This window comes from Brachybacterium sp. UMB0905 (assembly GCF_002871795.1).
GTDB lineage: Bacteria > Actinomycetota > Actinomycetes > Actinomycetales > Dermabacteraceae > Brachybacterium.
In genome coordinates this window covers 1-57,486 of sequence record NZ_PNHL01000015.1, presented here as the reverse complement: position 1 = coordinate 57,486, position 57,486 = coordinate 1, and the positions used below count along the sequence as shown (strand labels likewise).

Annotated in this window: 51 protein-coding genes and 1 tRNA gene (1 of these 52 only partly in view); 19 read left to right on the top strand and 33 right to left on the bottom strand. The window is 69.8% G+C overall.

What is annotated here, in order from left to right:
• From CJ197_RS12905 to CJ197_RS12890, 4 genes are all read right to left on the bottom strand, one after another.
• Positions 1-176, bottom strand: the 5' end (the start) of a protein-coding gene (locus tag CJ197_RS12905) for a class I SAM-dependent DNA methyltransferase (protein ID WP_233190938.1). The gene continues 1,798 nt to the left of window position 1, outside the view; 176 of the gene's 1,974 nt are visible here — the first part of the coding sequence; the start codon lies at positions 174-176; its stop codon lies off the left edge, out of view.
• A gap of 172 nt (positions 177-348) precedes the next feature.
• The gene (locus tag CJ197_RS12900) at positions 349-1,308 is read right to left on the bottom strand and encodes a carbohydrate ABC transporter permease (protein WP_102237151.1); all 960 of its coding nucleotides are present in this window, start codon (positions 1,306-1,308) and stop codon (positions 349-351) included.
• 1 nt (position 1,309) lies between these two features.
• A complete protein-coding gene (locus CJ197_RS12895; protein ID WP_199173935.1) occupies positions 1,310-2,191 on the bottom strand; it encodes a carbohydrate ABC transporter permease in 882 nt (293 codons plus the stop codon).
• Between the two features lie 10 nt (positions 2,192-2,201).
• Positions 2,202-3,584: an extracellular solute-binding protein gene (locus tag CJ197_RS12890; protein WP_102237149.1), complete on the bottom strand. Its 1,383-nt coding sequence runs from the start codon at positions 3,582-3,584 to the stop codon at positions 2,202-2,204.
• 191 nt (positions 3,585-3,775) lie between these two features.
• On the opposite strand from CJ197_RS12890, the gene CJ197_RS12885 reads away from it, so the two are divergent.
• Complete coding sequence (locus tag CJ197_RS12885; RefSeq protein WP_102237148.1) at positions 3,776-4,798, top strand: LacI family DNA-binding transcriptional regulator; 1,023 nt, start codon at positions 3,776-3,778, stop codon at positions 4,796-4,798.
• Between the two features lie 126 nt (positions 4,799-4,924).
• Positions 4,925-6,916, top strand: coding sequence for a glycoside hydrolase family 2 protein (locus CJ197_RS12880; RefSeq protein ID WP_369801548.1), 1,992 nt, complete (start codon positions 4,925-4,927; stop codon positions 6,914-6,916).
• 48 nt (positions 6,917-6,964) lie between these two features.
• On the opposite strand, the gene CJ197_RS12875 is transcribed toward CJ197_RS12880, so the two are convergent.
• Entirely contained in the window at positions 6,965-7,597 is a 633-nt protein-coding gene (locus tag CJ197_RS12875; RefSeq protein WP_102237147.1) for a DedA family protein, read from the bottom strand.
• 237 nt (positions 7,598-7,834) lie between these two features.
• Between CJ197_RS12875 and CJ197_RS12870 the strand changes: the two genes are divergently transcribed.
• Genes CJ197_RS12870 through CJ197_RS12845 form a run of 6 tightly spaced genes read left to right on the top strand, consistent with a single transcriptional unit; the run spans position 7,835 to position 14,203 of the window.
• On the top strand, positions 7,835-8,995 hold the full coding sequence (locus CJ197_RS12870) for an ABC transporter permease (protein ID WP_102237146.1): 1,161 nt from the start codon (positions 7,835-7,837) through the stop codon (positions 8,993-8,995).
• On the top strand, positions 8,992-9,909 hold the full coding sequence (locus CJ197_RS12865; RefSeq protein ID WP_102237145.1) for an ABC transporter permease: 918 nt from the start codon (positions 8,992-8,994) through the stop codon (positions 9,907-9,909). The genes CJ197_RS12870 and CJ197_RS12865 overlap by 4 nt, the downstream gene beginning before the upstream one ends.
• Positions 9,909-10,997 carry an ABC transporter ATP-binding protein gene (locus CJ197_RS12860; RefSeq protein WP_102237144.1) on the top strand — a complete coding sequence of 363 codons (1,089 nt, stop codon included), beginning with the start codon at positions 9,909-9,911 and terminating at the stop codon, positions 10,995-10,997. The genes CJ197_RS12865 and CJ197_RS12860 overlap by 1 nt, the downstream gene beginning before the upstream one ends.
• Positions 10,990-12,090: an ABC transporter ATP-binding protein gene (locus CJ197_RS12855; RefSeq protein ID WP_199173934.1), complete on the top strand. Its 1,101-nt coding sequence runs from the start codon at positions 10,990-10,992 to the stop codon at positions 12,088-12,090. The genes CJ197_RS12860 and CJ197_RS12855 overlap by 8 nt, the downstream gene beginning before the upstream one ends.
• The gene (locus tag CJ197_RS12850; RefSeq protein WP_102237143.1) at positions 12,087-12,392 is read left to right on the top strand and encodes a hypothetical protein; all 306 of its coding nucleotides are present in this window, start codon (positions 12,087-12,089) and stop codon (positions 12,390-12,392) included. Before CJ197_RS12855 ends, CJ197_RS12850 begins: the two co-directional genes overlap by 4 nt.
• On the top strand, positions 12,389-14,203 hold the full coding sequence (locus tag CJ197_RS12845; protein ID WP_102237142.1) for an ABC transporter substrate-binding protein: 1,815 nt from the start codon (positions 12,389-12,391) through the stop codon (positions 14,201-14,203). Before CJ197_RS12850 ends, CJ197_RS12845 begins: the two co-directional genes overlap by 4 nt.
• A gap of 70 nt (positions 14,204-14,273) precedes the next feature.
• Here the strand turns inward: CJ197_RS12845 and CJ197_RS12840 are convergent, their stop codons facing one another.
• On the bottom strand, positions 14,274-14,735 hold the full coding sequence (locus CJ197_RS12840) for a hypothetical protein (protein WP_102237141.1): 462 nt from the start codon (positions 14,733-14,735) through the stop codon (positions 14,274-14,276).
• Positions 14,736-14,899: 164 nt separating this feature from the next.
• Between CJ197_RS12840 and CJ197_RS12835 the strand changes: the two genes are divergently transcribed.
• A complete protein-coding gene (locus CJ197_RS12835) occupies positions 14,900-15,745 on the top strand; it encodes a DUF1206 domain-containing protein (RefSeq protein WP_102237140.1) in 846 nt (281 codons plus the stop codon).
• A 55-nt stretch (positions 15,746-15,800) separates the two neighbouring features.
• Here the strand turns inward: CJ197_RS12835 and CJ197_RS12830 are convergent, their stop codons facing one another.
• From CJ197_RS12830 to CJ197_RS12785, 10 genes are all read right to left on the bottom strand, one after another.
• The gene (locus tag CJ197_RS12830) at positions 15,801-17,117 is read right to left on the bottom strand and encodes a CehA/McbA family metallohydrolase (RefSeq protein WP_146007780.1); all 1,317 of its coding nucleotides are present in this window, start codon (positions 17,115-17,117) and stop codon (positions 15,801-15,803) included.
• Positions 17,114-18,235 carry an ABC transporter ATP-binding protein gene (locus CJ197_RS12825; protein WP_102237138.1) on the bottom strand — a complete coding sequence of 374 codons (1,122 nt, stop codon included), beginning with the start codon at positions 18,233-18,235 and terminating at the stop codon, positions 17,114-17,116. Before CJ197_RS12825 ends, CJ197_RS12830 begins: the two co-directional genes overlap by 4 nt.
• A complete protein-coding gene (locus CJ197_RS12820; RefSeq protein WP_102237137.1) occupies positions 18,232-19,062 on the bottom strand; it encodes a carbohydrate ABC transporter permease in 831 nt (276 codons plus the stop codon). Before CJ197_RS12820 ends, CJ197_RS12825 begins: the two co-directional genes overlap by 4 nt.
• Positions 19,059-19,991 carry a carbohydrate ABC transporter permease gene (locus CJ197_RS12815; RefSeq protein WP_102237136.1) on the bottom strand — a complete coding sequence of 311 codons (933 nt, stop codon included), beginning with the start codon at positions 19,989-19,991 and terminating at the stop codon, positions 19,059-19,061. Before CJ197_RS12815 ends, CJ197_RS12820 begins: the two co-directional genes overlap by 4 nt.
• Before the next feature lies 1 nt (position 19,992).
• Positions 19,993-21,408, bottom strand: a complete 1,416-nt coding sequence (locus tag CJ197_RS12810; RefSeq protein WP_102237135.1) for an extracellular solute-binding protein — start codon at positions 21,406-21,408, stop codon at positions 19,993-19,995.
• A gap of 185 nt (positions 21,409-21,593) precedes the next feature.
• A complete protein-coding gene (locus CJ197_RS12805) occupies positions 21,594-22,781 on the bottom strand; it encodes an ROK family transcriptional regulator (protein WP_102237134.1) in 1,188 nt (395 codons plus the stop codon).
• 176 nt (positions 22,782-22,957) lie between these two features.
• Complete coding sequence (locus CJ197_RS12800; RefSeq protein WP_102237133.1) at positions 22,958-24,586, bottom strand: xylulokinase; 1,629 nt, start codon at positions 24,584-24,586, stop codon at positions 22,958-22,960.
• A 56-nt stretch (positions 24,587-24,642) separates the two neighbouring features.
• Positions 24,643-25,332, bottom strand: a complete 690-nt coding sequence (locus CJ197_RS12795) for a dihydrofolate reductase (RefSeq protein ID WP_102237132.1) — start codon at positions 25,330-25,332, stop codon at positions 24,643-24,645.
• 56 nt (positions 25,333-25,388) lie between these two features.
• Positions 25,389-26,192, bottom strand: a complete 804-nt coding sequence (locus CJ197_RS12790; protein WP_102237131.1) for a thymidylate synthase — start codon at positions 26,190-26,192, stop codon at positions 25,389-25,391.
• A 314-nt stretch (positions 26,193-26,506) separates the two neighbouring features.
• Positions 26,507-28,051 (bottom strand): hypothetical protein, encoded by a 1,545-nt coding sequence (locus CJ197_RS12785; RefSeq protein ID WP_233190936.1) that lies wholly within the window; start codon positions 28,049-28,051, stop codon positions 26,507-26,509.
• Between the two features lie 274 nt (positions 28,052-28,325).
• Between CJ197_RS12785 and CJ197_RS12780 the strand changes: the two genes are divergently transcribed.
• Positions 28,326-28,841 carry a hypothetical protein gene (locus tag CJ197_RS12780; protein WP_102237130.1) on the top strand — a complete coding sequence of 172 codons (516 nt, stop codon included), beginning with the start codon at positions 28,326-28,328 and terminating at the stop codon, positions 28,839-28,841.
• Here the strand turns inward: CJ197_RS12780 and CJ197_RS15640 are convergent.
• From CJ197_RS15640 to CJ197_RS12765, 3 genes are all read right to left on the bottom strand, one after another.
• Entirely contained in the window at positions 28,828-31,209 is a 2,382-nt protein-coding gene (locus CJ197_RS15640; RefSeq protein ID WP_102237129.1) for a glycoside hydrolase N-terminal domain-containing protein, read from the bottom strand. The two genes, CJ197_RS12780 and CJ197_RS15640, sit on opposite strands and share 14 nt — an antisense overlap.
• Positions 31,210-31,274: 65 nt before the next feature.
• Positions 31,275-32,267, bottom strand: coding sequence for a hydroxyacid dehydrogenase (locus CJ197_RS12770; protein ID WP_102237128.1), 993 nt, complete (start codon positions 32,265-32,267; stop codon positions 31,275-31,277).
• Positions 32,264-33,073, bottom strand: coding sequence for a sugar phosphate isomerase/epimerase (locus tag CJ197_RS12765; protein WP_102237127.1), 810 nt, complete (start codon positions 33,071-33,073; stop codon positions 32,264-32,266). Before CJ197_RS12765 ends, CJ197_RS12770 begins: the two co-directional genes overlap by 4 nt.
• A gap of 153 nt (positions 33,074-33,226) precedes the next feature.
• On the opposite strand from CJ197_RS12765, the gene CJ197_RS14950 reads away from it, so the two are divergent.
• Positions 33,227-33,805, top strand: a complete 579-nt coding sequence (locus CJ197_RS14950; RefSeq protein WP_146007779.1) for a hypothetical protein — start codon at positions 33,227-33,229, stop codon at positions 33,803-33,805.
• Between the two features lie 85 nt (positions 33,806-33,890).
• Here CJ197_RS14950 and CJ197_RS12755 read toward each other — a convergent pair whose 3' ends face one another.
• The 7 genes from CJ197_RS12755 to CJ197_RS12720 form a co-directional block, all read right to left on the bottom strand.
• Positions 33,891-35,315, bottom strand: a complete 1,425-nt coding sequence (locus CJ197_RS12755) for an APC family permease (RefSeq protein ID WP_102237125.1) — start codon at positions 35,313-35,315, stop codon at positions 33,891-33,893.
• A 102-nt stretch (positions 35,316-35,417) separates the two neighbouring features.
• Positions 35,418-35,759, bottom strand: a complete 342-nt coding sequence (locus CJ197_RS12750) for a DUF2200 domain-containing protein (RefSeq protein WP_199173937.1) — start codon at positions 35,757-35,759, stop codon at positions 35,418-35,420.
• Between the two features lie 619 nt (positions 35,760-36,378).
• Positions 36,379-37,722, bottom strand: coding sequence for an IS256 family transposase (locus CJ197_RS12740; protein WP_233190940.1), 1,344 nt, complete (start codon positions 37,720-37,722; stop codon positions 36,379-36,381).
• 107 nt (positions 37,723-37,829) lie between these two features.
• Positions 37,830-37,973: a hypothetical protein gene (locus CJ197_RS15410; RefSeq protein ID WP_199173933.1), complete on the bottom strand. Its 144-nt coding sequence runs from the start codon at positions 37,971-37,973 to the stop codon at positions 37,830-37,832.
• Positions 37,974-38,381: 408 nt separating this feature from the next.
• Complete coding sequence (locus CJ197_RS12730) at positions 38,382-39,608, bottom strand: DUF3137 domain-containing protein (protein WP_102237120.1); 1,227 nt, start codon at positions 39,606-39,608, stop codon at positions 38,382-38,384.
• Between the two features lie 103 nt (positions 39,609-39,711).
• Positions 39,712-40,452 (bottom strand): CE1759 family FMN reductase, encoded by a 741-nt coding sequence (locus tag CJ197_RS12725; RefSeq protein WP_102237119.1) that lies wholly within the window; start codon positions 40,450-40,452, stop codon positions 39,712-39,714.
• On the bottom strand, positions 40,449-41,618 hold the full coding sequence (locus tag CJ197_RS12720) for an LLM class flavin-dependent oxidoreductase (protein ID WP_102237118.1): 1,170 nt from the start codon (positions 41,616-41,618) through the stop codon (positions 40,449-40,451). The genes CJ197_RS12725 and CJ197_RS12720 overlap by 4 nt, the downstream gene beginning before the upstream one ends.
• Positions 41,619-42,128: 510 nt before the next feature.
• On the opposite strand from CJ197_RS12720, the gene CJ197_RS12715 reads away from it, so the two are divergent.
• On the top strand, positions 42,129-44,198 hold the full coding sequence (locus CJ197_RS12715) for an alpha/beta fold hydrolase (protein ID WP_102237117.1): 2,070 nt from the start codon (positions 42,129-42,131) through the stop codon (positions 44,196-44,198).
• A gap of 39 nt (positions 44,199-44,237) precedes the next feature.
• Here the strand turns inward: CJ197_RS12715 and CJ197_RS15635 are convergent, their stop codons facing one another.
• The 5 genes from CJ197_RS15635 to CJ197_RS12695 all read right to left on the bottom strand — a co-directional run bounded on the left by CJ197_RS15635 (position 44,238) and on the right by CJ197_RS12695 (position 49,016).
• Positions 44,238-46,079, bottom strand: coding sequence for a hypothetical protein (locus tag CJ197_RS15635; RefSeq protein ID WP_233190948.1), 1,842 nt, complete (start codon positions 46,077-46,079; stop codon positions 44,238-44,240).
• 58 nt (positions 46,080-46,137) lie between these two features.
• The gene (locus tag CJ197_RS15775; RefSeq protein WP_255407885.1) at positions 46,138-46,269 is read right to left on the bottom strand and encodes a hypothetical protein; all 132 of its coding nucleotides are present in this window, start codon (positions 46,267-46,269) and stop codon (positions 46,138-46,140) included.
• 204 nt (positions 46,270-46,473) lie between these two features.
• Positions 46,474-47,487, bottom strand: coding sequence for a hypothetical protein (locus CJ197_RS12705; RefSeq protein ID WP_102237116.1), 1,014 nt, complete (start codon positions 47,485-47,487; stop codon positions 46,474-46,476).
• Positions 47,488-47,687: 200 nt separating this feature from the next.
• Positions 47,688-47,772: transfer RNA gene (locus CJ197_RS12700), tRNA-Ser, on the bottom strand.
• Between the two features lie 215 nt (positions 47,773-47,987).
• Positions 47,988-49,016: a LacI family DNA-binding transcriptional regulator gene (locus CJ197_RS12695; RefSeq protein ID WP_102237115.1), complete on the bottom strand. Its 1,029-nt coding sequence runs from the start codon at positions 49,014-49,016 to the stop codon at positions 47,988-47,990.
• A 184-nt stretch (positions 49,017-49,200) separates the two neighbouring features.
• Here CJ197_RS12695 and CJ197_RS12690 point away from each other — a divergent pair, with 184 nt between their 5' ends.
• From CJ197_RS12690 to CJ197_RS12675, 4 genes are all read left to right on the top strand, one after another.
• Positions 49,201-50,961, top strand: a complete 1,761-nt coding sequence (locus tag CJ197_RS12690) for an HAD family hydrolase (protein WP_102237114.1) — start codon at positions 49,201-49,203, stop codon at positions 50,959-50,961.
• A gap of 91 nt (positions 50,962-51,052) precedes the next feature.
• Positions 51,053-51,991: a cell division protein FtsQ gene (locus CJ197_RS12685; protein ID WP_102237113.1), complete on the top strand. Its 939-nt coding sequence runs from the start codon at positions 51,053-51,055 to the stop codon at positions 51,989-51,991.
• Between the two features lie 58 nt (positions 51,992-52,049).
• On the top strand, positions 52,050-53,810 hold the full coding sequence (locus CJ197_RS12680) for an ABC transporter ATP-binding protein (protein ID WP_102237153.1): 1,761 nt from the start codon (positions 52,050-52,052) through the stop codon (positions 53,808-53,810).
• Positions 53,810-54,628, top strand: a complete 819-nt coding sequence (locus CJ197_RS12675) for an energy-coupling factor transporter transmembrane protein EcfT (RefSeq protein ID WP_102237112.1) — start codon at positions 53,810-53,812, stop codon at positions 54,626-54,628. Before CJ197_RS12680 ends, CJ197_RS12675 begins: the two co-directional genes overlap by 1 nt.
• A 21-nt stretch (positions 54,629-54,649) precedes the next feature.
• Here the strand turns inward: CJ197_RS12675 and CJ197_RS12670 are convergent, their stop codons facing one another.
• Positions 54,650-55,087, bottom strand: a complete 438-nt coding sequence (locus tag CJ197_RS12670) for a type II toxin-antitoxin system VapC family toxin (protein WP_102237111.1) — start codon at positions 55,085-55,087, stop codon at positions 54,650-54,652.
• On the bottom strand, positions 55,084-55,353 hold the full coding sequence (locus tag CJ197_RS12665) for a toxin-antitoxin system antitoxin subunit (RefSeq protein ID WP_102237110.1): 270 nt from the start codon (positions 55,351-55,353) through the stop codon (positions 55,084-55,086). Before CJ197_RS12665 ends, CJ197_RS12670 begins: the two co-directional genes overlap by 4 nt.
• 222 nt (positions 55,354-55,575) lie before the next feature.
• Here CJ197_RS12665 and CJ197_RS12660 point away from each other — a divergent pair, with 222 nt between their 5' ends.
• The 3 genes from CJ197_RS12660 to CJ197_RS12650 all read left to right on the top strand — a co-directional run bounded on the left by CJ197_RS12660 (position 55,576) and on the right by CJ197_RS12650 (position 57,431).
• Positions 55,576-55,947: a helix-turn-helix domain-containing protein gene (locus CJ197_RS12660; RefSeq protein WP_199173932.1), complete on the top strand. Its 372-nt coding sequence runs from the start codon at positions 55,576-55,578 to the stop codon at positions 55,945-55,947.
• A gap of 45 nt (positions 55,948-55,992) precedes the next feature.
• Positions 55,993-56,412, top strand: coding sequence for a VOC family protein (locus tag CJ197_RS12655; RefSeq protein ID WP_102237108.1), 420 nt, complete (start codon positions 55,993-55,995; stop codon positions 56,410-56,412).
• 71 nt (positions 56,413-56,483) lie between these two features.
• Entirely contained in the window at positions 56,484-57,431 is a 948-nt protein-coding gene (locus CJ197_RS12650; protein WP_102237107.1) for an IS481 family transposase, read from the top strand.
• Positions 57,432-57,486: the final 55 nt, after the last annotated feature.

The following is a 57,486-nucleotide window of genomic DNA, read 5'->3' as shown; positions in this document are numbered from 1 at the left end:
TCCCACTGCGCATCCCCGAGCACCTCCAGCACCCGCTGCTTGGAGGGCGCCAGCACCGCATCCAGCCTGGAGAGCACCGTGAACGGCAGGATCACATCTCCGTACTGATGCTGCTTGTACGTGCCGCGGAGGATGTCCGCCGCGGACCAGATGAACTGCGCGTGATTGAAGGACACGGGATGACGCTCGCTTCCTCGGGGCAAGGCGGGAACGCGCGGCCGCTGCGACGCCGCAGCCACCGAACGCATCAGCAGGATACGTCCCACCTGCGACATCGGGCGGGGCCACTAGGGCAGGGCTACACGGACCCACGCAGCCCCGCCCGCGCCCCGGCTTACCAGCGCTGCGTCACTGCCCGCCGAGCCCCGTCGTCGCGAAGCCCTTCACGATGTGCCGCTGGAACAGGATGAACAGGATCAGCAGTGGCAGCGCGCCGATGATCGCGCTAGCCATCCCCTGCGCGTACTGGATGCCGTAGGCGTTCTTCACCGTGCCCAGCCCCACCGGGATCGTCATCAGCTCCGGGGAGTTCGTGACGATGAAGGGCCACAGGAAGTTGTTCCACGAACCGATGAACACGAAGATCGCCACCGCCACGAGGATCGAGCGGGACAGCGGCAGCACGATCTGCCACAGGATCCGCAGGTTCGAGGCGCCGTCAATCCTGGCCGCCTCCTCCAGCTCCACCGGGACCTGGTCGAAGAAGTTCTTCAGCACGATCACCATCAGCGGCGCCACCACCTGCGGCAGTGCCACACCCAGCAGGGTGTCCGAGAGCCGCAGCAGCTTCATCTGCTCGAACAGCGGCACGATGAGGATCTGCGGCGGCACCATGATCGCCGCGACCGTGAGAGCGAACAGCAGGCGTCGGCCCGGGAAGCGATGCCGCGAGAACACGTACGCCGCCGGGGCGGACAGCGCCAGCGTCAGCACCGTCACCAGCACCGACACCACCGTCGAGTTGAGGATCCAGCGGGGAATATCCCCGGCGGCCAACACGCTCACGTAATGCTCGAGGGTGAAGCCCTCCGATGGCCACAGGCTGAGCGGCGTCGCGGTCGCATCGGCCTCCGTCTTCAGCGAGGTGACCACCGCGAAGGCAATCGGCGTCACCCACAGCAGCGCCACGACGGCAAGGGCGATGAACGCGGCCGTGCGCAGCACCGGCCCCTTGCCGAGGGTCAGATCCCGCATCCGCGCCTGGTCTGCCCGATCCGCATGCCGGTCGGCGCGCCGAAGCGTCGGCCGCATCGCAGAGGTGCCCGTCGCGGGGACAGGGGTGGTCGTTGTGGGGGTGGCGGTGGACATCTCAGGCCTCCTTCGAGGTGCGGCGCATCAGGGCGACCTGCACCAGGGAGATCAGCACGATCAGGGCGAAGAACAGGTATGACACCGCCGCGGAGTACCCCAGGCGGTAGCCGCTGAAGCCCACGTCGTAGATGTACTGCAGCACCACGCGGGTGGAGCCCTCCGGACCGCCGGCGGTCAGCAGGAACACCTGGTCGAACACCTTCATCGACGCCAGCAGCTGCAGCAGGATGATCAAGATGGTGGTGGGGCGCAGCATCGGTAGCGTCACCGACCACAGGCGGCGGAACGGTCCCGCGCCGTCGATCTGGGCGGCCTCATAGACATGCTCGGGGATCGCCTGGATACCCGTGAGGTACAGCAGGAAGTTGAAGCCGATGGTCCACCACAGCGTCACCAGCACGATCGCCCACAGCGCGATCGACTTATCGGACAGCCACGGGATCTGTTCGGCGCCGACGCGGGCCAGCAGCCCGTTGATCAGCCCGAAGTCATTGGCGTACAGCATCCCCCAGATCCCCGTGACCACTGAGACCGGCAGCAGGTACGGTGCGAAGAACGATAGGCGCCACAGCCACTGTCCTGGCAGCCCGGTGGCCACCAGGTAGGCGAGCAGCAGCGCGAGCGCCACCAGCGGGACCGAGGAGACCACCGTGAACACGACCGTGGTCCACAGGGCTCTCCACAGTTCCGGATCGCCGAGCGCCTCGATGTAGTTGTCCAGGCCGATGATGTTCAGCCGGGTGGTCGCCAACGACTGATCGGTGATCGACATCCACAGCCCGTAGACGATGGGCCATAGCAGGAACAGCGCGAAGGAGATCGCATAGGGGACCGCGAACCAGAGGGCGCCGCGGGAGGCAGCGGGGGTGTGTCTGCGCATGGGGGCCTCCTCAGGCCGTCGGGTCGGGGCTGGACAGGAATCCATCGAGCACATCCACGAGCGCTTCGGCGCAGCGGGCAGGCTCGATGGTGCCGCGGAACCCCTCGATGAGCTGCTGGCTCATCCGGTTCTGGAAGTCCGTGCCGGCGCCGGTGAACCACACCGGCGGATCGAACACCACGGTCTCCGCAGCGGCGGCGTAATGGTTCTGCGGCAGCAGATCGCGGTACTCCGCGGTGTCCTGCGCGGGCAGATAGGCAGGGATATGACCCGCGGTGCCCCACTGACCGCCCTGCTGCAGCATCGCGGCGAGGAATTCATACACGTACCGCGTGTGTTCAGGAGAGGTCCCGCGCTGCGCGGGCAGCACATAGGTGTGGGCGTCGGCGTAGTTCGCGGGGGTGCCGAACATCGTCGGCATCGGCATCGCATCCAGATTCTCGACGGCCTCGCGGAACCCGCCGAGCTCCCATTCGCCGGAGAGGATCATGCCGGTGCGGCCGCTGCCGAATGAGGCGAGCGCCCCACCGTAATCCAGGTTGTCCGGCATCACGGTGCCGTCCATCCACGAGTTCACGGCGCTGATCACGCTCGCGGCGGCGTCGATGTCCAGGGCGGCTTTCTTGCCCACCTCGATCTGCGCCTCGCCGCCGGTCTGATGGAACAGCCCCCAGAACAGGCGCCACGCCTGCGCGGTGTCCAGCAGGTATCCGAAGGCGATGCCCTGGGCGCCGGTGACCTCGGCGAGCTTCGCCCCCACCTCCTGCATCTGCTCGGGGGATCCGATCTCCACGGTCCCGTCGGAGGCCAGCACCCCGGCCTCCTCCGCGATCGCCTGATCGAAGAACGCGATGAACGGGTGGGTGTCCAGCGGCAGCGCGAACAGCTCACCGTCATAGGTGCAGCTCTCCCACAGCGCCGGGGTGAAGTCCTCCTGGCGGATCCCCACCTCGGCCAGCAGCGCCGGGTTATATGGGGTGAGCAGACCGCCGGGCGCGTACCCGGGCATGCGCGAGACGTGCATGATCGCGGTGTCCGGCGGGGCCTGCGAGCTCGAGGCCATCGCGAGCTTCGTGTAGTACGGGTTGCCCCAGGACAGGGTGGTGGGGCGGACCGTCAGCCCGTCGATGCTCTCCTGCACCTCGGCGATCATCCCGCGCATGTTCTCGCCATCGGCGCCGCTGAACAGATCCCACACGGAGACCTCGCTCGCTGCGGAGCCCAGCGGGCCAGAGCAGCTGGCGGCGGCGAGCGGGGCGAGCGCTCCGAGGCTGAGCAGCGCGCGGCGGGAGAGGCCGGGGTGGGTGCCAGTCCGTCGGGCGCCGATGGACGGGGTGCCCGCAGCCCGGGAGCCGACCTGCGGGGTGCGTCGAAGGGAATGCAGCGGTGCCATGCGAGCTTCCTTCTGGTCGTCGATGACCGTGTGCAGTAGCGTGTGCCACACGTTGTTCTCACGTGAGAGTGAAGCACTGGAGCCGGGTGCCGGTCAAGACTGGAGGCGTCGGCCGCTGGTGCTGGACCATGTGCTGCGCCAAGCGGGAACCGGTCATGGGGCGGCGGAGCCGCAGGAAGGACGGGTGGGACATGCCGCGAGCCGAGGGCGCGCGCCCGCGCCGCGTGACGATCAAGGACGTCGCCGCGCGCGCCGGGGTGTCCTGGAAGACCGTCTCCAACGTGGTCAACGACCGGCCCGTGGTCAGCCCGGCCACGCGCGAGCGGGTGCAGCGGGCCATCGAGGAGCTCGGCTACGTCCCGAACGTCCTCGGGCGGGATCTGCGCGGCGGGCCCACGCGGCGGATCGCGCTCGTCATCCCCGAGCTGTCCAACCCGTACTTCGCCCTGCTCGCGGAGAAGCTGCAGGTGGCCGCCGCTCGACGCGGCTATGACGTGCAGATTCAGGTGTCCCTGGGGCGCACCGAGGTGGAGCAGCAGTACCTCGAGGGCGTTCCGGGCAGGCCCGTTGACGCCGTCATCATGTCCCCGCAGAAGCTCACCGACCGCGACATCTACGCCCGCACCACCGATGTCCCCCTCGTCCTCCTCGGTGAGCGTGTCCGGGCCGGGCACGGCGTCTCCCACGTCGCGATCGACAATGTCACCAGCGCCGTCGACGTCACCCGCCACCTGCTCGAGCGTGGCTGCACGCGACTGCTGTTCCTCGGCGTGGAAACCCGCCACCTCTCCACCGGCGCCGAACGCCTGCTCGGAGTGCGTGCAGCCCTCCGCGCCGCCGGCGGCGCGGCATCCCTGGTGGGGGAGATCCCGCTGCCGGAGTGGGGGCGGGAGCGGGGACAAGAGGCCACCCGTCGGGCTCTGGCCGAGGGGACGGAGGCCGACGGAATCATCGCGGCCAACGACCTCGTGGCCCTCGGTGCTCTGGCCGCGCTGCGCGAGGCCGGGCGTGCGGTCCCGGCGGACGTGGCCGTCGTCGGCTGGGATGACCTGCCCGAATCCGCGTACGCCGTCCCGGCGCTGACCACCGTGGCGCCGGATCTCGAAGCCCTCGTCGCCGCGACACTCGATGCGGCGCTCGACCCCGCCTCCGGCGGCCAGGAGGTCGTGGTGGGGCACCGGCTGGTGGTGCGCGAGTCCAGCGGGCACCGCTGAGAAACCCCCAACGGCACCCTTGTTAACGCTCGGGATTCCCACGTTGCAATCCGGGGGAAAGTGCGGTTCGATGGATGCATCGCCGCGGAATGGACCGCGCGCAGACCCGCGACCGAGGAGGTCCCCGTGCCTGACCGAGCCCAGCCCGACTCCGCCGCCCAGCCGACCGTCGGCCTCACCGACCTGCTGGATCGCGCCACCGAGCTCGCCACCCACCTCGAACCCCCGCTCTCCGCCGCCGCCGATGTGCCGCGCCCCGAGCATCCGCGCCCCCAGCTGTGGCGCCCCACCTGGCTGAACCTCAACGGCACCTGGGACTTCGAGATCGACCGCGGGGACTCCGGGATCGACCGCGGCCTGCTCACCGAGCCCTACAGCCGCAGCATCACCGTGCCGTTCGCCCCCGAGTCCGAGGACTCCGGGATCGCCGACACCGACTTCCTCGAGGCCGTCTGGTACCGCCGCGTCGTCACGATCCCGGCCGACTGGGCGGGCCGTCGGCCCATCCTCCACTTTGGCGCCGTGGATCATGACGCGACCGTGTGGGCGAACGGCCAGGAGGTCGCCCGGCACCGCGGAGGCTTCACCCCCTTCAGCGCCGACCTCACCGGCATCGCCGCCGCCGGGGATGAGGTGGAGGCCGGGGATGAGGTGGAGATCGTGGTGCGCGCCCGCGACCCGCGAGACGCCGCGCAGGCCCGCGGCAAGCAGGCCACCTGGACAGCCAACACCCACTGCCAGTACACCCGCACCACCGGCATCTGGCAGACCGTCTGGCTCGAAGGCGTGCCGCAGGCCGCGATCCGTTCCCTGCGGATCCTCCCGCAGCTGGCGGCCGACGCCTTCGCGATCGACGTGCCGCTGACGCGCGCGGTGCCCGGCAGCCGCCTCGAGGCGCAGGCCGCCGTCCCCGGCGGGGACGTCGTCGCTGAGGCCAGCATCCGCGCGGACCTCGACCTCGCGCCGCACCTTCAGCTCGTGATCCCCACCGAGCATGTGCGCGTCTGGGCGCCCGGCGCGCCGGAGCTGTACGCCCTCACGATGCGTCTGGTGGACGCCGACGGGCAGGTGCTCGATGAGGTGCACTCCTACGCGGGGCTGCGCTCCACCAGCCTCGATGGCCGCGAGTTCCGCATCAACGGCCGCAAGGTATTCCAGCGCCTCGTCCTGGACCAGGGGTACTGGGCGAGCTCCCTGATGACCGCCCCGTCGGACGCCGCGATCCGCGAGGATATCGCGATCGCGCTCGAAGCCGGGTTCAACGGGGCGCGCCTGCACGAAAAGGTCTTCGAAGAGCGCATGCTCTACTGGTCGGACCTGCACGGATACCTCGTCTGGGGCGAGTTCGGGGACTGGGGCGTCAGCGGGCTCGGACCCGTCGGCCACAACCAACAGCCCACCGCGTCGTTCGTCGCCCAGTGGGTCGAGGCTGTCCAGCGGGACATCAACCACCCCGCAATCATCGGCTGGTGCCCCCTGAACGAAACCCACCAGGCGCTGCACGATGAGATCACCGTGCTCGATGACGTCACCCACGCGATGTACAACGCGACCAAGCTCGCCGATCCCTCCCGGCCCGTGCTGGATGCCTCCGGGTACTCCCACCGCGTGCGCGGCGCCGACGTGTACGACTCACACTCCTACGAGCAGGACCCGCAGGCATTCCGGCGCGAGCAGGCGGGACTGGCCGACGGGGATCCGTTCCTCAACCGTGCGCACCTGCCTGAGCTGACCCGCCCGCACATGGACGGCACCTTCTCCATTCCCTACGCCGGCCAGCCGTTCTTCGTCTCCGAATACGGCGGGATCTGGTGGAACGAGGAAGAGGCCAGGCGCGCCGCGGCTCGGGCCGATGCGAACGGCGGCGAAGGTGTGGATCAGGCTGAGTCCTGGGGCTATGGGCAGCGGGTGCTCGACGTCGAAGAGCTGTACGAGCGCTTCGCCGGGCTCACCGCCGTGCTCATGGAGGACCCCGACATGTTCGGCCTGTGCTACACGCAGCTCACCGACGTGTTCCAGGAGAAGAACGGCGTGGTCGCCTTCGATCGCTCCCGCAAGCTCGACCTCGCGCGGCTGCGCGCGGTGCTCGAGCAGTCCGCGGCGTACGAGAAGGAGTGAGGTCAGGCGGGGCGGTGGTGCCGGGTGCGGCGCCGCCGTTCCCAGCCCTCACCCGGCGTCGGCCGTCTCTTCGCGCTGGCGCCGCCGGTCCCGCAGGCGCTTGGCCAGGAACCCGATCCCGCCGATGATCCCGATCGCCGCGACCACACCCGAATACAGGCGCACGAATCCTTCGAGTGCCTCCCCGCCGGCGATCCCGAAGAAGTAACCGGCCACCACGAACAGGGCATTCCAGATCCCTGACCCCAGGCCCGTGGCCAGGGCGAACAGCCAGACCGGCATGTTCTCGATGCCCGCCGGGATGGAGATGAACGTGCGCACCATCGGCACGAAGCGCGCGATCGCCACGGCGGGAAAGCCGTAGCGGTCGAAGAAACGCATCGCCGCATCCACGTCGCTCTCCTCCAGCAGCGGCAGCCGCTGCACGAGCGCCCGCGTGCGCCGCAGCCCCAGGGCCCGCCCCACGCTGTACACCCCGAGCCCGCCGAGCACCGACCCGGCGGTGGTCCACGCGATCGGCACCAGCACATGCTGGTGGTTCTCCGCCGCCGTCACCCCCGCGAACGGCAGCAGGATCTCCCCGGGAATCGGCGGGAACAGCGCTTCCGCAGCGATGACCAGCATAGTTCCGGGCCCGCCCAGGAACTCCATGACGGCGATCGCCCATGCGGCCAGGTCCATGCTCGCCCCCTCCCCATCGTGCGTGCGAGCGGCATTCTGCGCGGCACGCTACTGACGCGCGGTGGCGAGCAGGTGAACACGAATGGGCGGCGGGGCCCGATAGGGCGGCGTGAGCCGACACCTGTGCCGCGAACCGGGCGCGTGCCGCAGCACGCCGAGTCTCGGGACCGATTATCAGGATGAGTGTGATGTGCTCTACAGTGCCGTCATCGTCGTGCCGTTTCGCTGAGGAGAATGATGAACGCTGATGTTCCGACCCTCCGGGGAGGTCGCGATGCCCGCCCTCCAGAGGACGGCGCTGACCTCAAGGCTCAGGCCGTAGAGGCGCATCCTGAGCCCCAAGCGATCGCACGACGCCGGCGCCCTCTCGCGCAGCGGATCTACCACTCCTACGTTCTGCGCCGACTGGTGCGTGCCGTCTTCGTGATCTGGGTGGTGGCCTCTGGCGTGTTCCTGCTGGTACGGCTGCTGCCCGGCAACCCCGTCGAGGTGTACATCAACCAGCAGATCGCGCTGTACGGCAAGTCCTACGACCAGGCCAGCCGCGAGGCGCTCGCCTACTTCCGCTTCGACCCCTCGACTCCGCTGTGGCGCCAGTACCTCGACTATCTCGGCGGTCTGCTGCGCGGGGACCTCGGCACATCGATCGCCACCCCCGGTGTCGGCGTCGCAGAGAAGATCGCCGAGTACCTGCCGTGGACCCTTTACAGCGTGGGCATGGCCCTGATCATCTCCATCACCGTCGGCCTTCTGCTGGGGATGATCATGGCCTACCGACGCGGCGGGATCATCGACCACGCCGTGTCCATCATCGGTTCCGGCTTCCACGCGATCCCCAACTACCTGCTCGCGATCCTGATCGTCGTGGTCGGTGCCGTGCAACTGGGCGTCATCGATTACACGCGTATGCGCGGCAACGTCAGTCCGGGCGTCTCCCCAGAGCTGTCTTTCCGCTTCCTCTCCGACATCGGCTACCACGCGACACTGCCGATGATCACCTACATCCTCACCACCCTCGGCACCTGGGCGCTCATCATGAAGGCATCCACCACGCAGGTGCTCGGCGAGGACTACGTCACCGTGGCTCGCGCCCGCGGCCTCAAGGACGTGCGGATCCAGACCAACTATGTGGGCCGCAACGCCCTGCTGCCCCTCATCGCACAGATCGCCACTCAGGCCGGCTTCATCGTCGGGGGTGCGATCTTCGTCGAACAGACCTTCTCCTACCGGGGCGTGGGTCTGCTGCTGTTCGAGTCGATCAACTCCCGCGACTACCCGACGATCCAGGGTGTGCTGCTCGTGGTCACCATCACCGTCGTGCTCGCCAACCTCGCCGCTGACCTCGTCAATGCGGCACTCGACCCGAGGATCCGTCTGGGCGAAGGAGGAGCGGCATGACCGCCACGGCACCCTCGGCAGGCACCACTGACGCCCTGCCCACCCAGTCCAAGGCCTCCGGCGTCAGTCCGCTGCGCCGCCTGTTCAATGAGCTCACCCGGTCGTGGTCCGGGTTCGGGGGCCTGTGCCTGGTCGCTGCGATCGTGCTGCTGTCGCTGCTGGGACCGCTCATCATGGGCACGCGTGTGACCGGTGACCCGTCCCGGGCCTGGGAGGCGCCCAGTGCCGAGCACTGGCTCGGTCTCGAAGGCGGTGGGAAGGACACGTTCCATCTGCTGGTCACCGGTGGCCGCACCGTGCTCATGGTCGGCTTCCTCGCCGCCGTGATCACCACCGTGATCGCCGTGTCCATCGGCGCCCTCGCCGGGTATTTCGGCGGCCGCTTCGATGCGCTGATGCTGCAGATCACCGACATCGTCATGACGGTCCCGCAGATTGTTCTGCTCGCCGTGGTGGGCGCCTTCTACAAGCTGGATTCCCCCCTGCTGCTGGCGCTGATCATCGGCATGCTCAGCTGGCCGGTGCTCATGCGGTCCATCCGCGCGCAGGTGCTCTCCCTCAAGGAGCGGGAGTTCGTGGAGGCCGCGCAGCTGCTGGACGTGGGCTGGGTGCGCATCGTCTTCGGCGAGATCGTCCCGAACATGGCCAGCTACATCCTCATCAACTTCATCATCGCCGTCACCAACGCGATCTACGCGATGGTCGGCATGTACCTGCTGGGCCTGGCCCCGCAGAAGGGCTCCAACTGGGGGATCATGATCAACGACGCGTGGACCGCCGGGGCAATGTTCAACCCCGATGCTATGCCGTACATCATCGCGCCGGTGACGATGATCGTGCTGCTCCAGCTGGGACTGATCCTCCTCACCCGCACCCTCGAGGAGATCCTCAACCCCCGACTCAGGGAGCGCTGATGAGCACGACTGTCCCCTCCACCCGCCCTGCCGATGACCGCAGCTCCGCGCCGGACGCCCCGGTGCTGTCGGTGCGGGACCTCGAGGTCGCCTACCGCACCGGGAAGAACCAGCGCGTGCGGGCCCTGCGCGGCGTGAGCTTCGACCTCTACCCCGAGACCTCCCTGGCTCTGGTGGGCGAATCCGGGTGCGGCAAGACCACGCTGGGGCTCGCGCTGCTGCGCCTGCTGCCCACCCTCGGGGAGATCACCGGGGGCAGCATCGAGTTCACGGGGGAGGATGGCCAGCGGCGCGATGTCACCGCGATGACCTCCTCCCAGCTGCGGCGCTGGCGCTGGTCAGAGGCGGCCATGGTGTTCCAGGGCGCCCAGAACGCCTTCAACCCCGTGCTCACCGTCGGCCAGCAGATGGCCGATACCCTGCGCGATCACGCCACCCACCGCATCTCGCGGCGCGAGATCGCCGAGCGCTCCGGTGAAGCGCTGCGCTCGGTGCGCCTGGAGCCCTCGCGTGTGCTCTCCAGCTACCCGCACGAGCTCTCCGGGGGAATGAAGCAGCGAGCCCTGATCGCCACCGGGCTGCTGCTGAACCCGCGCCTGCTGGTGTTGGACGAGCCCACCACGGCACTGGACATCCTCACCCAGCGCACCGTCATTGATCTGCTGGCTGAGCTGCGGGAAATCCACCGTTTCGCGATGATCTTCATCTCCCATGACCTGGCGCTCGCAGCTGAGCTCGCCGACCGCGTCATCACGATGTATGCCGGGACCGTGGTGGAGACCGGCTCCACGCGCGACATCTTCTCTGCACCTCGACACCCCTATACCTCCAAGCTCATCAACGCCGTGCCGCCGGTCAAAGGTGATCTGCCCGAGCTCGCCTCGATCCCCGGTGCCCCGCCGTCACTGGCCACCCTTCCCCCTGGCTGCCCGTTCGCACCGCGCTGCGAGCTGGTGACCGACGCCTGCCGGGAGGCCGAGCCTGCGCTCATCCCGCTCGAGCAGCGCGAGCGGGACATGACCCATGCTGCCGCCTGCATCCACCATGACCAGGTGCATCACGAGAGGAAGGTGATCGCCCGTGCCTGATTCCCGCGCGGACATCGTGCCCGGTGCTGGCACCGAGGCTCCGCCGCTCATCGAGCTCGACGGTGCGTGCCAGGTGTTCCACGTTAAGGGCAAGGACCTCCCGGCCGTCTCCGATGTCTCCCTGGCCGTCGGCGAAGGGGAGGTGCTCTGCCTGGTGGGCGAATCCGGCAGCGGCAAGACCACCACGGCGCGCCTTGCTGCGGGCCTGGCCGCACCGACCTCGGGTGCTGTGCGCTATCGCGGACAGGACCTGCAGGCCATGTCCCGGCAGGACCGTCGCAGCTATCGCCGCGACGTGCAGTACATCCACCAGGACCCGTACGCCTCGCTCAACCCGATCCGTTCGGTGCGCTCCACTCTCTCGATCCCGCTGCGCCGCCACGGCCTGGCCCGCACCCGCGCCGAGGTCGATGCGACCGTGGACGAGCTGCTGACGCGGGTGGACCTCACCCCGCCGGAGAGCTACCGCGAGAAGTTCCCCCACCAGCTCTCCGGCGGTCAGCGCCAGCGCATCTCCGTGGCGCGCGGGCTCACCCTGAACCCGAAGCTGCTGATCGCCGACGAGTCCACCTCGATGCTCGACGTATCGATCCGCGTGAGCCTGCTGAACATGCTCACCCGGCTGCGGAAGGAGGAGGGCGTCGCTTTCATCTACATCACGCATGACCTCGCCCTGGCGAAGTACTTCGCCTGGGAGGGGCGCACCGCGGTGATGTACCTGGGGCGGATCGTGGAAGCCGGCCCCACCCCGCAGGTGATCAACAATCCCCAGCACCCGTATACGAAGGCGCTGCTGGAGGCCGTTCCGGAGCCCGATCCGGACCTGGTGCGCGAGCCCGACCCCGCGGCAGGTCTGCGTAGCGCAGAGATTCCGAGCCTCGCCCACCTGCCGGAGGGGTGCAGCTTCCACCCGCGCTGCCCACTCGCTGAAGACCGCTGCCGACAAGCCGTCCCGCAGCTGCTCACTGCCCCCGGTGCCGCTGCGCAAGAGGTCGCCTGCACCGTCATCACCGATGATGCGGGCGCCGGTCGCGAAGGGAACTCCGCCGCCTCGGGGTCCGTCGCAGCTCCCGCGGCAGGAGGCGCGCCGTGATCGACACCGCCACCCGGGCACTGCTGTCGCTCGGCTGTTTCATCGGGGTCGGGGCGGCCCTCATGCTCCCCCTGACCGGAGCCGGAACTGCAGAGCGGGTCGTCGCGATGCTGGCGCTTCTGCTCGGCGTGGTCGCCGTCGCCGGAAGCGTGCTCGTGCGTCTGCTCCTCGCGCGCCGTGCCGCTCTGCCCTACGAGACCTCGGACGGTGCATCGGCCGCCCGAGATGCCCACCTCCGTCACGATGACGCGGCGGAGCCCCACCACGACGACGATGTCGTCACCACGAAGGAGAACCGATGAGCACCACCTGGAGTCGGCGCGATGTCCTCAAGGCCGTCGGATTGACCAGCGTCGCAGGCGCGGGCATGGTCGCCTGCGCCCCTGCCGAGCCGGACGGCGGCGGGGGAGGCGGCGGTGCGGGAGGGACCTTCCACGCCGCCTGGCCGTTCAACCAGCCGCCCGAGGGGCACTTCAACGTCGGCGCGCAGCCGTACGCGGGGCTGCCCAACGTGGTCCTTGCCGACAGCCCGTACCGGGACCTGCTGGTGCCGCCGTCGGCCCTATGGCTGTGGGCGGACCAGACGTGGGAGTACCTCATCGCCGAGTCCCATGAGCTGGACCAGGACGCCAAGACCCTCACCGTCACGCTCAAGGAGGGGCTGACCTGGAGCGACGGGTCCAAGCTGACGTCGCAGGACTACCTGACCACGTTCTACGTGCAGTTCATCCAGCGCTCGCCCGCCTGGGACTTCATCACCGCCCTCGAGGCGCCCGATGAGAAGACCGTGGTGATCAGCTTCGAGGATCCGCCCGCGGTGCTCGAGCGCTACGTGCTGAAGTCCAACATCATCTCCACCGCCCAGTACGGCGAGTGGGCGGATCGGGCCCAGAAGATCGTCGAGGCCGGCGGAACCATGGACGAGGGGGATGGCGAGAAGCTCGGCACCGAATTCCAAGAGTTCAAACCCGAGAACGTCATCGTCTCGGGCCCCTACGACTTCGACTACGACACGATCACCAACACCCAGCTCACCTTGCGCCGCAACGACAAGGGCTTCAACGCGGACACGGTGAAGTTCGAGACCATCATCGTCTACGCCGGGGAGACCACCGAGGTGACCTCCCTGGTCCAGTCCACCGACGTGGACTATGCGACACACGGCTTCGCCCCGGCCTCGGAGAAGCCCTTCGAATCCGCCGGATACACGATTCTGCGGCCGCCGGTGTATTCCGGCCCTGCGCTCTACCTGAATCAGGGGAAGTTCCCCGAGTTCAAGGACGTGCGCACCCGCCGGGCATTCGCGTACCTGCTGGACCGGGCGACCATCGGCCAGGTCTCCTTGGCCGAATCCGGCATGGCGGTGGAGAACATGGTGGGCTTTTCCGACAACTTCGTGGACCAGTGGCTGACAGACGAGGTCAAGGGCAAGCTCGAGCCCTACGCGCAGGACACGGAGAAGGCGACCGCCCTCCTCGAGGAGGCGGGATGGACGAAGTCCGGCGAAACCTGGAAGACCCCCGAGGGCAAGACCGCGGCCTACGAGATCCAGTTCCCGCAGACCTACGCGGACTGGTCAGCGGCCGGCAAGAACGTCGCCGAGCAGTTCTCCTCCTTCGGCATCGCGGTCACCGCCCGCGCCCTGGATGAGAAGCAGGCGCCGATCGACATCGACAAGGGTGACTTCGAGATGGCGATCCAGGCGTGGGGCTCGTCGGCGCACCCGCACCCGCACTTCTCCTTTGTCACGGACCTGTTCGTCCACAACATCCCGCTGGCGAAGAACCAGGGCGGAAGGGGCTACGACTTCCCCCTGCAGGATGTCGAGACCAGCGAGGGCACGGTGGACCTCGAGGAGCTGGTGACCCGCTCCGGTCAGGGCCTGGACGAGGAGGAGCAGAAGAAGAACATCTCCGCGGTCGCGCTCGCGTTCAACGAGCTGCTGCCGATCATCCCCCTGTTCGAGCGCTACGGGAACAACCCCGCGCTCGAGGGCGTGCGCGTGCAGGGCTTCCCGACGGAGGACGATCCGATCCTCGAGAACGCCCCGTACGCGGACAACTTCGTGGTCCTCAAGATGCTGCGCGGCGAGATCACACCCGTGGAGGGCTGAGCGAGACGACGTGTCAGGCGCGGGGCCCCGGCGACCAGCAGGACGCCGCGGGTCCCGCGCCGCATTCCGATCATGTGGTGGGCTGCCGCGCATCCGCCTTCCGGATCACGGTACGCAGCTCGGTGCCGTGCGCCACGAGCACGACCCCGGCCGCGAACCCCACGCCGGTGGCCAGCAGGTCCAGCGTGTGGAGCAGGGCAGTCAGCGGTACGCCCTGCAGCGCGGCATCCGCCCCGGAGCTGATCAGCAGATTCCGGACGGTCTCGGCGATCGCAGCACCCACCGTCGGCATCGCGACCAGAGGGCTGAACAGCAGCAGCACCCCCGGGGACGCGAGAGAACCCGGCGACCAGCGCGTCGCTGCCGCGATCACCACGAGCACACCGGCCTCGATCAGCCCGGGCCCAATCATGAGCGGCGCGCGCTTCTCGAACAGGGCCATCCGCACAGTGTCCAGGAGCCCCGCAGCTCCGATGCTCAGCATCCCCAGCGCCACCGGCACGATCACGAGCGCCCACAGGGCACTGACCACCTGTGCCGCCAGGCGCCAGAAGGGGCTCTCGGGATCAGGGCGAGAGGATCCGCGTGACGAGGAGGCCGATGCCTGCTCGGCAGTGCTCCCGCATTCCGCACCAGTCCCCGTCGGGCCTGCGTGAACGGCCCCGGCCAGGGCCTTTCCGCGCCTACGATGTCCGCATGAACGCGAGCAGGGCCGCGACAGAAGGCGCCAAGGACGTCGAGAACGCCGCCGAGGATGTCGCGGAGCATCCGATCTTCGAGAACATCGCCCGCGGCGGGTTCGTCATGAGCGGGCTGGTGCATATCCTCATCGGCTGGATCTCCCTGCGCCTGGCCCTGCCCGGAGGCTCCTCGCAGAACGCCGACCAGTCCGGGGCGCTGCAGACCATCTCCTCCGTACCCGGCGGGAACATCCTGCTGTGGATCGGTGGGCTCGCGATGGCGTTGCTCGTGCTGTGGTACCTCGCCGAAGCGTGGTTCGGCGCGAAGTGGGAGCAGGACGCGAAGAAGAAGGCCACCCACGTCGTGAAGACCCACGGCAAGGCCGCGGTGTACGGGGCGCTGTCCTTCACCGCCCTGCGCTTCGCCGCCGGTGGCAGCAGCGACTCCGGCGAATCGACCTCCGAGCTCACCGCCGGGCTGATGGGCAACCCCGGCGGGCGGATCCTCATCGTCGTCGTGGGACTCGTGGTGCTCGGCATCGGCGGCTACCACGTCTTCAAGGGCGCCTCCCGTGGCTTCGAGGACGATATTCGCCCGCCCGAGGACGGCAACATCGGCCGCGTCGTCCTGGTCACCGGCATGATCGGCTACATCGCCAAGGGCATCGCGCTGATCGGCGTGGGGGTGCTGTTCGGCTGGGCTGCGATCGCCGCGGACCCCGACAAAGCCACCGGCATGGACGGCGCCCTGAAAGCCATGACGGATCTGCCCGCCGGCACGATCGCGCTCGGCGTCATCGGCGTGGGCCTCGCGCTCTACGGCATCTACGCAATCGCCCGCTCGCGGTACCAGCCCATGTGACAGGGGCCGACGGGGGCCGACGGGCGCCGACGGGGCCGGATGCCCCTCGGCGTGCTCAACGGCAGATCGCGATGGTGCAGCGCTGCGCGGTCTCCAGCCGGTAGGGCCCGAGCTCCCGCGGCGCCTCCATGACGCAGCGGTCCTCCGTGATCGTCCTGCGCCCACCTTCGCGGTCCACAAGCACATGGCCCGCGCCTGCGAGGACGTGCAGGGCCTTCCCGTCGTCCACCCGCAGCAGGATCGGACAGGTACGCAGGTCGGGCCGCAACATGCCATCCACCAGCATGGCGCTGCCGGTCACGGTGGTGCGGCCGGCCCGCAGCGCCTCGAGGATGCTCGGCCAGGAGGTGTCGGCGGCGCAGATCCACGTGGTCGGGGTGCCGGGACGGATGGGATCCTCGGGCGAGTGGAAGTCACCGCCGCCCAGCAGGGTCAGCGGCGCCAGGCCCCGGTGCCTGCGCGAGGCGTCCACCTGGGCGAGCCAGGCGAACGCAGCGGTGGAGGACGGCTGCGCATAGGAGTCCGCATGGAGGATCTCCACGCCGCCCACCTCGTCGGGCACCGTCTCCAGCCAGGAGCAGTCCCCGGAGACCGGATGGTTTACGGACAGCAGGCCGCCCGCGGCACGCACCTGACGGGCCCAGTCCTCGACGCTGTGACGGAAATCTACCGCGGGCATCGGCCCCAGGGCGTTGGCGTGCCCACGATGCGAGGTCACCTCCTGCCCGGGGAGCAGGCCGATCCCGTGACGCTCCGCAACGGCACCGAGGTGGGCGTGGTGGCTGACGGTGTTGTGGTCGGTGACGAACAGCAGGTCAAGACCGGAGCGGACGCCTTCGCGTGCCAGTTCGTGCAGACCGCAGCGGCCATCGGAATGGAGGCTGTGGCTGTGCATGTCCGCGGCGTACCACCGCAGACCAGCGGGAGCCGGCAGCTGCCGAGCGCTCCCGCGGCCCGTGCGCGGCGCCGCATCGACATCTGCCCCGTGATCCGGGTGCTGCACGGCCGGTGAAAGCACCCGGACCCTCGCACGCGCGGGCCCGCCGGGCAGGGCGTGGATGCCCAGGATGACGCTCCACGGGCCGCTCTCCAGAGGACCGGGCACATACCCCGGCGTGGCGGTGTCCTCGCCGATCATGAACCCGGTCCGGGCCCCACCGGACCAGCCCCGCCATCCCGCCGGGCCCTCACATCCGAGGTCCACCACGGCGCGGTCCTCACCGGCACTGCCCTTGATGCTCACCCGGACCTCGAACGACCTCGTCCCGGGAGCCACCGTGAACGGGACGGACACGTATCGATCACGGGACTGCCGTTCGAGGGTGAGGTTGACGTCGTGCACCGCTTCCCCGGAGGGCGAGGGCGCGCTCATGCCGCGGCCTCCCACGCCCGCTCACCCGACTCCCGATCGAAGAACAGCGTGCGCGGCAGAGGGAGCGTGAACCGCCCCAGCTGCCCGAGCTGCGGCATCCGGTCATCGGGGATCACTGCCTGCACCCGCTCCTGACCGCGGCGCGTAGAAACCAGCACGCTCGCCCCAAGGTTCTCGACGCTCACCACCTCGGATTCGATGGAGACCGTCCCCTCGGGCGGCGCCAGGGCGGCCTCCCCGACCGGGGTGAAGCCGACGTACTCCGGGCGGATCCCCACGGTCAGCGGATGCCCGGGGGCAAGCGCCGTCCCGTCCGGCAGCAGCAGCTGCGAGGTGGGGATCGTCATGCCGAGCATGTCGACGCCCTGCTCGCCGACTGTCCCCTCCAGCAGGGTCATCGGCTGGGATCCGATGAACCCCGCGACGAAGCTGGTGCGCGGATCGTGGAACACCTCGCGCGGGGTGCCGACCTGCTGGATCCTGCCGTCCTGCATGATCGCCATGCGGTCAGCGAGAGCAAGGGCCTCAGCTTGGTCGTGGGTGACGAAGACGGTGGTGACCCCCAGTTCGCTCTGCAGCTCCTTGAGGAAGGTGCGCGCTTCCAGGCGGAGCCGCGCATCGAGGTTGGACAGCGGCTCATCCAGGAGCAGCACCTGCGGACGGGCGGCCATCGCACGCGCCAGGGCGACGCGCTGCTGCTGCCCACCGGAGAGCTGGCCGGGCCGCCGATCGAGCAGATGCGCGAGCGAGAGCCGCTCCGCCCGCTGCTCAGCTACCCGGTGCCGTTCCCCGCGGGCCACCTTCTTGATCCGCAGGGGGTAGGCGATGTTGTCGGCGACATCCATGTGCGGGAACAGGGCGTAGTCCTGGAACACCATCGCTACGTCCCGGGCGCCGGGCTCCAAGGAGGTGACGTCGCGCTCGCCGATGTGCAGTGTGCCCTCGGTGATGGTCTCCAGGCCGGCGATGGAGCGCAGCAGGGTGGTCTTCCCGCAGCCGGATGGGCCCAGCAGCGCGAAGAACTCCCCGGCCTCGATCTGCAGGTCAATGCCGTCCACGGCCCGCACCCCGCCCGGGTACTCCTTGACGACCCCGTCCAGGGCGATCGGTGATGTCATGCCTTGATCCCTCCGAAGAAGCGGAAGCCGAACTTACGGTTCACCACCAGGTAGATCACCAGCACGGGTGCCACGAAGATCAGCGAGAAAACCGAGATGAGGCGGAGATCGGCCTGGCCCGCCTCCGTGTAGAACGTGTACATCAGCACCGCCGCAGGCTGCGTGTTCGGGTCCCTGAGCAGGAGGAAGGGCACCAGGAAGTTCCCCCAGACCTGGACCATCCCCCAGATCGCCACGAACGCGATGCCGGGGCGGGCCACCGGGACCACCACATGGGTCAGCACCTGCAGCCGACTGGCACCGTACAGCCGCGCCGACTCCTCGTAGGAGCGCGGGACAGAGTCCATGAAGTCCTTGAGGATGAAGATCACCGTCGGCAGCAGCCCACCGGTGAGCACAAGCGCCACCCCGGTGCGGGTATCGATCAGGTTCACCGCGGTCATCAACTGGAAGGTGGGCACCATCGCGGCAGTGCCGGTCACGATGGAGCTCAGCAGCAGCATCCCGTAGAGCAGCGCATCACGCCCCGGGATCCGCACGCGGGACAGCGCATAGCTCGCCAGGGTGGCCGTTACGACGGTGACCGCCATCGTGCCGACGGCCAGAAGCAGCGAGTTGCCGATGGACCGCAGTGTGTACGGATTCTCCGCCAGCGTGCGGAAGTTCGCGAGCGTCCAGTCGGGCCACTGCACGGACATGCTGGGGGAGGCGTCGAACGGGGCGACCATCAGCCACGCCAAGGGGATCGCGAAGAACGCCCCCACAGCGACCAGGAACACCACGAACAGCACACGGGAGATGACCGAGCGGCCAGTACGAAGAATCATCGTCGCGCCCTCCCTGCCGAGATGGACACTACGGCGATCACCAGGTTGATCACGAGCATGATCACCGACAACGCTGCGCCCATGCCCAGCTGACCGCCGGGGATCGCGGTCTGGTAGATGTACACGGACAGCACGCTGGTGCGTCCGTTCGGTCCTCCGGCCGTGAGCAGGTAGGGACCGAAGGAATTGAAGGTCCACAGCGTGATCAGCAGGACGTTGGTCAGAATGTGCCCGCGCAGAGAGGGCAGGACCACGTCCCGCAGCTGCGCGAAGGTCCCGGCACCCGCTAGGCGGGCACCCTCCAGCTGGCTCGGCGGGATCGTTGTCAAAGCGGAGGAAAACAGCTGCATCGAGAATGCGGCGCCCGCCCAGATGTTGAACAGGATGATCATGGACAGCGGGTTCTCGATCAGCCAGGCGTGCCCCGAGGTTCCCAACAGCTCATTGAGGGTCCCGCTGCGCCGGTCGAGCAGGGCAAGCCAGAGGAAGGCCTGGACCGACCCGGGGATCACCCAGGCGGTAAGCACGAGTGTCTCGAGGATCCCGCGGGCGGTGCCCCGCAGACCCCGCAGCGCCCAGGCGAGGGCGAAGCCGAGCATGGTCTGCCCGAGAATCCCGGAGACGACCACAAAGATCAGCGTGATCCGCAGGGAATCCCAGAAACTCGGATCCGCGAGCGCCCGACGGTAGTTGTCCAGCCCCACGAACTCGGTGGCGATCGCCGCGAGCCCCGTGAGCCGGTAATCGGTCAGCCCGAGATAGATCGTCCACAGGGCAGGGAACAGCAGAAACACCGCGATGAGCACGAGCGCCGGCATGACGAAGCCGATCGCGCGCGCTATCCCGAGCCCGGCGGCATCCGTGGCGCGGACACGCCCGGGCGAGGAGCTGCGCCCCTGCACCCGGGCGGGGACCAGGCGAGATGTCATATCAGCTGCTGCTCACGTTCTCGTCACCGACGATCCCCCCGACCGTGTCGGCATAGGTCTGGGCGGCCTCCTCCACCGAGACGCCGGAGACCACGTCGAGCGTGGCCTGCTGAAGCGCGACAGAGACCTCCGGGTATTCGGGGAGGCTGGGGCGGTACAGCGACGTCGGCAGCACCTCGTCGGCAATCATCGACAGCAGCGGATCATCGCCGAGCCGCTCGGCGTTCACGTCATCACGCTGGGTGATCGAGACAGTGTTCTTGGTGCGCTCCTTGATGGCATCCGCCGACGTCATGAACTCGATGAGCTGCCAGGCGAGGTCAGGATCGGCGGCATTGGGGTTGAGCACCTGGCAGCCGGCGCCGGAGAAGGAGACGAAGTCCTGGCCATTGACCCCCGCCCCCGGCTCGCGAGCCGAGATCTTCGCGAATCCCACCACCTCGTCACGGTTCTCCATCGGGGCGGTGCCGACTCCCTCCTCCGGGTTCACGACGGCCCGCCAGAAGTAATCACCCTCCAGCAGGATGCCGATCCGGCCCTGGGAGAACTCCTCGAAGGAGGCGTCGCGGCCGTTTGCCTCCTGCTGGAGGATCGGGTCACCGAGCTCTTCGTCGATGTAGATGGTGCGGTAGAGCGTGAGGGCCTCACGCAGGCCCTCGGTGTTGCCGAGCCAGGTGCCGTCCACCCAGACCTCCTCGCCGACCCCGGCCAGGATGGGCAGCAGTCCCTGCATGGTGGTGGCCTCACCCATGGCGGTGCCCGCATTGAGCTGGATCGGCACCACTCCGTCAAGCTCCTTCAGGGCGCGCCCGGCCTCCAACAGGTCTTCCCAGCTGGTGGGCTGCCAGTCCTCGGGCAAGCCGGCCTGCTGGAAGAGATCGCGATTGAAGTACCACACGCGGCCGTTCGTGCCGTCGGGGACCCCGTAGAGGTCGCCGTCAAAAGCCGCGGAGTCCCGAACGGCCTCGTTGATCTGGTCCCAGCCGTCCCAGTCCTCCACCCCGTCGGCAACCTCGGTGAGGGGCTTGATGTATCCGGCCTGCGCGAACTCACCCACCCAGGTGCCGTCGATGCCGATCACGTCGGCTCCGCGGCCGGAGTTCAGATCTAGGGCGACCTTGGTCTTGTAGTCCTCGTCGTCCACGCCCTGCGGCTCGAAGGCGACCGTCACCTCCCGGCCGTTCTCCTTCTGCAGGGCGACGAACCCGGGGATCACATAGTTCTCGATCCACTCGGCGCTCTCGGTGTTCTTGCCCCCGACGATGGAGTTGCCGGTGATGGTCACGGTGTCGGGATCGGATGCGCCGCCATTCTCCGAGGAGCAGGCGGTGGACAGGAGGGTGAGGCCGCCGCCGGCGACGGCGGCAGCGGACAGGGCGGTGCGGCGGGAGATGGAGGTGGAGTGCTGACGGGCCATGATCAACCTCTCGGGTCGGAGCTGCGGGAGCCGATGGGCGCGACAGATCTGCGCTTTTTCTTGCTCGTAGAATAAGCAGGCTTCCGGGTGGATAGGAGGCTGTCGCGCAGAATTCACCGAGCGTGTCGGCACTGTTCAGCGGCCCCTCGCCGCCGGTTCGTCACGCCCTCAGGCAGGGTCGGCTGTCACCGGAATCGGCGGTCCAGCACCACGCTGGCCGCACCGACAGCCCCGGCATCCTGGCCGAGCGCGGAGGCCAGGACCCTCACGGGTGCGCGCCCGTGCTGGGCGGGGCGTCCGATCGTTTCCTCGGCGTGGGGGAGCCGGAGATCCCGCACCAGCTCCCAGTACGGGCCGCCGAGGATCACGAAGCCGGCATCCAGGACGTCCGCCGCCACCGCGGCGACACGGTGGATGCGGTCCCCCGCGGATTGCAGGAGGGACAGGGCGCGCTCGTCCCGGGTCTCCGCGAGCGCGCAGAGCTGGCGGAACGCGTGCCCGATGTGGCGGGGATCCGGGGAGCGTGACCCCGCAGCGTTCTCGAGGAGCCCTTCGGCGAGGGCGGTGGTGACCACATCCGCGGGGTCATGGGCCGTGGCGGCTTCCGTAAGACCAGGGGACGAGAGCAGCTCGAAGAGGCGTCCGGCCTGGCCGGCGTTGCCGGATTGGCCCGGCACGGCACGGCCGTCCACGGCGATCCCGAGTCCAGTGCCGGTCCCGTGGTACACGAAGATGCTGGTCGCATCGAGGAGTTCGCCCCCGCGCACCCAGATCTCGCCGGACATCGCCGCGAAGGTGTCCTTCAGCAGCGGCACGTCGCGATGCAGGCGCTCCCCCAAGATCCCGGCGACGGGCACCCCGTTCCAGTGAGGGAGCCATACGGAGTCGGCGATCGCGCCGTGCGTCGGGTCGATACGACCGGGAACCGCGAGTGCGCACTGGACCGCATCGGCGTCGGGAAGCTGTGCATCCTCTAGAACCTGCTCCACCATGCCTGCTGCCGTGGCGAGAGTGGAGTGAGGATCGTCCGGGTCCACGGAGTTGTCGTGTGCGATCTTTACGGGCTGGCCGGTCATATCCAGCGCGACCACGGTGATCAGCGCTGGGTCGAGGTGGATCCCGATCGCGTGGGCAGCGTCGGGCACGAGATCGAACACCGCGCGGGGGCGGCCCCGGCCATTGCTCTCCGTGCGTACGACGCGCAGGGTCCCGCGCTGCTCGAGCCCTCGCACGATCACGGAGACCGTGGGGATGGAGAGGGCGGCGTGCTCGGCGATCTCGCGCTGGCTCGACGGGCCCAGGCGGCGCAGGGCATGGATCACTGCCCGGATGTTCAGCTCCCCGAGCTGCGTGCGGCTGGTCCCCGTCGACATGTCGATCCCTCCTGCGGGGAACAGTCAACCATCTCGCAGCAGGCTCCTACCGGTACCTGGTTCGCGCGGGCCTGTGTCATACCGAGCCGGAGCGGGACATGGTCCCGCGCACAGCGCCCGGGCGGGGTGAGCGATGCGGCGGGCCGACGGGGGAGTGCGCCCATCGGCCCCTGCCCTCAGTCCAGCACCTCGCCAGCCAGACGCTCGACCGGCAGACCCGCCCGGTAGGCCTCCAGCCAGCGGCGATAGCCGGTCGCGCCCTCCGCGGTGGGCTTCAGCTGCGAGAGCTCCTGGGTCGCGAACACGTCGGCATCCAGGTACTGGGCAAGGGACTGCTCGGACCCGCCCGCGCGGTGCGCGGTGTGGGCGGCGAGCAGCGCCATGCCCCAGGCGCCGCCCTCCCCAGCGGATTCACCCACCGCCACGGGGGTGTCGAGCGCATCGGCCAGCACCTGCTGGGCCACACCCTCGGTGCGGAAGATCCCGCCGTGGGCGTACATGACGTCGATCCGCACGCCCTCATCCACGAGCAGCGCATCCATGCCCACCGCGAGCGCGCCGAAGGCGCCGTACAGCTGGGCGCGCATGAAGTTCTCGAGCGTCAGCTCCGCGCTCTGCTCGCGCACCAGCAGCGGCCGGCCCGAGGGGACATGGGTCTGATGCTCGCCCGAGACGTAGTTGTATGACAGGACCCCGCCGGCATCGGCCGCGCCCTGAGCGCCCGCGCCGAACAGCGTCCCGAACAGCTCCTCGGCCTCCAGCGGGCGTCCGATCAGCTCAGCGAAACGCGCGAACACCCCCATCCAGGCGTCGAGGTCGCTCGTGCAGTTGTTGGTGTGGATCATCGCCACCGGGTCCCCGGCCGGGGTGGTGACCATGTCGATCTCCTCGCGCGGCCCCGACAGCGGCCCCTCCAGCACCACCATCGCGAACGCACTCGTGCCCGCGGAGACGTTGCCGGTGCGCGGGGCGATCGCGTGGGTGGCGACCATGCCGGTGCCCGCATCCCCCTCCGGCGGGGCGGTCAGCGCCCCCGGCTGCAGGGTCCCCGTCGGATCCAGGCGCCTGGTCCCCTCCGCGGTGAGACGACCGGCCTCCTGCCCAGCCACGAGCACCCGCGGCAGCACCTCCCGCAGCTGCCACGGCAAGGGCCGGACCTGCTCGAGGGCATCGAAGCGCTCCAGCTGCGCGGCGTCCCAGTCCCGTCCCGCCTCGCCGATGGGGAACATGCCGCTGGCCTCACCGACGCCGAGCACGCGCTCGCCGGTGAGCCCGAGGTGGATATACCCGGCCAGGGTGGTCAGGAAGTCCAGGCGTTGCACGTGCTCGGAGCCCAGCTGGATCTGGTGCAGCAGATGCGCGACGCTCCAGCGCAGCGGCATGTTCACCCCGAGGGTGCGGGAGAGCAGCTGCGCAGCCTCGGTGGTGTCCGTGTTGCGCCAGGTGCGGAACGGGGCAAGCTGCTTCCCCTCGGCGTCCAGGGCCAGGTAGCCGTGCATCATGCCGGAGATTCCGAGGCTCGCCAGCTGCGTCAGCGGCGCCCCGTGGCGCTGCTGCACGTCGCGGGCGAGGTCCGCGTAGCAGGCGCGCACGCCATCCCAGGCGTCCTCCAGGGAATAGGTCCAGGTGCCGTCCACGAGCTCGTTCTCCCAGGCGTGGGAGCCGGTGGCGAGCACGGCGCCGGCGTCATCCACCAGGGCGGCCTTGATGCGGGTGGAGCCGAGCTCGATGCCGAGGTGCGCGCGGCCCTCCGCGATTACGGAGGCGGCGTCAGCGGGATGGGGGGTCACATCGTCGTGGGGCATGACCCCATCTCACCAGGGTGAGTAATCGATTTCAAGAGTGGGTGGGGCGTGGCGGCTCAGCGTCGGTACGTGAGGATCCGGTACCGCAGGCCACCGGCCCCGGTGTGCCAGCCCTCGGCGGGATCCGTGCGCTGAAGCGTGAAGTCCGCGGGGATCTCGGGTGCCGTCGTGTCGCCATCGACCGCGAGGTCGATCTCGGTGACGACCAGCAGATCCGCATGCACCATCGCTGCGCGGTACACGGCGCCGCCGCCGATCACCCAGATCGTGCCGGGGTCGCTGGTGGAGGTAGGGCCGACGGTGCCGGGCTGGCTGGCGGGGGCTGTTTCGGCAGGCCCGTCCGCGTTGGGCGCCTCGCGCGCGGTCCCGTCAACGTCCCCGGCGAGCACCCCCCGCGCGAGCTCCAGCGCCTCCTCGAGGCTCCCGGCCCGCACCGCCCCGTCGGCCGCGAAGTCCTCCCGGGAGGTGATGACGATGTTCGTGCGCCCCGGCAGAGGGCGGAACCGCGGCGGGAAGGACTCCCAGGTGCGTCGGCCCATCACGACGGGGCTGCCCAGGGTGGTGCGCTGGAAATGCTTGAGGTCCTCCGGCAGATGCCAGGGCATCGTCCCGCCCGCGCCGATCACGCGATCCCGCGCCTGCGCCCAGATCAGCCCGACCTGGGGGCGGCCACGCTGGCCGTCTGCGTCCGCCGAACCGCCGCCGGCTGCGCCCCCGTCGACCCTGAGCGCGGGGGAGCGGCGCATCGGGTCCGTACTCCCGGCCGCCGCAGCCCCGTCGGCCCTCTTCTCGCTGTCCGCGCTCACACCGCCACCGGCGCCTTGATGCCCGGGTGGTGCTGGTAGCCCTCGATCTCGAAATCCTCGAGTTCGTAGTCGAAGATCGTCTCCGGGCGGCGGAGGATGCGCAGTGTCGGGTACGGGTAGGGGTCCCGTCCGAGCTGCCGGGTCACCTGTTCCACGTGGTTGTCGTAGATGTGGCAGTCCCCGCCGGTCCACACGAAATCACCCACCTGCAGATCCGTCTGCTGGGCGATCATGTGCGTCAGCAGCGCGTAGCTGGCGATGTTGAACGGCACCCCCAAGAACAGGTCGGCGCTGCGCTGATACAGCTGGCAGGACAGCTTCCCGCCATGCACCTCGAACTGGAACAGTGCATGGCAGGGGGCGAGCGCCATCTGCGGGATGTCCGCCGGGTTCCACGCCGAGACGATGAGCCGACGCGAATCCGGGTTCGTGCGGATCTCCTCGACCACCTGGCTGATCTGGTCGATCACTCCGCCGCCACGGGCCGGCCAGGAGCGCCACTGCGCCCCGTACACCGGGCCCAGATCCCCGTTCTCATCAGCCCATTCATCCCAGATCGTGACGTCATGCTCGTGCAGGTAGCCGATATTCGTATCCCCACGCAGGAACCACAGCAGCTCCACCACGAGCGAACGGATGTGCACCCGCTTAGTGGTGATCAGCGGGAAGCCCTGGGAGAGGTCGTAGCGGATCTGGCGGCCGAACAGGCTGCGGGTGCCGGTGCCGGTGCGGTCGCCCTTGGGGTGGCCGGTCTCCATGACCTCGCGCAGCAGGTCCTCGTAGGGGGTGGGGATGCTCATGGCGTGACCTCCAGGGTGCGGCAGTGCAGGGCGGGGTGGGCAGGGCCGACGGGTCGGGCGGGGTGGGCAGGGCCGACGGGTCGGGCGGGGTGGACAGGGCCGACGGGTCGGGCGGGGCAGCGGGGCCGACGGGTCGGGCGGGGCGGTGCCCCCATCCTGCCCTGTCGACGGCGCGGCGCGGCGCAGGCTCGGCGGAGACCCCAGCGCAGACGGCTACGTTTTCGTGCTTATTGAGCCCCGATAACCACGAAAACGTAGCCGGATTGGCTGGGGGAGGGCCTCACGGATTGGCTGGGGGAGGGAAGCCTCGCGCGTCACTGATACGAGACGAACCAGGGGCGGGGCTCGACGTCGTAGGTCTCTTCGGGCGTGAACATCGGGGAGTCCTCGTCGTAGAAGTTCTTCCACGCCATGAAGATCCCCTCGGGCAGGTCCTGCTGCAGCGCGTTCCAGGTGCCCATCTTGTCCGCGCGCCCGCCGTGGCCGTCGGCGTGCAGGGTGATCGCGAGCTCGGGCCGGGAGGTGTCCACGTCCTGCCGATCGCGGATCATCGAGAGGTTGAACTGGTGGAGGATCAGCAGCTTCTGCGGCAGGGAGTTGTCGCGCGTGAGGTCCGCCAGCCACGTGACCACCTCGTTGACTTCGGCAGCGTCCACCGAGCCGATCTGCACCATGTGCTTCTGCCCGGGCTTGAGCCGCCACTCCGGATCCAGGGCGAGCCCCACATGCGGGGAAAGCAGTAGGTCCTCGTAGAGCTTCGCCTGGGTGAGGAAGTCGGTGTGGCCGGGCTGCAGATCCAGCACCACGTACACCCCGGCCTCTCCGGCGGCATCTACCCAGGGCCGCAGGGTCTCGATGTCCAACTCGGTGGAGTAGTTGCCGTCCCCGCCGGCTGCGGCGGAGGCGACGGTGGTGATGATCTCGAAGGCCGGGATCAGCGGTTCGTCGGCGAGCCCCTCGTATTCGCCGACGAGGTCCTTGACGCGCTGGATCGACTCGTCGAGCCCCTGCTCGCCGAGGATCCCCAGGCTCGGGGTGCCCGGGGAGCCGTAGGCGGCGATCATGCGTCGGCCGGGGAAGGCGATCTGGCCGCCGCCGGGCAGCTCCGCGGTCTCCACCACCGACTGCACGGTCTGGGGCCACTCCTCCGCGGGTCCGAAGCTCTCACCGAGGGCGAGAACACCGGTGGACGGGTCATCCCCGGCCGCGTCCTTCACCGCGCCGACGCTCTCGCCGGTGGCGCGCACCTGCCCGCCTGGCACCTCCGTGACGGTGCCGCCGACGGATTCGATCACAGCGGTGGCGAGCTCCGTGGCGGAATCCTCGGCGTCGGGATCGGTGAGCAGGGTGACCGCGAGGGCCGGGGCATCCACCGCCACATCCTCCAGATCGGCCGCCGGGTCCTCCGCGGTCAGATCCAGCTCGGTGGTCTCCCGGTCGCCCGCGAGCTCGCCCAGCTCGGTGCCGGCGCCGATGACGAGGGTCTCCGCTCCCAGGCGTTCGATCTCCTCGCGGACCTTCTGGTCGGTCCCCACCAGGAGCGGGAGCCGATGGGAGGTCGCGACCGGCAGCAGCGCCTCCAGGGTGTCGGGGGTGGCGATGACGACCTGGCGGGCGGAGGCCACGAGCGCTCCGCTGAGCGCGACCGCGGCGGCGGCCGGGTCATCACCCGGCACCAGGGCCGAGGCCGGCGGCTCCGCGACGTACTCCACGGTGGCCTGCGACGATCCGCCCTTGCCGCCCTTCCCATCCGCACCGTTGTCGGTGCAGGCGGCCAGGGCTCCGGCGAGGCCGAGCGCTGCGGCGCCGCCGAAGGTGCGTCGCGTGATGGTTCCCCTGTGTGCCGAGCGTGCTGCCACGAGTCCTCCTGGATGGGATCAGCCTCCTGCCCACCGCGCGAGGTGCCGGGGCGGGACCGGACATATCGTGTCAGACCCTGCGGGTCGTGCCGGGCAGGCGCCGCCGTGCCGCAGCCACGATGCGATGGGAGTCATCGTCTGCGGCACTTCGACGGTAGCGTTGGGCCATGGTCTCCACGCTCCCGCCCAGGTCTCTCGGCGTCCGGTTCGAACCCTCCACCGCGATCGACTCTGCCGTGGCCGGCAGGCGCGCGGATCGCGTCGTGAGCGCGGCGTGAGAGAGCTCGACCTGGTGGCAGGCGGCCTTCCTCGTCGCGAGCTGCTGGCCGCGCTCGATGCCGCCGGGGTGCGGCGCAACCCCTCGGCGGAGACCCTGCTCGAGCATCCGGTGTTCGAGCAGCCGTCGCCGCAGCGCCTCCATGTCCGGGTGGCCTCGCTGGCAGAGCTCGGGTTCGCAGAAGGCGCGACGTTCCCACAGGTCATGGAGGGTATCGAGGTGCGGGGTCTGGCACCGTGCCCGCCCGTAACCGGCCCGTACCTGCGTCTCGCGATGCCCGACCAGGAGCCGTCGGCCGATCCGCGGCTGTCGATCGGCCGTGCCCCGGATGCGGCGATCACCGTGCTCTCGCCGCGGCTGCGGCCGGAGGTCGAGTTCCCGCTCGGCTTCTATCTGCGGGTGGTCCAGGGCGTCACGTGGTTGCGCGGCTTCCGGGCCGACGATGAATGGGTGCTCTCCGACACCGATGTGCTGGCCGTGGCTGTCGAGGGTGGGAAGTTCAGCGACTCCTGAGCATCTCGACATCCACCGTGACCGGGTTGAGGTCCGTGAGCTTGACCTGCGTGATCTGGCGCCCGTGGCGCACCGTATGGGTGCCGATCGCGCCCGGGCCCACCGCCCGCAGCGCGAGCGCGGTGACCTCCCCGGCCTGCCAGGTCATCTCCACCTCGATGCCAGGGTGCGCTCGCAGTCCGCGCATGCTCCCGTGCGCGAGCATCGGGGCGAGCGCGGGCAGCAGCTCGATGTCGCCGCGATGCGACTGGACCAGGCATTCCGCGAGTGCGGCGATGATTCCGAGGTTTCCGTCGATCTGGAACGGCGGATGGGCGGAGAACAGGTTCGGGTACAGCCCGGCCCGGTCCCGCTCGCCCGCGCGCTCCGCGGGCCTGAGGTACATCTCCAGCAGGCGCTGCACCCGGTCCGCCCGGCCCAGCCGCGCCCAGATCCCCGTCTTCCAGACGAGCGACCAGCCGGTGGCCTCATCCCCGCGCGCGAGCATGGTCGCCGTCGCCGCGGCCTCCTGCTCCGGGGTTGCGGGCACATCCCCGGGGTAGAGGAACCCCAGGTGGGAGAGGTGGCGGTGCGTCGGCTCCACCTCCGGAAGGTCGTCTGCGTGCCATTCGATCACCCGCCCATCGGCCCCGATCCGCACCTCGGCTACGCGACCCAGCGCCTCCCGGGCCGCGGTGACGACGGCGTCCTCCCCGTGGCCGGTGAGCTCCGCGGCCTCCAGCAGATGCGTGAAGGTCTCCCGCACCAGCCAGCGATCCATCCCGGAGCCCGCGGTCAGCGCCACCACATCACCCTGGGCGTCGCGGTACAGGTTCTCCGGGGAGATCGACGGGAAAGTGACCAGGTGCCCGTCGTCCCCCTCACGCAGCAGCGCGAGGGCGAAGCGGGCGGCCTCCCGCAGCGCCGGGAAGCGTTCGGCCGCGAGATCCTCCCGGGTGCGGCCGGAAAAGCGCAGGTGAGCGTCGATCTCCCGTTCCATCCACAGGCCGCCGACGGGCCACGTCGCCCACGACGCATCGCCCCGCACCGGGTCGGTGTACCCCCACGGGTCGGCGTTGTGATGCAGGGCCCACCCGTCGGCCCCGTAGAGCCGTTGCGCGGTCTCTTGCCCCTGCTCGCGCAGCATCGCCACCCACGCGGCGAAGGTCCGCGCCGCCGTGGGGAGGTGCGCGACGCCCGCGCCCCAGTGGTTCATCTCCAGGTTGATGTTCGTGGTGTAGTTCGAGGACCACGGCGCCTCGAGCTGCGCGTTCCAGATCCCCTGGAGCGTCGCGGGCGGCAGGCCCTCCCGGGAGGACGCGGCGAGCAGATACCGGCCGTACGCCCACATGGTGCTCAGCAGCTCCGCCTCAGGCGAGCCTGTGAACTGCAGCGATACGGCATCCAGGTCCGGCAGCGGGGTGGCGTGGTGGCGTTCGCGCAGCTGCTGCTCCCCGCGGTCCAGGGCCGATGCGGCCTGCGCGCGAGTCTGCGCAAGGACGTCCTCGAGCGGCCGATCCGGCATGCGGCCGAGCCCCTGCCACGTGGTGCCGATCGCGCACACCACCAGCAGACGCTCCCCCTCGCGCCGCGCCCGCACCACGACGGCCGCGCGGCTCGCCCCCTCGGGGTCCCACACGATGGGCTCCTCGTCGCGAAAATCGACGGCGCGCTGATCCGAGGGGGCGCGTAGCACCATCTCGAGGGCGCCGGGGGAGTGGTCCTCCTGCTCGATGTGCAGCGGTGTGGCCAGGGTGAGACGCGGCAGCGGGGCATCGGCCGGCCAGGGCATGGCGTGGATCAGCACCTCGTCGGCGAGGCTCACCGCGGTCCACTGGGTGCCGGTCGCGGCGTGAATGGTGTGCTCGGCGCGGGCGAGGTCGAGGATTCGCTCCGCGGGGGAGGGGCCGACGGGGGTGGTGCTGGGCGTGGGGTCGACGGGCGCCGGCGCACCGTTCGCGGCCGACGGGGACTGCGCGTCCGCCGACGGTCCCGGTTCGATGAGCAGATCCCCGACCGGCAGATACGCCTGTGACCAGGAGCTGCCGAGCTCCTCGATCGCATCCTGCGCCGCCCGCACCTGCCCCGCACGGAACAGCTCCCAGGACCTGGCGATCGCATCGCGGGCCTGCTCCGCGGAGGTGTGGCGGTGCTGCGTCGAGGCCGGCGAGCCAGACCACAGCGTCGCCTCGTTCAGGGAGAAGCGCGGAGTGGCCGGATCGCCCCACACCATCGCGCCGATCCGCCCGTTCCCGAGCGGCAGCGCCTCCAGCCAGCGCTCGGCCGGGCCCGTGCGACGCAGCAGCAGGAACTCCGGCGTGCCGGGGGCGGGGGTGGTAGGGGCCGACGGGGCGGCGGCCGACGGGCTGGGGGCGGACGGGCTGGTCATCTCAGTCTCCGAGGGGGCGCAGGCGGGAAGATCCAGCATCTCACGGTGGACTGATGCAGGGCAGCTCACGCACTGTGGCCGAGTGTGCTGGGGTCCACGGGGAAACGCGCCGGCTCACCGGCGACCAGGCGCCGCACCTCTTCGAGCGCCGCAGCGCCCATGCGGTGCAGCTCATTGCCCTGCGACCCGGCGATGTGCGGGGTGATCGAGACCGTCGGCACCTCCCACAGCGGATCATCGGGCGCCAGGTCATCATGCACATCCAGCACCGCGCTGAGCCGGCCCGAGACGAGCTCATCCCGCAGGGCGTCGAGACCCACGAGCGCCGGCCGAGCGGTGTTGATGAACGTGGTGCCGTCGCGCATGAGCGCCAGCAGCTCGCGGCTGACCATGCCGCGGGTGGCGGGCACATCTGGGGCGTGCAGGCTCACCACGTCGGATCGGGCGTACAGCTCCTCCGGCTCCACCCGGGCTGCACCCAGGGCGGTGATCTGCTCGGCGCTCGCGAACGGGTCGGTGATCAGCACCTCGAGATCGAAGGGCTGCAGCAGCTGCGCCACCAGCGTCCCGATCCGGGAGGCCCCGATCAGCCCGACGACCGCCCCGTGATTGCCCACGTCGCTGGGCATACGCAGGGCCGATGGGCGGCCGTGCTCGGCCCGATGCCGCGCCTCCTGCGCGAGCGACCGTTTTCCGGCGAGCAGGATCTGCGCGAGCGTGAACTCCGCGACCGGCACGGCGTTCGCTTCCGTGGCGGAGGTGACGACGATGTCGCCGCGCTCCCACACCGCTGGGCCCGCCACGAAGCGGACCGTCCCGGCGGTGTGCACGATCGCCCGCAGGCGCGGCATCCGCGCGAGCGCTGCGGCGTCCACGAGCGGGGAGCCCCAGCCGGTGATCAGCGCCTCTACGCCGCCGAGCACGGCGTCCGGCGCCGCACCGAAGTCCGTGATCGGCTGCTCCACATCGACGTCCACGAGCTCGGCGAGCTTCTCCAGCTGGGCGGGGGAGAACATGCGGTGCTGCAGCCCATCGGGCAGGGTGAGCAGGGCCTTCATCGTGCGGCCTCTGCGCTCATCGGATCATGGGCGTCCTGCTCCCCGGCAGCGATGAGATCCCGCAGCGTCTGCGCCTCCCGGGCCAGCACTGCCGGGTCATCGCCCGGCACGAACTCCAGCAGCGCATCGCGGTCGCTGCCCTCCGCGGCGAGCACCGTGAACACCTCCTGCCACAGCGTGGAGCGCTCGGCGAGCGGCAGGCGCTTGGCCATCGGCCACCACGAGAACACGTGGATCGTCGAGGCCAGCGGCAGCACCTGGTGCAGGGTGTCGACGGCCGCGGCGCGATCCATGCCCTGATGCGGCTGCCAGTAGGAGCGCAGATTCGCTCGCCCCACCTCATCGAGCAGCCGCAGCGTCGAACCGATCTCATCGGTCAGGGTCTTGCCGTGGAACTCGAGCCCCACCTCGATGTCCTCCGCGGCCGCCGCATCGCACACGTACTGCAGACGCTCCACCACCGCCGTGCGCTGCTGAGCGCCAGCCTCCGCGGAGCCGGTGCGACCGGCCCACACCCGGATCCGCGGCGCTCCGAGCTCCCGGGCCGAGGCGAGTACCTGCTGCGTCGCTTCTTTCAGCGCCCCGTCGGCCCCCTCCATATCGAGGTATGTGCCGTAGGAAGCGACCGCGAGCCCGGCCGCCTCGGTGGCCTCCCGGGCATGGCGCGCCGCGGCCAGATCCCCGGGTGGCACATGCACGTCCCCCGCCCATTCGATGCACGCGAGACCCGCAGCGGCAGCGAGCGCCACCACCTGCGGCACCGAGAGCTCACGGAACGTGACCGAGCACAGACCGGGACGGATCATCGAAGACCTCCTGAAGAGCGGAGCGATGCACCGCATCGACCAGCACATGTGAACCCTCTCATGTGCATCTCGGGCCCGTCTCATGACGCCGGGGTTAAGTACAGGTAACACGTCAAGCCCGCCCCCTGGGGGACAGCACTGAAGGAGAGCATCATGCGGAAGAAGACCATCTGGACCGTGGCAGCCGGAACCACCGCCGCCGTCCTCGTCCCGGGCGTGGCCTACGCCCTCGTCGCCGGTGGCCCGAGCCTGCCTGAGGAGCGTGGCGGCGTGGGCGACGGCGCCGTGACCGAGAGCGATGCTCAGCGTGACGTCGTCTCGGCTGCCAGTGCCAATGCTCCGTCCCCGGAGCGGGTCCCGCCGGTGGAGGACATGGCCAGCGCCACCAGCGCGCCCTCGACCACCACCCCGTCGGCCCCCACCGCGGCGTCCCCGGCCCCCGCGCCGAAACCGGCCCCGAAGCCGGCCCAGAAGGCCTCCGCTCCCACGGCGCAGTCCGCCCCGTCCCCGGCCCTGGCCCCGAAGCCTGCGCAGAAGGCCGCCGCGCCGTCGGCTCCCTCTCCGGCCCCCGCGCCGACGCAGCAGAAGGTGCAGTCCGCCCCGAGCCCGGTCTCGGCGCAGTCCGCCCCGACGGCTCCGTCTCCGGTGAGCGCGCAGTCCGCACCCAGCCCGGCTTCCGCTCCCTCGGCGCCGAGCGCCACCTCCGCACAGTCCCCGAGCTCCGCGGGCTGAGCGGCGCTGCGCACTGAGCAGCGCAGCAGACGACAGCGCCCCGGTGAGCTGATGCTCACCGGGGCGCTGTGCATTGGCCCTCGCCTCAATCCCGGCGCCGCGCCGCCTGCAGCGTCGGGGCGAGAGGCCCCACCATCTCCGTGAATGCCGCGTCCTTGTCCTTCGGTGCCGGGGTGACCAGATAGAGGATCGCCCCCAGCACCGCCCAGCCCACCAGGATGATGTGCTCATAGGGCCACACGAGCGTCATGCCCGTGCCGGGGATGAGGCAGAACAGGATCACCAGGATCGCGCCGATCGCGCCCAGGGCCGGCAGGAACGCGGGGCGCGCCCGGTACCCGTACTCGAGCCCCGGATAGACGCGCGGCATCCGGTACTTCGCGATCACCACCATCACCCACACGATCGACAGGAACACGCCGCCCGCATCGAGGAACCAGATGATCGCGCCGGGCCCCAGCAGACCCAGCACCACCGTCACCACCAGCACGAACAGCAGGGCGTTGCGGGGCACGCCGGAGCGCTCGTCGACGACCGCGAGGGCGGAGGGCAGCAGGCGGGCGCGAGCGAGCGCGAGGGTGACGCGGCTGGAGGCCACGAACAGGCCGATGAAGCTGGTGATGAGCCCGAGCACGCCGATGAGGAACGCCCCGAAGCCGAGCAGCGGGAAGCCGGCCTGGGTGAAGGCGTCGATGGTGCCGAGATCCGCGCTGGCCACGTCCTCCCAGGGGATCACGTATGCGGTGGCCAGCAGCACGATGGTGTAGAACACCGCGGCGACCGCCACGGTGGCGACCACGGCCCGGCCCACCTGCCCGGGCTTCAGGCTCGACTCCTCGGCCAGCACCGCCACCAGCGAGAAACCGACCACGTACGTGATGCCGGGGACGACCATCCGCAGCGTCGAGGTGGCGGGGTTCTGCTCGGGGGTCCACATCGGCCACAGGTTCCCCGGCTCCCCGACGACGAGCGCCGTGGTCGCGAGCGCCGCCCCGATCGCGAGCATCACGACGAACAGCAGCACCTGGATCTGCGCCCCGATGCTCACTCCGAACCAGTTCAGCGCGAACACCACGAGCGCGAGCGCGATGCCGACGGCGAGCACCGGCAGCGTCACCGCCTCACCGTTGACGCTGTACAGCGGCATCTGGCTCATCATCGGCACGTACTTGCCCAGCAGTGTGCCGAGCGCGGTGATATAGAAGGACAGCGAGGCGATATATGCGCCGATGTGGAACCATCCGGTGGCGAAGCCTGCGGAGCGGCCCAGCGCCGTGTACCCCCACACCACCTCACCGCCAGCGCGCGGGATGGCGCTCGTCAGCTCGCCGTAGGCGAGGGCTACGAAGGACGCGAACACCGCGCCGATCAGCAGGCCGACGATCATGCCGCCCGCCCCGAGATCGGCGAAGAACGTCGAGGAGGTGTAGATCCAGCTGGAGCCCACCACCCCGGCGACGCCGAGGGCGATCAGGGAGGGGAACCCGAGGGTTTTCTTGAGCTCTGCCACGGCAGCTCCTTCGCGCGCTCAGGGGAGAAAGGGCCGCGCCGTGCGGCAGGGGAGCACGCCGCGGGAGCGCCCAGTATGGCGCACCGGTGCGGTCAGGCCCGATCAGCCTCGCAGGATGCTCTCCATCTTCTTGCCGCGCGCCAACTCGTCGACGAGCTTGTCGAGGTAGCGGATCTTCTGCATCAGCGGATCCTCGATATCCTCCACGCGCACTCCGCAGACCACGCCGGTGATCAGCGGCGCGTTCGCATTCAGCTGCGCCCCGGCGAAGAAGTCCTCGAAGGTGGTGCCCTCGTCGAGGTGCTGCGCGATCTGCTCGGCGTCGAAGCCAGTGAGCCAGCTGATCACCGTGTCCAGGTCCTCGCGGCTGCGGCCCTTCTTCTCAACCTTGGTGACGTAGTGCGGGTACACCTCAGCCACGGGCACGCTGAAAATGCGGTGGATCATGGCAGGGAGACTATGCGCAGGGTGCTTCCGGGGTCGCGTGTCCAGGGTGCCGCGGCGGGTGAGCCGTCCCATGCACCCACCACCTACCCCGGAGTACCGCGGGTGCCGTTCGCTATACGGGGTTCACACCTGCACCAGGGCGGGACAAGTGGTAACCCTCCGCGCAACCGGACGTACCGGCGCGGTCAAGCGTCCCACACCTCGATGAGGTCTCGGTCTGCGGGGGCGATCACGCGGAGCATAGCTGCATCGAAGGTGGCCAGGCGCGTTCCGTGATGAGCTGCAAGATTGAGCAGCTGGAGGTCCGTGACCTGCCGTCGTCCAGCGAGCACTCTGGTGTCGATGGAGGGGGCCGCAAGTGACGTGCTGTCGTCGAGAAAACGCCATCCAGGAACCGCGCGGATGGCGCGCAGCTGGCCGAGGGCTTCCGGGCCCTCGACCTTCCGGCCCGTCAGTTTCTCCGTGAGGAGCGCCCGTAGAAGCCCTCCCTCCGTGATGGAGCAGGTGCTCCACTGGGAGAGCTGCGAGAAATGGCGATGCGCTGCTCGATGATGAACGTGGGTGTCCAGCGACAGCGGGGCTTGTCAATCCCTGTGTGTAAGGGGTGTGACGGGGGTTACAGGTAGGGTTCGATTCGTTCGGGGTAGACGAGGGCGAGTTGGCCGAGGGCGGCCTTCCAGTTCGTGGTTACCGATCCTTCGATGAGGCGTCCGGGGGCTCGGCGTTCAGCGGCGGGTAGGCCGCGTTCCTTCTCGCGCTCCCGGGTTCGCTTGTCCTCGATGTTGCAGATCGCCAGCCACAGCAGCTTGACCACGGCGGCGTCGTTGGGGAAGTGGCCGCGGTTCTTGGTGACCTTGCGCAGCTGGTAGTTCAGCGACTCAATCGCGTTCGTCGTGTAGATGACGCGGCGTAGCTCGGGCGGGAAGGCCAGGAACGGGATGAACCGCTCCCAGGCCGCCCGGAACGTCCGCGCCGCGGCGGGGTACTTCGTGCCCCAGGGGCCGGCCTCGAATGCCTCCAGCGCCTCCAGAGCCGCGTCCTCACTGGCGGCGGTGTAGATCGGCTTCAGCGCCGTGGCGACGGCCTTGCGGTCCCCGTAGGACACGAACCGCATCGCGGCGCGGATCAGGTGGACCACACAGGTCTGCACGGTGGCCAGCGGCCAGGTCGCCTCGATCGCCTCGGGAAAGCCGGTCAGCCCGTCGCAGCACACGATCAGCACATCGCGCACCCCGCGGTTGGCGAGGTCCGCGCAGACCTGGGCCCAGAACTTCGCGCCCTCGTGGGTCTGGACCCAGATCCCCAGGACGTGCTTGATGCCGTCCATGTCCACGCCGACGGCGATGTGGGCGGCCTTGTTGACCACGTGAGAGCCGTCCTTGACCTTGACCATGATCGCGTCGAGGTAGATCACCGGGTACAGCGACTCCAGCGGACGGCGCTGCCACGCGAGGACCTCCTCGGCGATGGAGTCCACGACCTTGCTGATCGTCTCGTGACTCACGTCCACCCCGACCGTGGAGGCTAGGTGGTGGGAGATGTCGCGCAGCGTCATCCCGCCGGCGTACAGCGAGATGATCATCCCGTCGACCCCGTCCAGGCGGCGCTGACCCTTGCCTACCAGCATCGGGGTGAAGGTCCCGGCCCGATCGCGCGGGATCGCGAGCTCGATGTCCCCGACCTCGCTCGTCACGGTCTTGGCGTAGTACCCGTTACGGGAGTTCGGGTGGTCGGCGGCATCGACCGCGCCCTTCTCATAGCCCACGTGCTCACTCAGCTCGGCCTCCAGGCCCCGCTCCAGGGCGGCCTTGAGCATCCCGCCCAGCACCCCGCCGTCTCCGGTCAGCGGTTCACCGGCATCGATCCGGGCGAAAACCTCATCCAGGGCTCCGGTGGTCTTGAGCTCGGCCGCGAGCTCGGCCTGCTTTCTACGACGCTCAGCGCGCTCCTCGGCGCTCATCTTCGGCATGGCGTCAATCGTCACAGTGTGTCTCCTTCAGGGGGTGGTGCCACACCCCTTACACACACCATTTGACAGGCCCCGACAGCGCGATGAGGACGTTGACGTCAAGAAGCACAGCATTCCTCGGGTTCGTCATCGCGATGCTCGGCCACGAGCTCATCGGTCACCACATGCCCCGGTGCTCCGCGGAGCACCGGGAAACCGCTGCTTGTGTCCGCGGAGGCGGTATCGAGATCCAGGCCTCGCAAGGAGATATCGGACAATGCGCGGCCGATGGAAATCCCCTGAGCCTGTGCACGTGCACGGGCGGCACTGAGCACCGCCGGGTCCAGGTCGAGTGTTGTCCGCATATGCGCAATCTAGCGATCACCGCATCGCCGCATCACTACATCAGCTCGGCAGGAGTTTGTCTCTACGCAAGATCACTACCTACCCCGGAGTACCGCGGGTGCCGATCCGTATAGAGCCTTCGCACCCGCACCAGGCCGGGAGAAATGGTGGCGTCACCACATGCCTGCGGCTTCTGCGCGCGGCTGCCCGCCCCCGCCAGCCACGCGCGGCTGCCCGCCCCCTCCAGCCACCTGCCCCGTCAGCTGCGCGCCCCCTCCAGCCACCTGCCCCGTCAGCTGCGCGCCCCCCTTCAACCACCTGCCCCGTCAGCTGCGCGCCCAGACCTGCGGGGAGCGGTCCAGGTCCTGCACCAGGTGGAGGAAGCGCGCGACGTCGGTGTAGATCCGTTCGGCGGTAGCGCGGATGTCGGCGCTGGTGGGGTCGAGGCTGAACAGGTTGACGTCCACGCTGAAGGCCAGATTGATCCGGCTGCCGGTGAAGGAAACCCCCACGGACTCCGTACCCATCTCGGCGATGAACGCGCTCAGGGTCTCGATCAGCTGCGGCGTCAGCAGGGAATGGGCCTCAGCCGGATCGGTGCTCCAGCCCTCCACCCCGTCGGGCAGCTGCAGTCCCGCCATCGGCACCGGCTCCAGCTCGCTCTCGGCCGCCTCCTCGCGGTCCAGGGAGGTCAGGCCGCGCGTGCGCTCCGACGGCAGGAAGTACGTCTCACTGGCGAAGGGGCGGTGGAAGTCGGCGGAGAAGAACACGAGCGAGGGGCCCAGCTTTTCCACCTCACGCCTCTTCTTCTCCAAGGCCCTCTCCAGCTGCTGCTCGAGCTCGCTTTTCTGCTTCGACTTCCAATACATGTACTCGGCCCGATCATTGACCGCGGAGCGACTGATGCGCAGGCCGCTCTCGCGCAGCTCCTGGCGCGCCAGGGAGCGCCATTCGCGCCGCTGCCGGGCACTGGGCTCCGACGTCTCCCGTGCACGCTCTTCAGGCGTGACCGCGGACTGCCACTTGAGATCGGCCAGGACGAACTCGGTGTCCCCGAGCCGCCCGGTGATCACATCCTCCTGCACCATCTGGGTGTCGTAGACGAGCCCCGCACTGGCGAGCGTCCGCGCCGGGACCGTGCCATCCAGGGCGTAGCTCGCCCGCAGCACAGGTACCGAGCCGTCAGCCGCAGCGGGCGCGGCACCCGGGGTGCTCATGCCCGCAAGCAGCTGCTCCATCAGCGGCGTGCCCACGGACTGGGAGAAGCTCTGCCGCGCCGTCCCCGCCTGCGTCAGTCCCACGAACGCCGAGACGCCCAGCAGGGCGACGCCCGCCAGGCCGATCAGGAGCCCGAGCAGATTCGAGACGACATACACGAGGATGCCCAGGACGAATCCGATGAGCCCCAGCACCACACCGGCCTTCACAGCAGCGCCGAGCGGGCCTTCCATCCGCGCATCCCGCGTGCTCTCCCGCACGGCAGCCTCGTCCACCTCCATCTGCGCCCAGACAGATGCGAACGGCGGGATGGTCAGGTCGCGGTGCGCGGCCATGAAGGTGCCTCCAAACGTCGATCACGCCGCCCTGGCCAGCGGCTCCGCACGACGGTAGCCGTGCTGAACGGGCGGAGCTGAGGCGCACAGAGAGCGCCCCGGTTCAGCCTCGGCCGCCCAGCAGCTTCCCCATCGGCGTGAAGTCCGCGAACTCGGGATCCAGCCCCCGGGCGACGCTCTCGCCCGCGGCCTGCGCGGCGTCGCCCGCGGCCTGTTCATCGTCGCCCGTGGCCTGCTCAGCGCTGCGAGCAGGGTGCGCAGCAGCGCCCGACGCCGCCCCATCGGCCGCGAGCATCACCGCGAGCTCCCGCGCGGCCCGCGCCGCCCGATCAGCGAGCGGAGCTTCGTCGGCCTCCGTGGCATCCGCCGCCCCGAAATCACTGGCGGCCGCGAACACCGTCGTCGGCACCACGCGCGCCTTCAGGTACTCGAAGGACGGGCGCACCGCCAGATCCAGCGCGAGCGTGTGCCGCGCGGTGCCGGCCGTCGCCCCCAGCAGCACGGGCTTGCCCCGCCACACCTCGCGCTCCACGGCGTCCAGGAACGTCTTGAACAGGCCGGATGCGCCCATGTTGAAGATCGGGGTGACGGCGATGACCGCATCGGCCGCGCGGACCTGGCCGATGACCTCCTGCAGCGACGCGCTCGGGAAGCGCGTGACCAGGGCGTTCGTGATGTCCGCGGCGTGGTCGCGCAGCTCGTGGACATGCACCTCGAGCGGAGCGCCATCGGCCGTGAGCTGCGCGCGCACCGCGGCTGTCAGCTGATCGGCGAGCATGCGCGTAGAGCTGGGGGTGGACAGTCCCGCTGCGAGGACGACGAGGGAACGGGATGCAGAGGTCATGAGGCCCTATTCTCCGCCCGATCCTCCGCGCGCAGGCCCGTCCAGTTGTCGCCCGTGTGGAAGCGGTACGTCGGATCGAACACCCCGTCCCGCGTCTCCTTCTGTGCGACCAGCGAGGCATGCGTGGGGGCATCCGGCACATCGGCCGGCCGACGCGCATCGAGCTCCTTGCGCAGCACCGGCACCACCTCGGTGCCCAGCAGCTCGATCTGCTCCAGCACCGTCTTCAGCGGCAGCCCCGCATGGTCCATGAGGAACATCTGCCGCTGGTAGTCGCCCACATGGTCGGCCATCGTCAGGTAGCGCTCCACCACTTGTTCCGGGGAGCCGACGGTCAGCGGCGTCATCTGCGTGAACTCCTCCATCGACGGCCCGCCGCCGTACACCGGGGCCGCGTCGAAGTAGGGGCGGAACTCGGTCCACGCATCCTGGCTGCTCTTGCGCATGAACGCCTGGCCGCCGAGCCCGACGATCGCCTGCGCGGCGGTGCCGTGGCCATAGTGCTCGAAGCGCTCGCGGTACAGCTGCACCATCTGCTTGGTGTGGCTCATCGGCCAGAAGATGTTGTTGTGCAGGAAACCGTCGCCGTAATAGGCGGCCTGCTCAGCGATCTGCGGGGAGCGGATCGAGCCGTGCCACACGAACGGCGGCACCCCATCCAGCGGCCGCGGCGTGGAGGTGAACTGCTGCAGCGGCGTGCGGAACTGTCCCTTCCAGTCCACGACATCCTCGCGCCACAGCCGATGCAGCAGCTCGTAGTTCTCGATCGCGATCTCGATGCCCTTGCGGATGTCCTGCCCGAACCACGGGTAGACCGGCCCGGTGTTGCCGCGCCCCATCACGAGATCCACGCGGCCCCCCGTGAGGTGCTGCAGCATCGCGTAGTCCTCCGCGATCTTCACCGGATCATTGGTGGTGATCAGCGTGGTCGCGGTGGACAGGATGATCTTTTCGGTCTGCGCGCCGATGTACGCGAGCGTCGTGGTGGGGGAGGACGTCACGAACGGTGGGTTGTGGTGCTCACCGATCGCAAAGACGTCCAGGCCCACCTGCTCGGCGAGCTTGGCCTGCTCGACGATGCCGCGCAGGCGCTCCTGCTCAGTGGGGACATTGCCGGTCGCGACATCGGGCGTGATGTCGGCGATGGAGAAGATTCCGAACTGCATGCTGTGCTCCTCGATGCTCGCACCGCCGCGGGGCTGGGTCGGCGGTCCATGTTCCCGAAGGCCGACGGATCCGGCGGGGCCAGGTCCCAGGGGCCCGGTGAACCGGTGGGGCCAGATCCCCGGGGCCCGGTGGGGCCAGATCCTGGGATCCGATGGGACCAGGTTCCCGGGGCTTGGTGGGATCCGGCTCCTGTCGGGTCCGACGGGGCGTGGTACCGGCTGGGGCCGTAGGGTCTGGCTCTAGGCGGGGCCGACGGGGTGGTGCCGACGGGGCCGCGGCGGGTGGCGTGGGCCTGCGACTGTTCTGGTGCAAGCCTGCCACGATGTAGATAGTTAAATAGTAAACGATATGTGAAGCGAGGGCAAGGGGCTGTGACGCGAGGGTGAGGGGCGGGGCCGCTGGGTCAACAGGCGTGGGCGGCGCGGGCCGCGGGGCCGCCGACGGGCCCGCCGGTGCGGGCACGGCCCACCGGGCACGAGCACGCCCGACGGATGGCAGGATGGGGTTCCATGACGTCAGCGACGAGCATCGAGACCCTGCTGGACGCGGCCCGCCTGGGCGGCCTGACCACCACGAGGGGAGGCAGGATCCTCGCCACAGTCAGTCGGCCGGACGCCAAGGGCACCGCCTACCGCACCGCCCTTGTGGAGCTCGAGGATGACCGGATCCTCCCGCTGACCCGCGGCGCAGCCTCCATCGGCGCGGTCGCCGCCGCGGAGGACGGCACCACCTTCTTCACCGCCAAGCGCGTGGGGGAGGACGGCGAGGAGGCCGACGATGCGCAGCTGTGGGCGCTGCCCGTGCGTGGTGAGGCCCGTGAGCTCGCCGCCCGTCCCGGTGGCTTCGGCCGCCTCGAGCTTGCCGGGAACCTGCTGGTCACGGAGCTCCAGGTCCACTCCCAGGCCAGCGATGAGGTCGAGCACGCGAAGCTCTCGAAGGAGCGCAAGCAGGCCAAGGTCACCGCCGCGCTGCACGATGCCTTCCCTACCCGCTACTGGGACCATGACCTCGGCCCGGCCCGCCCTGTCCTCGCGATCGCCGAGCTGCCCGACGACCTCATGGCCGCCAAGCCGACCCTGCCCCCGGGCGTCCCGGACCCCGACACCACCGACACCGCCCCGTCGGACGCCGAGGACGACACCCCGCGCCGCCAGGTCCTGCACTTCCGCCACATCCCCATGCCGCCCGGCCGCCTGGTGGCCTGGAGCGTGGACCGCGCTGGCACCCGGGCGCTGGTTGCGATGTCAGATTCCCGCCATGACCTGCTGGCCGTCGCGGACCTTTACCTGCTGGACCTCACCGGCGAGCAGGAGCCGCGGCTGCTGCGCGAGGCGACAGCCGAGACCCAGCACTATCCCGGCCCGTTCAGCCCCGACGGGTCCCGTGCCCTGATCGGCCGCTCCCGCACCTGGACCGAGGAAGCCACCCTCTCCTCCTCCACCGAGATGCTCGATCTCACGACCGGTGCGACCACCACGGTGTGGCCCGAGGCCGACGACTGGCTGGACATCGACTGGCTGGACGATGCGACGCTCGTGGCCACCGGCGATGACCACGGCCGCGGCTCGGTGTGGATCGGCGGCCTCACCGACCCGGCGCCGCGGCGCCTCGCCGGCGGGCTCGAGCAGCAGCTGACCTTCTCCGACCTGCAGGTGGCCGGGGAGCAGCTCGTCGCAAGCGCCTCCGGCATCACCGTGGCGCCGCATCCGGTGCGGATCTCCCCCGCCACCGGCACCGTCACCGCGCTGCCGAACCCTGCCGATGAGCTCGACGCCCCCGGGCAGCTCACCGAGGTCACCGCCCACGGCGCCGATGGCACCGAGGTGCGCGCCTGGCTGCGCCTGCCTGACGGGGAGGGCCCGCATCCGCTGGTCGTGTTCGCGCACGGCGGCCCGTGGGGGTCGTGGAACGCCTGGACCTACCGCTGGAACCCCAGCCCCTTCGTCGATGCGGGCTATGCGGTGCTGCTGCCGGATCCGGCGATCTCCACCGGCTATGGGCAGGCGATGATCGATCGCGGGCAGCATGAGCTGGGCGGCGCGCCGTTCACCGACATCATGGCGCTGACCGATGCGACCATCGGCCGCGCGGACATCGACGCGGACCGCACGGCTTTCGCGGGTGGCTCCTACGGCGGGTACATGGCCAACTGGGTGGCCGGACACACCGGCGACCGCTTCCGCTGCATCGTCACCCACGCCTCCCTGTGGGACACCGCGACGATGGGCTCGACCACCGACAACGCGGCCTGGGAGCGGCCGATGCGCCGCCAGAACCCGCAGTACAACCCCAAGGAGTTCGTGCGCGACATCGTGGTGCCGATGCTCGTCATCCACGGTGACAAGGACTATCGGGTGCCGATCGCCCAGGGTCACGCCCTGTGGTACGACCTCAACACCTTCTCCGCCACGCCGCGGGATGAGCAGGGCCGCACCCGTCACCGCTACCTGTACTTCCCTGATGAGGGCCACTGGATCATGGGCCGCGGCAACGCGCAGGTCTGGTACGAGACCTTCATCGGCTTCCTCGACGAGCATGTGAAGGGCGAGGCCCCGGAGCGCTCGGCGCAGCTGGGCTGAGCGCAGCTGGGCTGAGCTGCGCGGCGGGCGCCGGGCGGGTCAGCTGACCTGCTCGGCGTCCGCGCTCCAGGTCGCGCATTCGCTGAGGAAGCCGCGGGCATCGCGCCCGGCCCCAACCCACGCGGCCCGGGACTGGCGCGAGGGGTCACCGGCGCTCGCCGGTTCGGCCTGCGCGGCGTCGGAGGTGACGAACTGCTCGACCCGGCCCGTCGGCCGCACCCCCTGCGGCAGCTGGAACGCAGCGGCGGAGGCCATGCAGGACAGCTGCAGGTTGTAGCGCCGCTGCGCCTCCTCTGCCCCGGCCTGGTCATCGCCGAGCGCGACCAGCAGCGCCGCGTAGTAGCCGTCCAGGCTCAGCGCGTTCATCACCAGGATCGCGGTGGAGTAGGACAGGTGCCACATGTACAGCTGCGGCACCTCCTCCGCGGAGGCGTTCGAGAACCCCGGATCCCAGGTGGCGGGCCAATACACGGTCTCATCATCGGTGCAGGCCACGGGCGCATCACCGGTGAAACGGTCGGCGGGACAAGCGGAGTTCGCGGGCGGAGCATCAGCCGTGAACACCTCCACCGAGAGGTTCGGCAGGGTCACGTCCTGGGTTGCGAGCGCATCTCGCCAGGTCGTCGCCAGGCACGCCATGCCCGCCTCGAGGTAGGTGGGCAGGTCATCGGCGGGCACCAAGCCCGCGTCCGCCTCCGGCAGCTGGCACTGCGCGGGCACCGGCAGCCGTGCACTCACCAGCGGGTTCTCGATGAGGACCTGCCGCAGATCCGCGGCATCACCCCCAGGCACGGTGCCCTCACCGAGCGGCGCCCACACGCCGGGCTCCGTCTCGGCGGGTCCCTGCGACGGGGCCTGGGTGGCGACCGGTTCGCCGAGCTCCCCGCCGCGCAGATACACAGCGGTCAGGCCGCCGCCGATCATCAGCACCAGCAGCAGCACGCAGCCCGCCGCGAGCGCCGGCACGAGGAACCGCGGCCGACGCCGCCCGCCGGTCGCATCCACCCCGGGCGGCCACGCGGGGGAGGGAGCCGATGGGGAGGCAGCCGATGGCGCTGGTGAGGCTGGGGTGGGGCCGGAGCTGACGGGACTGTGCTGGCCGGCAGCGCTGGGCGGGCCGGCGGGGGAGTACTGAGGGCCGACGGGGGAGGGTCCCGCCCCGGCATACCCCGCGCCGCCGACAGCCCCGGTGGCCGCGCCTGCAGCGCCGGGACTTAAGGCCGCGGGGCGCGGCGGCGCCGAGGCCGACGGCGGGGTGTCATCCGTGGGCAGATCCTCCTGCGGCGGCAGCACCGGCGGGGTCTGCGGCACCTCGAAGCGGGGCCGCACGTCGAAGCGCTGGATCGGCGCAGTGTCCGGCATGCGCTCGGCGGGCGTCGACGGCGTCCCCTGTTCCGCCGGTGCAGCCTCCGTCGGCTCCTTCGGATGGAGGAACTCCATCGCCGGCGGCGAGGCCTGGGCTCCTGATCCGGGGTCTCCCAGCGGCACCTGGTCGATGAACCCGTCCCCGGGCTCGGGCGCCGGGGCGGGGGTCGGCGCGCTGGCCGGGCGGCGCAGCGTCTCCTCATCGGGCGCGAAAGCGGACTCGTCGAGCACAAGCGTCTGATCGAGATCCACGCGCCGACGCAGCACCGTCGGCTCCAGATCACCGTCGGGATCCCCGGCGCCATCGGTGATCGGTGCAGGACGCTCGAGCGTCGGATCGTCCGTCGGCGCGACGCTGGTGCTCCCGGCATCGGTCCTGGGTGCGCGCACCACGGTGTCCTCGTCGAGGCCGCGACCCGCTCCGGGCTCGGCGTGATAGCCCGCACTCGGCCGCACGACGGTGTCGTCGTCCGCGGGATCCTCATGCTCGGCGGCGCCGTCGGGCCTGGTGTTCATCATCCTCCTGCTCCTGCGGCCGGTGAGATGCGGTGCGGGGGCGTCAGCTCGGTGCTCGTCAGGTGGTCTGCTCGGCCGGAGCGGTCCAGGTGGTACAGGCGCTCGTCTCGCTGCCAGAATCCAGGCCCGTGCCGATCCCGCAGGCCCGCGGCGGGCCACCCGACTGCGGCCTATACCCGTTGCTGCTCACGCTGTCCCCTCCCCGTCGGCCCACGACCTGAGGGAAGGATATCCCGCTGGTCATAGCGGCGGGAGCGGACGTGCGCCGCGATGGTCACAGGTCGGTGACACACCCGGATCGGGGACCGACGGGGCTGACGGGCGCGCAGCTGAGCATCTGGGTGACGCACCAGTCGTCGGGGGTCCGGGGGTAGGGCCGACGGGGCCGCACCCCTCAGGCCACCTGCTCCGCGGGGGCGGACCAGCTGTTGCAGGTGCTGAGCTTTCCCTCGCCCCCGAAACCCTTGCTGATCCATCGTGCCCGTGATTCCGGGGCGAGGACTGTGGTGCTCCGGTCCGGATCCCAGGTCGCAGGGTCTTCCAGTGCCGAGCGCAGGTCCGGGGAGGGGCGGACCTCGCGCGGCAGACGATCCACCGCGAGCGAGGCCAGGCACACTGACTGGCTCGTGTACCGGCGCATCGCCTCCTGACCCTTCTCGCTGTCCTCCCCCTCAGCATCCACAAGGTCAAAGTAGTAGTAGGCCAGGGTGGAGGTGAACATGAAGAGCGCGGGGAAATGCGCCGCGATGCTCCACAGCACGAGGGCCGGATAGTCCTCATCGGACACGTCATCGACGCCCAGATCCGCGCCGAGCGGGAAGCTGATCGTCGCATCGATCATGCACACCATGGTGCGGTCGCTGTCCTCGCCCTCGCCCCAGTCGCATTCCGAGGCGGGGCGCTCGCCTTGCTTGGTGACCACCACACGAGCTGGTGCCCAGCGCAGGCCGCGGTCCGAGGCGGCGGAGGAATAGATGCGGTTCAGGCAGGAGGCTGCCGCCGTGGCGAGCTCCTGGACCTGCTCGAGGTCTGCATCAACAGGGGTGTCGGGCAGCTCGCACGTGGAGGAGCCGGGCAGGTCCCCCTGGGTCAGGGGATTGTCCGCCATCGCCGCCCACAGCGTCTCGAGATCTTCCGGGGGATCCTCGCCGCGCCGCAGCACATGGAACGGCTCCGCGGGAGGCTCCGGCGTGGGCGGCGTGGTGGTCGGGCTCGGTGATGGGGCATCCGCGGACGTGGTGGTGCTCGTCTCCCCGGCGGTGGTGGCCGCGGTCTCCCGCAGCACCAGCACACCCACACCGCCGACCACGGCGAGCAGCAGCGCGAGGATGCAGCCGGCCGCAACGGTGATCAGCGCCCAGGGCCGACGGGGCGGCGCGGGAGGCGGGCCCCATCCGCTGTTGCTCATGCCATCCCCTCCCGCCTGTGCACTCATGCCGCGCTCACGTGCACTCGTGCCGCGCGGCCGCTTCATCGCCGTTGCTCCGGCAGGATATCGACCCCTGACCAGGAAGGGAGGGCGGGGCAGGTTGCGAGATGGCATCGGTGCCCGCACGCGAATCGACCCCTGCCCTGCAGCGAAGCCGAAGGTCAGGGGCCGAAAATCGGCGGAGGATGGGGGATTTGAACCCCCGAGGGCGTTAACCCAACACGCGTTCCAGGCGTGCGCCATAGGCCGCTAGGCGAATCCTCCAGCGCTCGATGAGAGCACTGAACAGCCTACCTGACGCGCCAGGTGCGCGCGAACCCGTCGGGCGCAGGTCACATCGGTGGGCCCGCAGCGAGGCGGCGGCAGGCCGAGCCGTCCGATATCCCGCCGACCTGCTCGGACTTCGCCCCGGTGCCCGAGCGGTCACGTCCACGGACGGTACTCAGGTGACCGGCCGCCTGCATATGGCACGCGACCGGTCAGGAGAGTGCCGTTCGTGGAACCGACGCCCGCAGCGCCGGCCCGGTCCCGGTGGACTCGCGCAGGTGCAGCACCGGTTCCACGTCGCTGATGGCGTCGCTCGTGCGCCCCTCCATCCGCTCCACGAGCATCCGCGCGGCCACCCGGCCCATCTCCTGCCGTGGCTGGTTGACGCTGCTCAGGTGCGGGCGCACGGTCAGCGCCACGGCCGAGGAGTCGTAGCCGATGATGCTCAGCTGCTCCGGCACCGCGACCCCGGCGTCGGCCGCGCGGTGCAGTACCCGCACGGCCGTGATGTCGTTGGCGGCGAACACCCCGGTGACGGCATCGGGGTCGCCCCGCCGTAGGGCACGCAGCAGCAGGTCGACCCCCTCCTCGAACTCTTCCGGCCCCACCACCTGTACCTGCTCACGCAGCCCCATCTGCTCGGCCGCGGCCAAAAACCCGGCCCGGCGCTGGGCTGGGCCGGGCCGTGTGGACAGGGTGACGTGCGCGAGACGGCGGTGGCCGCTCGTGACCAGGTGACGCACCGCGAGGGCCGCCCCCTCGCCGTCGCGCCCGCGCACCGTGTCGGTTCCCGGCACGGTGTCCTGCATCCTCCCGATCACGACCGTGGGCACGAGGTCACCGGCCTGCTCGAGCGCGGCCGGGCTCAGCCACGTGGTCACCGCGATGACCCCGTCCACCCCCAGGTCCAGCAGCCGCTTCAGCTGCCGTTCGAGATGCTCCCGGTCGCGCCGACCATGCGCGATGACCACTCCCAGTCCCGCCCGTTCGGCGAACTCCTCGATCCCGGCGATCACATCCGTGTGGTACGGATTCCCGAGGTCCGTGGGCAGCACCCCGATCAGTCCGCTGCCGCGCCCGATCCGTCGGTATCCGAGCTCCCGCGCGGCCGCCTGGACCCGGCGCCGGGTCGAGGTGCTCACCCCCGGCCGATCGTTCAGCGCCAGCGAGGCCGCGGCTGAGGACACCCCGGCAGCACGCGCCACATCGGCCAGCCGGACACGCGGTGCAGAGGGACCCATATGCCCCACCCCATCACGGTGCGGAGCCCGATGCATCCCTTCTCACCTGCGCAGCTGAACAGTTTCAGTAAAAGCGGCCAAGGCGTGATGACGGGTTCACCCGTCGTTCATCACGCCTCGTCATGGGCTCCCTAGCGTGGCCGTGACGGCCCGGACCGCGGGCCCCAAGACCGGATGGAGCGCCGTGACCACTGCACCCCGCAGCCCGCAGCCCGAGCACCCCCTCGAGCTCGCCCGCACTCCGCTGTCCGTGGAGCCCACGGCGGCGGGGGCGGGCCCGGTGCTCCCTGCGCCGCGTGCGCTGCTGCTGGATTTCGGCGGCGTCGTGGTCACCACCGCCAAGCGCATCAGCTGGGCGCGGGAGCTCACCCAGTCCCTGGTCCGACGGGCCCGCGCCGCCGGGCTCGCGCTCGATCCCGCGCTCGTCGAATCCTCCCTGCGCACGGGCCGCGCCGCCCTGTCGCTGTGGAAGAACGCTGCCTCGCGCCGTCTGGCCCCGCGTGAGCTCGCCTCCGCCGAGATCCTCACCGACTTCCTGCTCAGCGACCTGCCCGCCCCGGCCCGCGCCGCCCTCGCCCTGGATGCCCAGGCGATCCTCGCCGAGATGGCGATCCTGGTGGCCGACCATCACGTGCGCCCCGGTGTGCCCGAGCTGCTGGCCACCGCCCGTGAGCACGGCATCCCCTGCGCGATCGTCTCCAACGCCCACTCCGGCCGCGCCCACCGCCGCATCCTCGCCGACGCGGGCTTGGCTGAGTATTTCGGCGTGCAGATCTATTCCGACGAGGTGGGGATCCGTAAACCCCACCCGGACATGATCCGCCTGGCCACCGGCGCCCTCGGGGTGCGGCCCGAAGAGGCCTGGTATGTGGGGGACACGCTGGACCGCGACGTCGTGGCCGGTCGCCGGGCCGATGTGGGCGCTGTGATCATCACCCGTGACCGCCGCACCGATACCCCGCCCTTCCCCATCACCGACCGCCCCGACCTGGTGCTCGAGACCCCCGAGGGGCTGCTCGACCACCTGCGCGCAGCTCTCGACCAGGCCGACGGGTCCAGCGCCCCGCAGACGGCAGGCGGAGCCGCACCGGGGGAGACGGCCCAGACCGCAGCTAACCTGTCGGCCTCGGCCCGCGGCAGCGCACCGCGCCACCCCGCCCTGCTGCTGGATCACGGCGGCGTGATCACCACCTCCACCCCCAACCCCGAGCGCGACCGCGTGATCGGCGCGCGGATCGTGGAGATCTCGCGCGCCATCGGCCACCCGATCGGCCAGGACACCGCCGAGCAGGCCATGCGTGAGGGCTGGGAGCTGTTCCGCGCCGTCAAACGCAGCCGCGACGCCGACGCCGAGCCCGGCCGCCGCCACCGCGAGATCGCCCCCGCGACCCTGTGGGGCGATCTCATCGGCGCCAGACTGCCCGACCCCCTCCGCGCCGCCCTGCGCCTCGAAGCCCCCGAGCTCTCCCACCTGCTGCACCGGATCAAGAACCATCCCCGCCCACGCGCGGGAGCGCTCGAGCTGATCCGCTGGGCGCATGAGCACGGCATCGTCGTCGGCATCGTCTCCAACACCATCTCCGGCCGCGGCGTACGCGCCACCCTCGAGCGCTACGGCATCGCCGACCTCATCGGACCCGCCGCCTACTCCGACGAGATCGGCGTGCGCAAACCCGGCGGAGAGATCTTCGAGGCCGCCCTTGCCGGTCTCGAGACCGACCGCGCCGACGTCCTCTACGTCGGCGACAAGGCGCTGAACGACGGTCGCGGCGCTCGCGAGGCCGGCATCGGCACCATCTGCCTGCTGCGCGGCGGGAAAGACAGCGACGACGCGCTCGACGCTGCCCTCGCCGCTGGGCACGCCGACCACATCCTGGACCGCCCCGACGAGGTCATCGACCTGCTCGCCGCCCGCCTCGACATCCCAGTTCCCGACGCCCGCTGACCCCGACGCCCGCTGACCCCGACACCACCCGACCCCGACACCACCCATCTTGCCCGACCTCGCATCCCCTTCGGACCCGGAAGGACCCGCCATGACCACCCAGACACCCCAGGCCACCCCCGAAACCCCGCGCGATGAGCGCCGCGGCACCCTGCGCGGCGCCGTCGACGGCGTGCGCAGCGTGGAGCTGTCCACCTCGCAGAAGCTCATGATCTTCGTGCTGTCGATGTCCCTGTTCGGGCTGTCGAACATCATCCTGGAGATCATCCCCGACCTGTCCATCGGCCCCGTCGACGTCTCCGTCTCCTACCTGGTGTTCGTGCCCCTGACGATCGCCGCCCTGTTCTCCCCGTTCTGGGCCGCTCTCGGCGCACCGCTCGGCGAGATCGTGTTCACCGACCTGCTCATGGGCGACTTCTCCGGTCTCGCCGAGATCGAAGGCTTCCTGCAGATGTTCCTGGCGATCTACATCGCCGGCTCCCTGATCCGCAACCCGCGCTCGAAGGGTCAGATCTTCGTGGGCGCCGTGGTGCTCGTGCTCGTGGACAAGATCCTCTCCGCCGTTGTGGACCTCGCCAAGGTGTGGATCGGCGTGGAGGAGGCCGAGTACGTCGAGGGTCTGCCCGAATCCGTCCTCGCCCTGGAGGCCCTGGGGCTCGGGGTGGACGTCATCATGTCCGGGATCCTGCTGGGCGCCATCCCCGCCCTGTGGCTGATCCCCGCCCTGCACGGCAAGATCGAGCCGCTCATGGGCATGCGCCCGCGCGTCCCCGGTGAGCCGATCCCCGGCGAAGCCCCTAAGACCGCGATGTTCGTCGGCTTCGCGGTGCTGCTGTCCATCGCGTCCTTCGGCTTCGCGTTCCTGGAGGCATTCGACCTCTCGGCCGGGGCCTGGGAGCCGGACTTCCTGGACCAGTTCGGCAACTGGTTCATCCTCGTGTCCGTGGCGGCCATCGCCGTGGTGCTGATCGTGGCGATCCTGCTGTTCCGCCTCTCCCGCACCGCCGCCGACACCCAGGACCAGCGCTGAGGCGCTGACCCCGCCAGGAGCCCCCGTGTACACCGCTGCCCCGGCCGCCGCCACGACCATGACCACGCCCGATGCCCAGCCCGCTCCCGAGGCGCCGCGTCCGCCCGCGATCGTCGTGAAGGACCTGTCCTTCCGCTATCCCGGCACCGACCGCGACACCCTGCGCAATGTGGACCTCACCATCGAGCGCGGTGACTTCGTGGCGGTGGTCGGCGGCAACGGTTCCGCCAAAACCACCCTGTGCAAGACCTTCAACGGCCTGGTGCCCCACTATTGGAACGGCGACTTCGCCGGCAGCGTCCACGTGGACGGTGTGGACACCTGGGAATCCTCCGTCGCCGAGCTGTCCAGCCACGTCGGCTACGTCTACCAGGACTTCCAGAACCAGCTGGTGCGTCCCACTGTGCGCGATGAGGTCGCCTTCGGGCCCCTGAACTTCGGGCACGCCGACTACCGCGAACGCACCGAGGAGGCCCTCGCCCAGCTCGGCATCTCCCATCTGCGCGAGAAGTTCGTGTGGCAGCTCTCCGGCGGGCAGGCCCACCTGGTGGCCCTCGCCGCTGTCCTCGCCCTGCGGCCCGAGGTGATCGTCGTCGACGAACCCGTCGCGGAGCTCGACCCCGCCCGCGCCCGCGAGATCTACCTGCGCCTGCGTGACCTCAACGAACGCCACGGCATCACCGTGATCACGATCGAGCACCACGCCGAATTCATCGCCGAGTTCGCGAGAACCGTCGTGCTCATGGCCGACGGGGCGCCCGTGTGGCACCTGCCCGTCCAAGAGGCCATGAACCGCCACGCCGACCTTGCCGCCCACGGCATCCCCGCCCCCGATGTGGTGGCGCTGAGCGCCGCCGTCGGCGCGGACCCCGTGGCCCTGGACGTCGCCGGCGCCGTCGGGGCTCTGCGAAAGCATGTGCGGACCGCACCGCGGGGTGAGATGAAGGGGGCCGACGGGGAGCAGCGCCCCGCCGAGCTTGCCCCGAGCACGGAGGTCGTCGCCGCGGTCGAGGGCGTCACCCACGGATACCGGTCCGTCGGCGGCGAGCTCTCCACCGTCCTCGATGACCTCTCCCTGAAGCTGCATGCGGGGGAGCGAATCGCGCTGGTCGGCACCAACGGGGCCGGCAAGACCACCCTCATGAAACTGCTGACCGGCCTCATCGTCCCTCGCCAGGGCACCGTCACCGTCAGCGGCATCGACACCCGCTCCCGCTCCGCCGCGCGGATGGCCGACCACGTCTCCTACCTGTACCAGCACCCCCAGCAGATGTTCCTCAAGGACAGCGTGCGCGAGGACATCGCCCTGTTCCCCCGCGGCCGCCAGGTGCCCGACGCCGAGCAGATCGTCGAACGGATCATCGCCGACGTGGGCCTCACTAAGCTCGCCGAGCGCGATGGGCGCACCCTCTCCGGCGGGCAGCAGCGCCGCGCCACCCTCGGCATCGGCCTGGCCATGCGGCCCAGCCTCCTGCTGCTGGACGAACCGACCTCCAGCCTGGACATCCGCTCCCGCGGCGATGTCACCGCGATGCTCGAGGCCCTCTCCGACACCGTGCGCTGCGCCCTCGTCGCCACGCACGACATGGAGCTTGTGGCCACCTGGGCCAGCCGCGTCATCGTCCTGGATCAGGGGCGAGTGCTCGCCGACACCACCCCGCGCGAGCTGTTCACCCGCTCCGAGACCACCGGGCAGGCCCGGCTCATCCCACCGCAGGCCGCACGCGTGGCCCTCGACCTGGGGCTGGAGCCCCTGCCGTTGACCGCTGCGGAGCTCATGGCGTGGCTGCCGCCCGAGACACTGGGGGAGGAACGCTGATGGCCCGCAAGACCCGCGACGTGCTCAGCGTGGACTGGGTGCGGCTGGAGCTGCTGCGCACCGCCTACTCCACGCGCGGCGGCCTGTTCGCCCGCATGGACCCGCGCATGGTGCTCGCCTGGTACCTGGTCATGGCTATCGCCCCGTGGCTCACACACGACCCGATGGTGCTCGCGGGCCTGTTCGGCATCGGCGTGCTCGCGGTGATCCTCGCGCGCGTGGGACCGCTCGTGCTGGGGCTGTTCCTGTTCGGGCTGCTCAGCAACATCGTCGGCCTGTTCATCGCCGCGCTGTTCTTCGGCGGGAACCTCGAGACCCTGTGGGCGCTCGCAGAGCTGAACCTCAAGCTCGGCGCGGTGTCCATGGCATCGATGGCAGCGTTCGTGTCCCTGGACCCGGAGAAGCTCTCCGATGCCCTGCTGTGGTTCCGCGCCCCCGACCTGCTGGCCTTCGGTGTCTCCTACGGCTACCGGATGCTGCCGATCCTCGTGGACGAGTACGTGACCGTGTTCGAGGGGCAGCGGCTGCGGCACGCCCCGGTGGACAAGCCCGGACTGTTCGGCTGGCGGGTGGTGCTGCAGTGGTGCGTCCTCGCCGTCACCGCGTTCTACCCGATCATGCTGAACACCGCCAAGAACGTGCGCACCACCGTGGAAGCGCTCGAGACCCGCGGCTTCACCTACGGGGCGAGTGATCCCCGCGGACGCGAGCTGCGGCTGGCGTACCTGCAGGTGCGGGGTCTGGACCTGCTCGTCGTGGGCGTGACGCTCGCAGCCGTGGTGGGCGCGTTCGCAGTGCCGGGGGTGATGCTGGGCTGACGGCTGTGCCGCTGTGCTGGGCTAACGGCCGCCAGCCGACGGCGTCGCGAACGGGTCGATGAGCCGCAGGCCGTCAACGCCGGTGAAGTCCCGGGTATTGCGCGTGGCCAGTGCTGCGCCATGCGCCACACAGGTACCGACGATCTGGGCGTCGAGCACACTCATCGGCCGACCCTGCGAACGGGCCTGCGCGAGAATCCGGGCCGTGTACTGGGCAGAGTCGTTATCGAAGGCCAGCGTGCGACGCTCGAAGAGATCCAGCATCCGTTCCCAAGCGCGCGTGAGTTGAGCTCGGCGCTGACCGGCGGGCAAGGACTCCACGCCGTACTGGATCTCTTGCACGGTGATCACACTGATATGCAGCTCGTCCGTCCCCACCGAGCGCGCCCAGTGAAGGACGGCCGGATCGGGGCGTGGCCGCATGAACTCGCTGACCACGTTCGTGTCGGCGATGATCACGGCAACGCCAGGTCCCGGGGCAGTTCCGTGCGCTCCGGGATCTCGAGTTCGGCGATGTCGACGTGATGGCCGCTGTCGGGCGCGGTGCCAAGTTCCTCGAGCAGCAGCTCATGCAGCTGGAGCAGCAGGTTCTGCTGAGGAGCATTCACGGTGTCGGACAGGATCGTGCGCACCTCTGCCTCGACGGAGCGTCCGTTCCGGGCTGCCCGAGCGCGCAGCAGATCATGCGTCGGTTCATCGACGTTGCGGATCGTCAACGTGCCCATCTGCACCACCTCCTGATAGCAATGCTAGCAACGGGTTCGGTGGACGGTTAGATGTACTGACCGGAGACGTTGATCGAGCCCCAGCTCGGGTTTCAAGCCAGGAGGGGCCGCCAAGTTGCGGCTTTGCCAGCGAGCACACGGCATGATCGGGTCTACAAGGAGGTGACTGCTTACATGGCGACGGAGTCGAGGACGCGAACGCTCCTGCGAACGCGTGACGTCATGGACCGCCACTTCAACGAGCCCCTCGACGTCGCTGAGCTCGCCACGATCGCACATCTGTCACCAAGCCACTTCCTGCGCCAGTTCAAACTCACCTTCGGGGAGACGCCGCACCAGTACCTGTACCGCCGACGCATCGAGCGCGCTGGCACGCTCTTGCGCTCCACTTCACGATCGGTCACCGACATTGCGCACGAGGTCGGGTACGAGTCGCTGGGCACCTTCACCCGAACCTTCACCAAGCTGATGGGACATTCCCCACTTCAACACCGCGCTCTCGGCCCACTGCCGCTGGCGCCGGGCTGTTGGATCATGGCCAATGGCCGTCCCACGCAAGTGAACCTGCACGGGGGCACCACGGAAGCGCAGTGATTTTGGAGAAGCCAGATGCCAGCGCGGCCACCTAGCGTGAGCCACATGATCACTGACATCGCCATCACGCCCCTGTTTGTCAACGATCAGGATGTCGCGCTGGACTACTACACCCGCGTGCTCGGGTTCGAGGTCCATACAGACGCGGACCTAGGACCGATGCGCTGGCTTACCGTGTGCCTGCCGGGCCGCCCCGAGCGCGAACTGATGCTCCAAAAGCCCGGACCGCCTCCGATCGATGTAGAAACTGCACGCTCGGTGACTCACATCACGGAAAAAGGTGCCCACTGGATCATCCTTCACACCGACGACATCCAGGCCGATTTCGAGAGGTTGAAGGCGGCAGGCGCAGAGATCACCCAAGAGCCAGCAGAGCAGCCCTACGGCGTCGACATGGCCATCCGTGACCCGTTCGGCAACCAGATTCGGCTGAGCCAGCCCGCCAGTGCGCCTCAGTCGCACTGATTCAGATCGCACATGCCTACCACTGGGGCCCGGCCGTATGGCCGGGCCCCAGTGCGACGTTCGGAGAAACCATGTCCCATGCGAATGCAGCATTGACCCCGCGCCACAGACGGATCGTCGCGCGTCTGGTCGTAGACGAGGGCTGGCCGGTCAGTGAGGTTGCTGCCCGCTTCCAAGTCTCGTGGCCGACCGTGAAACGCTGGGCCGACCGCTACCGGGCCGGCCAGTCCATGCAGGACCGGTCCTCACGCCCGCACCAGTCCCCGAACAAGACCAGCCAGACGACCACCAGGCGCTGTATTCAGCTTCGCCTGCGTCTGCGCGAAGGACCCGTGCAGCTGTCTTGCCGGCTCGGCATCGCTCGGTCCACGGTCCACCGGATCCTGACCGACGCGCGCCTGAACCGGCTCTCCCACGTCGACCGCGCCACCAGGGAGCCAGTCCGCCGCTACGAACACGACTACCCCGGCGCCATGCTGCACGTCGACGTGAAGAGGCTCGGCAACATCCCCGACGGCGGGGGCTGGCGCTACGTCGGTCGGCAACAAGGCGCGCGCAACCGCGCCGCCACACCCGACAAGCCCCGCAACAAGTACCGGGATCCGCTCATGGGCAAGGCCTATGTCCACACCGTCATCGACGACCACTCCCGCGTCGCCTACGCCGAAGTGCACGACGACGAAACCGCCCTCACCGCCACCGCCGTGCTGGTCCGGGCTGTCGAGTGGTTCAACGCCCGCGGTGTCACGGTCGAGGGCGTCCTGTCCGACAACGGCGGCGCCTACCGCTCACACCTGTGGCGCGACACCTGCGCCGAACTGGGCATCCGGCACAAGCGGACCAGGCCGTATCGGCCGCAGACCAACGGGAAGATCGAACGCTTCCACCGCACCCTGGCCGACGGCTGGGCTTACGCCCGCTGCTACACCTCCGAGACGGAGCGCCGCGGTGAGCTCGATGGCTGGTTGCACCACTACAACCACCACCGACCCCACATGGGCTTGCCCGCAAGTTGTTGACGGTTGATCAAGCTGCTTGGGCTTGATCTGCGTGTTCTTCGGTTTTGGCCTGGTC

Coding starts and splice junctions, on each gene's coding strand:
- CJ197_RS12795 (WP_102237132.1), bottom strand. CDS start 25,332: ATGCGCCGCTCCCCCGCGCTCAGGGTCGACGGGGGCGCAGCCGGCGGC.
- CJ197_RS12715 (WP_102237117.1), top strand. CDS start 42,129: ATGACGTCAGCGACGAGCATCGAGACCCTGCTGGACGCGGCCCGCCTG.
- CJ197_RS12810 (WP_102237135.1), bottom strand. CDS start 21,408: ATGGCCCGTCAGCACTCCACCTCCATCTCCCGCCGCACCGCCCTGTCC.
- CJ197_RS12720 (WP_102237118.1), bottom strand. CDS start 41,618: ATGCAGTTCGGAATCTTCTCCATCGCCGACATCACGCCCGATGTCGCG.
- CJ197_RS12790 (WP_102237131.1), bottom strand. CDS start 26,192: ATGAGCATCCCCACCCCCTACGAGGACCTGCTGCGCGAGGTCATGGAG.
- CJ197_RS12740 (WP_233190940.1), bottom strand. CDS start 37,722: ATGAGCGCCGAGGAGCGCGCTGAGCGTCGTAGAAAGCAGGCCGAGCTC.
- CJ197_RS12675 (WP_102237112.1), top strand. CDS start 53,810: ATGGCCCGCAAGACCCGCGACGTGCTCAGCGTGGACTGGGTGCGGCTG.
- CJ197_RS12870 (WP_102237146.1), top strand. CDS start 7,835: ATGAACGCTGATGTTCCGACCCTCCGGGGAGGTCGCGATGCCCGCCCT.
- CJ197_RS12895 (WP_199173935.1), bottom strand. CDS start 2,191: ATGCGCAGACACACCCCCGCTGCCTCCCGCGGCGCCCTCTGGTTCGCG.
- CJ197_RS12665 (WP_102237110.1), bottom strand. CDS start 55,353: ATGGGCACGTTGACGATCCGCAACGTCGATGAACCGACGCATGATCTG.
- CJ197_RS15640 (WP_102237129.1), bottom strand. CDS start 31,209: ATGACCAGCCCGTCCGCCCCCAGCCCGTCGGCCGCCGCCCCGTCGGCC.
- CJ197_RS12725 (WP_102237119.1), bottom strand. CDS start 40,452: ATGACCTCTGCATCCCGTTCCCTCGTCGTCCTCGCAGCGGGACTGTCC.
- CJ197_RS12900 (WP_102237151.1), bottom strand. CDS start 1,308: ATGTCCACCGCCACCCCCACAACGACCACCCCTGTCCCCGCGACGGGC.
- CJ197_RS12820 (WP_102237137.1), bottom strand. CDS start 19,062: ATGATTCTTCGTACTGGCCGCTCGGTCATCTCCCGTGTGCTGTTCGTG.
- CJ197_RS12885 (WP_102237148.1), top strand. CDS start 3,776: ATGCCGCGAGCCGAGGGCGCGCGCCCGCGCCGCGTGACGATCAAGGAC.
- CJ197_RS12805 (WP_102237134.1), bottom strand. CDS start 22,781: ATGTCGACGGGGACCAGCCGCACGCAGCTCGGGGAGCTGAACATCCGG.
- CJ197_RS12685 (WP_102237113.1), top strand. CDS start 51,053: ATGACCACCCAGACACCCCAGGCCACCCCCGAAACCCCGCGCGATGAG.
- CJ197_RS12765 (WP_102237127.1), bottom strand. CDS start 33,073: ATGATCCGTCCCGGTCTGTGCTCGGTCACGTTCCGTGAGCTCTCGGTG.
- CJ197_RS12680 (WP_102237153.1), top strand. CDS start 52,050: ATGACCACGCCCGATGCCCAGCCCGCTCCCGAGGCGCCGCGTCCGCCC.
- CJ197_RS12875 (WP_102237147.1), bottom strand. CDS start 7,597: ATGGACCTGGCCGCATGGGCGATCGCCGTCATGGAGTTCCTGGGCGGG.
- CJ197_RS12890 (WP_102237149.1), bottom strand. CDS start 3,584: ATGGCACCGCTGCATTCCCTTCGACGCACCCCGCAGGTCGGCTCCCGG.
- CJ197_RS12650 (WP_102237107.1), top strand. CDS start 56,484: ATGTCCCATGCGAATGCAGCATTGACCCCGCGCCACAGACGGATCGTC.
- CJ197_RS12705 (WP_102237116.1), bottom strand. CDS start 47,487: ATGAGCAACAGCGGATGGGGCCCGCCTCCCGCGCCGCCCCGTCGGCCC.
- CJ197_RS12660 (WP_199173932.1), top strand. CDS start 55,576: ATGGACCGCCACTTCAACGAGCCCCTCGACGTCGCTGAGCTCGCCACG.
- CJ197_RS12865 (WP_102237145.1), top strand. CDS start 8,992: ATGACCGCCACGGCACCCTCGGCAGGCACCACTGACGCCCTGCCCACC.
- CJ197_RS12815 (WP_102237136.1), bottom strand. CDS start 19,991: ATGACATCTCGCCTGGTCCCCGCCCGGGTGCAGGGGCGCAGCTCCTCG.
- CJ197_RS15635 (WP_233190948.1), bottom strand. CDS start 46,079: ATGAACACCAGGCCCGACGGCGCCGCCGAGCATGAGGATCCCGCGGAC.
- CJ197_RS12830 (WP_146007780.1), bottom strand. CDS start 17,117: ATGAGCGCGCCCTCGCCCTCCGGGGAAGCGGTGCACGACGTCAACCTC.
- CJ197_RS12825 (WP_102237138.1), bottom strand. CDS start 18,235: ATGACATCACCGATCGCCCTGGACGGGGTCGTCAAGGAGTACCCGGGC.
- CJ197_RS12695 (WP_102237115.1), bottom strand. CDS start 49,016: ATGGGTCCCTCTGCACCGCGTGTCCGGCTGGCCGATGTGGCGCGTGCT.
- CJ197_RS12730 (WP_102237120.1), bottom strand. CDS start 39,608: ATGGCCGCGCACCGCGACCTGACCATCCCGCCGTTCGCATCTGTCTGG.
- CJ197_RS12800 (WP_102237133.1), bottom strand. CDS start 24,586: ATGCCCCACGACGATGTGACCCCCCATCCCGCTGACGCCGCCTCCGTA.
- CJ197_RS12835 (WP_102237140.1), top strand. CDS start 14,900: ATGAACGCGAGCAGGGCCGCGACAGAAGGCGCCAAGGACGTCGAGAAC.
- CJ197_RS12845 (WP_102237142.1), top strand. CDS start 12,389: ATGAGCACCACCTGGAGTCGGCGCGATGTCCTCAAGGCCGTCGGATTG.
- CJ197_RS12655 (WP_102237108.1), top strand. CDS start 55,993: ATGATCACTGACATCGCCATCACGCCCCTGTTTGTCAACGATCAGGAT.
- CJ197_RS12770 (WP_102237128.1), bottom strand. CDS start 32,267: ATGAAGGCCCTGCTCACCCTGCCCGATGGGCTGCAGCACCGCATGTTC.
- CJ197_RS12860 (WP_102237144.1), top strand. CDS start 9,909: ATGAGCACGACTGTCCCCTCCACCCGCCCTGCCGATGACCGCAGCTCC.
- CJ197_RS14950 (WP_146007779.1), top strand. CDS start 33,227: ATGCGGAAGAAGACCATCTGGACCGTGGCAGCCGGAACCACCGCCGCC.